This is a genomic window from Gemmatimonadales bacterium (genome assembly GCA_036500345.1).
Classification (GTDB): domain Bacteria; phylum Gemmatimonadota; class Gemmatimonadetes; order Gemmatimonadales; family GWC2-71-9; genus Palsa-1233.
Window position 1 is genome coordinate 115,343 of sequence record DASYCE010000031.1, and the last position, 57,671, is coordinate 173,013.

Below are 57,671 nucleotides of genomic sequence, written 5' to 3' on the forward strand. Positions count from 1 at the left end.
CCCCGGCTTGCCAACGACACCAGCGAAGGCGCCGTTGCCACGAAAGTGCAGGACTCTCCGCGATTGCATGTCATTGACGAAATAGTCGCCGCGACCCGAATGCGCGACAAAGGCCGTGTACGCACCAAGCGGCATGGAGTCAGGGTCCTGCAGGACAACCGAATCGACCAGAGTGACCGTTGCGCCACGGCTGGATTTCGGCACTCGACGAATATGCGAGTCACCGTGGCACCCCATCACGACCACCACGGCGACCACGGTACGAAGACGCATTGCGTGATCCAGGAGGAAGTTCCAGCGCTGGTGTCGGAGAAACCCGGGTGTCACAACATAGCAACCAACCGCCTGGCGCACACCTCGAGCGAGGTGTGCGCCAGGCCATCTACTTACTGAAAGCAGTTGCACTTGCAGTCCGGATTGGTCTCGCATCCGGCGAGGTCCCAATCACAGACCCATACGCAGTCCTGAAATCCGAACACACCGACCCAGTGAGTTTGCCGTGTGGTATCGGCGTGCGCCCGCGGCATGTGGCCCGCACCAAACACCAACATCGCTGCGACCGCCGCTGCGCCGAACCATCCGCTGCTCTTACGTGTCATTGCGTCCTCCGGGAATGGGGTTGGATGAATCACCAACGGGGGGAAGGTGGAACAACTGGCGGAGAAACGGTCGCGCTTCCGAGACCGTGACCGGTTTCGCAAAATGTCCACGGACGAATGGCAGTACTGCAGGTGAATCACTATGGATGACCAATGAGCGTCCTGCGATCACTGCGTCCGGAACCTCATGCTGAAGCGCCAGTTGCCGGCGTTCATAGTCCGTTGGCGGCCTCGACAGCACGAAAGCGACCGCCCCGGGATGCCGACGGCGCGCTTGCAGCAGGGAGTAGAGCGGACGATCGCAGCTGAGGCAGTCAGCCGGATCGACGACGACGATCGCGAACGCATCCGTATCGGTAACCACGGCCTGGAGCACTCGCCCATCGACCAGCCGCGTGCTTGCCACCGATCGCGACCGTCCGCAAGACCACGCAGCACACACCACGGCCGCCCCGAGTGCAATTTTCCGCAGCGCTGATTGTGATCGCATGGTAGCAGATTCGGAAAGGATTGCAAATCATGCAATACTCCAACTTTGCAATGCCCCAGTTGGTCTCTTCCCTATGGCCGGGGCTGGCGCGGTCCAATCGTCGGTCCCATACTAGATCGAGCCCATTTCAGCCCGGGTCATGGAGGAGCCGATGGTTGTCAACGGCCGGCGCGCTCAAATCGAGGGGAGTCCAATTATGCGTAACTTGCGCACGGAGGAATTGCCACATCTGCCAATGTGGTTGACATGCGATGAACTCAACTATGTATGCGACCAGCTTAACTGCATGACTCATCAGCAACGTCGCATTTTCGCGCACTACGCGGCGTTTTACGTCGCAAAGGAAATTGCCGAAGCATTGGGCCTATCAAGCACCACGGTCCGACGGTATACGGCGGCGATGGTCAAACGGGCCCCGGGGTGCAGCGGAGTACGAGGCCTGATGCAAAACGCGCTTAGACTTCTGGTCGCCCGTAATCACGATGAATTCGACGCAACTTGCTGAAACAAGCAGACAACGGCTATCGCAGATGCAGTTGAACCGACTCTCGCTGATTGCGTTCCGCGCCGCGACAATGGTAACGCTCGCCAACCCTGTCACCGCCGCCCAACACGCCACGCCGCCGCTCCAAGGCTTCTGGCATCGCACCTCGCTGCAATGCGCGCCCGGCGCCTCGGCCGCGTGCCACTCGCTGAAACTTCCACTCGACGCCGATCTCGCCATCGCAATCACCGGCGACACCGTCGTGACGACGCGCCCTGATCGCGATGCCGTCTTCGCGGCGACGGTGGCCGCCGATACCCTTGTCATCGATTCGCGACGAAGCCATTGGCTCGCCGGACATCGCGGCTACTCCGCTCCCACGATATCCGTTGGTCCTTTGGCCCACACTGAGCGCGACGATACCACGTACCATGTCTATCGTGGCTCAAATCGATCCGCGCCAGCATTTTCGCAATCGGGCGCGCAATGGACCGTTTCCGCCGATGGCCGGACGTTGACCTGCCGGCAGGAATACTTCAATGACGGCGCCAGTGTCGTGGTGGTGCAGAGGTATCACCGGTCGGCGTGACCGGAATCGATCTTTGCCTATGCTCATCCCCTCGCGCGCGATATATTGCACCCCACTTCCCCACCCAATCCGGCAGGTTCGTTGACCGATCTCCGATCGCGCGTTCAAGAGTCGCTGGCGGGGAGCTATACCCTCGAGCACGAGCTCGGCGGCGGCGGGATGTCCCGCGTCTTCGTCGCCCAGGAAAACCGCCTCGAACGCCGGGTGGTGGTCAAGGTCCTCTCCCCCGAACTCGCCGCCGGGATGTCGCTGCCGCGGTTCGAGCGCGAGATCCGCGTCGCCGCCTCGCTGCAGCAGGCCAACATCGTCCAGGTCCTCGCCGCAGGCGACATCGACGGGCTGCCGTACTACACGATGCCCTACATCGAGGGCGAATCGCTTCGCGCCCGCCTCGGCCGCGGCGCGCTGTCGATCGCCGAGATCGTCAGCATCCTCCGCGACGTGTCGCGCGCGCTGGTCTACGCCCACGAGCGCGGCGTGGTCCATCGCGACATCAAGCCCGACAATGTCCTGCTCTCCGGGCACACTGCGGTCGTCACCGATTTCGGCATTGCCAAGGCAATCAGCGCCGCCCAGACCGGCGGCGATCGCCCCGATGGCGGGGTTGCGCAGGCGACGCTCACCCAGCTCGGCACCGCCATCGGCACCCCGGCGTACATGGCGCCGGAACAGGCCGCCGGCGATCCGTCGACCGACCATCGCGCCGATATCTACGCCTTCGGCTGCATGGCGTACGAGCTGATCGCGAGCCGGCCGCCGTTCCCGAACCTCCCGCCGCACAAGCTCGTCTTCGCGCACATGAGCGAAGCACCGCAGCCGGTCGGCGAACTCCGCGCCGATTGCCCGCCGGCGCTCGCCGCGCTGGTGATGCAGTGTCTCGCGAAGGATCCTATCCAGCGCCCGGCGAATGCCACCGAGCTGCTCCATCGCCTCGATGCGGTGGCATCGACATCCGGTACCGGCGGCGCCCTCCCGGCGATCCTGATCGGCGGGCCGAGGACGATCTGGCGCGCGCTGGGGATTTATGCCCTCGCGTTCGTCGCGGTCGCGATTCTCGCTCGTGCGGCGATCATCGCGATCGGTCTCCCCGACTGGGTCTTCACCGGCGCCCTCATCGTGATGGCGCTGGGACTCCCCGTGGTCCTCTTCACCGCGTACACCCAGGTCATCGCGCGCCGAGCAGCGACCGCGACGCCGACCTTCACCCCCGGCGGCACACAGGCCGCAGCACCGCAGGGAACGATGGCGACGCTCGCGATCAAGGCGAGCCCGCACCTCTCGTGGCAGCGCACCGCACGCGGCGGGATGATCGCCGTCGGTGTCTTCGTGCTGCTCGTCGCCGGCTTCATGACACTCCGCGCCCTCGGCATCGGCCCCGCAGGGTCGCTCCTCGCTGCCGGGAAGTTTGCTGCCAACGACAAGATCGTCGTCGCCGCATTCGACTCGCCCGGCGCCGATTCGTCACTCGGATCGACGATCGCCGAAGCGGTTCGGACCACGCTCTCCGAGAGCCGCGCGCTGCACGTCATACCGACCACGACGATCGTCTCGACACTCGAACAGATGAAGCGCCCCGACACCGCGCGTGTCGACTTCGCCACGGCGCGCGAGATCGCCCAGCGCAACGGTGCCAAGGCGGTCGTCGCCGGAACGATCGTCCCGGCTGGAAGCGGCTACGTCATCACGATACGGCTCGTCGCGGCCGAGAGCGGCAATGAGCTCGCGTCGTTCAGCGAATCGGCCAACAACACCGGCGACCTGATTCCCGCGGTCGATCGGGTGACCAAGTCGCTCCGTCGCAAGATCGGTGAATCGCTCAAGTCGGTGCGCGAGTCGCCACCGCTCCAGCAGGTGACGACGGCGTCGATTGGCGCCCTCCGCAGCTACGCCGCGGCGATGCGCACCAACGATGTGGTCGGCGACTACCCGGCCGCGATCCGTCAATTCCACGACGCCATTCAGCAGGACAGCAACTTCGCGATGGCCTGGGTGCAGCTCGCCTATTCGCTGCAGACCCTTGGCGGCGCCGCCAACATCGCGGCAACCCACGCCGCTCTCACCACTGCCTTCCGACTGCGCGACCGGCTGCCTGAGCGGGAGCGGTACAACGTCGAGGGTGGCTATTACCTCGACGTCCCGAATGATCGCGCCAAGGCGATCGTCGCCCTCCGTCGCGCAGTGGAGCTCGACTCCACCAACGACGACGCGGCGAATACCCTTGCCGTGACACTCGGTGAAACGCGTGACACCGGTGCCATCGCGGCGTACCGGCTCGCGTTGCGATCTGACTCGGCCGACGGCACGATCCTCTACAACCTCGCGACGGAGTTCTCCCAGATCGGGCACCACTCGGGGGTCGATTCGATATTGGCGCTCCTTGCCAGCCGGCATGTGCCGTTTCCAACCGGCCCGATCCGATTCCCCGAATACTGGCAGCGGCGACAGTACGATTCGGCAGGGCTTGTCGCCCGTGCCGGCGTCGATTCCGCATCTCCGTTCCGCGTGGCGACGTCACTGGGCGGACTGAGCCAGCTCGCGTCGGTGGAAGGGCGCCTGCACGACGCCGAGCGACTGTATGCTCAATCGAATGCCGGCAAGGCACGCGCGCGCGGCGATACCGTCAGTCCATACCAGGTGGCGTACGTCCAGGCGCTCTACGATGGAATTGACCGTCGAGACGTTCCGCGCGGTCTCGCCGACCTCGACTCCACGATGCGCGCAACCCCTGTGGGTTCCACTCCGGTCGCCACTGACCAGAGCAATTGGGCGGCGCTGGCGTACGGCCTTCTGGGAAACGCCACCAGAGCGCGCGAGATACTCAACCAGCATGAGGCTCGGCTCGATACACTGGCGCGCCGTCAGCAAACGGTGATGTCGGCGCGGGTACGTGGAACGATCGCGATGGCCGAGGGGAAGACCGACAGCGCCGTCAGCTGGTTCCGTCGCGGTGACGTCGAGGCCGATGGGTTGCCGACCGGCAAGTGCGAGGTCTGCACGCCGTACCTGATCGGCCTCGCGTTCGATCACGGTCACCAGGCCGACTCCGCGCGGAAGTACTGGACCCAGTTCGTCGAGATGAACGGCAATGGCCGCATCAGCGCCGACCCGTATTTTTTGGCCCCGACGCTCTACCGTCTCGGCGAGCTCTACCAGCAGGCGGGAGACTCGAAGCACGCCATCGGGTATTACAGTCGGTTTGCTGATCTCTGGGCGAAGGCCGACCCGGACCTGCAACCGCAGGTCGCCAAGGCGCGTGCACAGGTGGCGGAGTTGCTCAAGGCGAAGGGATAGCCGCAGGAATCGCAGCGAGAACTACTGTCGCGCGAATCTCGCCCGATACAGATCGATGAACCAGTAGCCGCCCTGCGTCTCGCGCAGCTCATAGACGGTGCTGTCGTCGACGAACCCTCGGAGCGGACGGTCGATCCGCGCAGTCAGCAGCAGATCACCGGTGTGACTATCGAGCAACTGGATGATTCCGTCGTACGAACCGATGTGATAGAGATCGTCAGGACGCGTCGGCTTCGCATCGGCAGCGGTTTGATCCGCGCGCCAATCCGCTGCCGCCACATCGTACAATCCCCAGAGCACACCATCCTTCGTTTCGCGCACGCCGTGCATCTGCGGGAATGGCCGCTCGGCGCGGTCGCCTGCGTCGACCACTCGGTTGAATCGCGCGGTGTCGTACGGTGTGAACCAGTCGGGTGATCGGTCGATCGATCGTTCCAGCGTGCCGTCGACGTTCCAGAGTTCGAAATGCAGCTTGTAGTAGAGCGGTGCTGCCCAGAAGGTGTGCGCTTCATTCCCCGGGCCGAGGGCGTAATAGCGGCCGTGGCCGTGCGGATCGCGTGGCGCCGAGGTTCCGATCCACCGGCGATCGCTGCCGTTCGAATCGATCACCACCAGCGGCTGTTCCTCGTAGAACGCGTTCGCCACCACCACGCCATCATCGGGGAGAGTGACGCCGCGGTTGAGCAGCCACGGTTTCGCCGTGCGCGCGGTCGTCTCACGCATCGAGCTTCCATCGAGCCATCCGAGCCGGTCGCCGGCCCCCAGGAGGAGGACGCGGTCGCCATGCCAGTGATAGGCACCCCGCACCAGCTGGTTTTCGCCGGGTCCCTGACCGCGACGGCCAATCGCCCGGGCCGGCGCGCCGACCGAATCGAAGAGCGCCGCGACGCCGTCGACGACGGTCGGTGCCACGATGTATCGCCCATCATCGAGTCGCGTGAGAAAGGCTCGGCGATCGAGGAGGATCGAATCCGACGGCGAGCCGAGCGTGCCAATTCGCGTGAGTGCAAGGGTGCAGTCGACGCAGGTCACTCCGCGCTCGATCACGGTGGCGCCGATCGCCGATTCGTACCCCGCGCTCGGCGCGGCCGCGTTGCGGCAGCCGGTAGCGAGGAGCGCGAGTGCGGCGGTGCGAGCCGCCGAAGCGTGCGTCACTAGTTGGGGCAAGCCTGGTGGATTTCGCACCCCGCCTGCGCCGGAGATCCGTGGCAGCCGAGGTTGTCGCCGATGCAGGTGCGGCACTCGGAGCCGGTGGGAGTGCTGCTGAAGTAATGGACGATATCCTCTTCGTCGATGCAGTGCCCGTAGGTCCCAGTCTCTTCGGCCTTGACTCGCGCCGACCGGATCATCGCAGCGCCAGCCAGTACAGTGATTGCTGCCAGAATCTGCCTTGTTCGCATCGAGATATCCTCCTGTCGTGGTTTGCCATGGAGCGGGGTCTCAGAGAGGTATCGGGCGCGCCGCCCCAGTACGAGACACCATAAGGGACGTGCAGTATCAGGAGGGGTGGCACAAGGGGGGGGCGCAGTCGCGCCCTCTGTGCCAGGGGGGCCGGCGGCCCCTCAGGTTGAAAGTCGCGCAACTGTTACCGGGTAAATGCCCGACACCGCGGTCCGGGACGGTATACTCTGCGGCTCGAAGTGAACGGCCGACCGGGGGGACGGATGCCGGACGACGACTCGCTCGACGGCTTGGAACCGGGGTTCGATCCTGCCGACCACTGGTGGGCGTGGCGACGTATCACACTGTGGTCAGATGAACGACTCGAAGCGAAGATCGTGTCATTGCGCGCGGCGTCCCTGCAGACCACGGATCAGACTTCGCTGCTCGCCTTTCTGGAAGATGCGTGGCGCTCCCGCCAGCAGCCGCGGCACCCGCGATACGTGCGCTAGATCTGCTGTTCGTTATCTCAAATAATATCCGTGGCGGCAGGAGTCCCGAGTCGTGCGGGTTCGTGTCGGTCTCCCGCCGAACCGATCTTTGCGATGCCAGCGCCGGAGAGTGCGCCCCAGAAGGCGAACCGAGGGATTGTCGCAATTGCAAGTGCAATCCATACGGTCGCTACTGGCGAGATCACGCTCGCTGTGATTCCCGCGAGGCATGCGCCGGCCAGCGCGCCTGCGATCATGCCATACGCTGCCCCGCGCAACGTCGTCAGCTGCGACTCGGGGCGGCGGCGCTCAGCAAATGACACGAATGCGCTGAACAAGAGTCCCACGGTGAATCCGACGATTGCGGTAGCGATGGTGAACAGGAGGAAGACGACTCCCCACCAGGGACTGTGGTGTGGCCATCTGACGGAAACGATTCCGATCCATCCGGCGGCATGCAGGACGACTTCCCCTAGCACCCAGGAGATTCCCCAGATTGAGGCGACGCGCCAGCCGGCGATGATCCGTCGTGCAAGCCCGGGTGTACCGAGCCGCGCGGGCGGTGGCGGCGAATCCGAACGCGCCAATCTCACTGCGCGACCCCGACCCAATCAGTGAGCGGAACTTCCCGTGTTCCGAGAGTCCCCTTCGACCGGCCGAGCAATTCATTGAGCGACACGCGATTGGCAGCGAAGCCGGATAGGTCGTCGGCCTTTACGCGGAGGGTGAACGCGCGCTCGCCGGTGCGGGCGCAGAAGCTGCCGGAGCCATTCAGCATTTCATCACTCTTCAGTGTCACGTCGATGCGAAAGCCGAATTGCGGAGTGCCGTGCTGTACGGTGTTGCCGATCGAGCGGAGGAGTGGCGCGATCCCCTCGCGCACCAGCGTTCCAACCCTCGTTGGAAGTGCATCGGTGCATGCGTAGGTCGGCTCGCCGGTCCGGAGGGCGAGATAGCGGACGCCATCGAGCGTGTCGACGCGAATGGTGTCGCCGGGGGTGTATCTCCGGAGGACGCGGCGAAGTTCGTGGCGCGCCAGTGTATCGCCCGCGGCGGCGGCGGCGCCGAGGAGCCGATCGATGGCGAGGTCTTCAGCGGCGGCCTGGACCTGCGCACTATCAGCGGAAGTGGCAAATACCTGATGCACGAGCCACGCGGAATCGCGCGCGGCGAGGTCGAGCCGCATGGTGCCGCCGCCGTCAAGAATGATGCTGATCCGCGCCGGCGCGACGCGCCGAACGGAAGTCACGCGCCACGGATGCGGGAAGGTCAACCCGATTCCAGGCCATCCGGCGGAGCCGTTGACCAGAAGATCGTTGCCGCGGCGGTCGAGGGCGGCCGTGTAGAGCGGGAAGCCGGTTGAATCGCGCTCGGCGTGGAAGGTAGCCATCGGCAGGCGGACGGCGACCGCAATGTGCGGTGCGGCGCGGAGAGGCTGCTGGGCGTGGAGGAGGAGGGGCAGGATCAGGATTGCGGTGAGCATCAATCCAATTGCGGTTGGCGTTATGTCTAATTTGTTCTTCATCGATGGGCCCACTTTCGCGGAAGCCGAACGCAACAGCATCAAGCCAATTACCCGTATTGTCTTGCGAGGTGGCCGTGGCGGACTCGAGTCGGATCTTGCAGAAATCAGTCGCGGTCGTCCGAGCCACGCGGCCGCCGCTCGCAGCCCCGTCCGCCCGCGACACTGACGACTCGCGATCCTAGGACACAAAGCGGGGCATCATCCGATTGACCACCACCAGCTCGACTGGTAAATCGTCATGGCGCGTTCCTGCCAAGTGGCTTTCTGCCACATCGCTTGGCGTGGCGAGCCACCGTTTTTTGCGGACTCCTCTAGGCGATTGTAAACATCCTCAGTAATAATTGACGCATAACTCCCATCGCGCAGGCCGCACAGCTTGGCTGCATAATTCGCCGCCCGACCAACCCACACTAAGTCGTTAGTGCCGCGAATGCCGGTGCGGGCCACGAACAACTTGCTTGTGTCAATGCCGACTACGTGCTGGACCTTGTACGTTGTGCTGGTGTAGCGCTTTTGAATCTCCGTATTCAGGATATTCTTTACGGCCCAGTTGAGCTTGAGGGCGGTCTTCGCGGCCTGTGAATTCTTTGACTCTCCGATGTACACAGCCATCACACGATCGCCGTCAAACGAAGTAATATCACCGCCGTTGTCACGGATGATCCGACATGCCAGCCTCAGGTAGCTCTTGTAGACCTCAGCAGCAAACCAATCCTTGTAGCCGTTAACAAGATCCGTCGAGTCAACAAGATCCGCATAGAGCACGGTCGCGTCCAGCTCGACCCCATCGTTATCTAGTTTCACCGACTCCGTCGTGGGAATCGTGGCACCCTTGCGACGCTTCCACTCCGACGAAAGAATCGCGATCACTTCTGCCCGCAGCTCAGCCGCATTGGCCATACCAACTCCTATCGTCTTCCCAGTCTATCGATGTCAGCGCGAATTCTCGCACAACAAGGCGCCAGTCTCTGTGCAAGCGGCTTGGGGCCGCGACGCACATAGGGCACGCAAGTGACTCCGAGTAAATCGGACGGCAGCCGAAGGTCCGTCCCCTTGGGCAACAGCACGAACACGCGCTCGCGACCAAGCGCACCCATGAGCAACCCAATTTCGAAGATCACGTTGTCTCGCGGAGACGGCTTCTTCTTGCCCCGGGACACTGTAATATCGTCAGCAGTCAGCAGCAGAGCGGCGCAATCCGCATCCTTTGAAAGCTCAACCAGGCTTTCAATGAACGTGCGGGACGTCTCGAACACCCCGTCACTCCATAGCCGTACTATCAGATCCGCACCCTGAACAGCATCCCGGATGCCGGTCGCAACCGGCAATCCTTCAGTCGAAGACCCGATAAACAGAATCGGTTGATCGTTTGGTGTTCGAATAAATCGATTCCGATCCCTGAGGCGGCGGGCAATTTCCACCGCAATCCGTCTCCACAGAATGGGATAGTCGTCTGCGATGCGCGAAAACTTGTCCTCCGTGATCCGCATCGCGGTCACCCGTTCTGTCGCTGTGATCGTAGCGCTCCGCCGCGCTAGCGAGTCAACAAGGGCCAGCTCACCGACATGCGTCCCCGCCTCACGCGTTGCGATGTCACGGCCGTTTACACTGATTGCGACGGCACCGGAGAGCAACAGAAACAGATCGTTGTCCGATGCATTCTGAATCGAGAGCGACTCGCCGGCGTTGTAGTGGCGGATCGTACCCGCTTTGATCAATAGGCTAGCGAGTGCAGCATCGCCGGAAACGAGGGTTTGCTGTTCGACAACTTGGCGCAAGCGCCGTTTACCGGACTTGCCCGTAAACGTGAGGCCAGGATTCGTCGACCGCTGCTTGGCTGCGCGGCGCGGCCGAAGCTGACGGCTCCTCATCATGCCCTAGAGATACGATTGGAGGAAAATGATGACATGCGCTCTTCGCCTAACTTCCCCTTCGATCCGATCGCCAATGGTGTAAATGATTTGGACATCGTACCGATTGATTGGACGACTGGTCTGCCTCACATCGTCAAATTCCTGAACCGACAGAGATTGGATCTCCGACCGATAGCATGTCATGCGGTGTGCCGTGAAGTGGCCAAATCCAGATGGACTGAAAGTTTCAGGTGAAACGCTATTCCAGGATCTGGATGAAGTCCCTCAACCTTCCTGTTCAGCGGCAGCTAGTTTGCGACTGACTCGCGCCCGTGGGACCCGGATGTACATCAGGATGCCAATCAGGGGACTGAATGCCCTGAGAATCAGCGTTTCCAGATCATTTGGCGCAGCTGCACCAAATAGCGCCATAACAGATTGCTTCCGCGCTAAATCTTCTATTCCCATTGTCTTAGGAAATAGCTGGGGCGGGACTCGAACCCGCGACCCCGGCATTATGAGTGCCGTGCTCTAACCAGCTGAGCTACCCAGCCATACATACCACTGTACCGCCGCCGAGAACTTGGCGGACCGTCAGCCAATCCTCAAGTGGCGGCTGGGTCGGCAACCAAGGGGCATCCGGCCGGGCGAACGGCCCACTCGAGGCTCGAATGCTTAGCTTTTCTTCATGCCAGCGAAGCCGCCCTCATACTTGATCGACGCCTTCACCGGTTTACTGCTCTATCTCGCGATCACGACCGGCTTCGACGAAATCGCCGGCGACCCGATTCGCTGGGGCCGGAGCATCGCCATTGCAACCTTGTGGGCGCTGATCTTTACGGCGCTGCAGATGCGCCGTCGCGACCGCGCCGAACCCCAGGAACCCCATGGCACCAAATAGCCAGTACCTTTCCCGCATGCCCAAACCGACCCGGCAGCAAATCCGCCAACTCTCGATATTCTATGTCGTGGTCCTCATCGGCGCGGCCCGCTGGCGACCGCAGACCCTTCCGGGGACCGTTTTCGCCCTGATCGTAGTATTCGTTATCGTCCCGTGCCTGGTTTTGAACCGGGTTTCCGCCGCCGGGCACTGATCTCCATCGGCAATCCGGACCATCTCGCATCTAGTCCGACCGCTCCCAGCGCATGCCCGCACCGATCCGCGCCTTGTCCTCCCCCTCCCCGACCATGTCCACGACATCCCGGCCTCGTCCCGCGGCGTCCCGGCCCAGTCCACCTGACTCCCGCCCTCGCACTTCTACTTCACGACCATGTCCACCGTGATCCAGCGTTGTCCAACACAAACCCGGCCTCGCACTTCTACTTCGCCGCCATGTCCATCGACGCCCGGCCCATGTCCACCCTCGCCCGGCGCATTCCGTCGGTGACCCGACCTCGGCCCACTTAATTCACGCCCAAGTCCACCATCGCCCACCCTCGTCCATCAACAGCCCGCCCTCGCCCCGATTGACCCGGCCGATGTCCAGTGTCTCCCGGCCGATGTCCACAGTCGCCCGGCCAATTCCCGCGGCGACCCGGCCCCGGTCCACTGACTTCCCGGCCATGTCCACCGTCGACGCTCCTTGTCCATCGGATTCCCGGCTTCGGCCAACTACTCCCGGCGATGTTCCAGTGAATCCCGGCCTCGTCCCACTGACTCCCAGCCCCGTCCCACTGACTCCCGGACCTGTCCATGTGACTCCCGGCCTCGTCCAATAATTCCCGGCTCTTTCCAACTGACTTCCGCCCTTGTCCAACGAACTCCCCGTATTGTCCAGGTGACTCCCGGCCTTGTCCCACTGACTCACGCGTTTGCCCGCGTGAATACCGACTATCGCAACTTCGGCAACTCCCCTCACACGCCGAGCTGCGACGTTCACACGTCGCTACGATACCATCCAGATCTCACCATGGGGTTTTCATCAATCGACGAGCGATGACCGCCAAGCATCCACCCAGCCCACGCAGCAGCGTCTCAGGGGGTGAGCCCGCTACCCGCGGCGAGGGCAAATCATTCGCCCCCTTTTCACTCTATCGGTGGTGAGCCGCGCCGCTTCGCCCGCTCGGCGCGCGCCTCTTCGAGGAAGTGCAGGACCGCATCCTGGTCCGGCGTACGTTGCGACAGATTCCGCATCGCATCAAGCAGTATATCCAGCTCCGCATCGGACCACGCTGCCAGCGAGTGACTGTTGCCTTGCCGCCGATGCGCTGAACCTCCCGTGTAATCCCCTGCTCCAGATTCGGGCGTCATAACGCCTCCGATCTGACAGCGACGATGATCGCGCCGTCAACCGGGGTGACGTCTCAACATCGTGACCTGCACGTTTTTGACAGGTTTGGCCGCAACGTTTTCATCTGCGCGAATTGCACAACACACTCAGCGCGTCGGCGGCACTTTCACTGCGGAATCCTTCTGGATCATGAACATCAACTCACCGGGCCGCACCATCCCCAACCCGTCCCGCGCGATCCGTTCCTGCACCACCGGATCGTTCTCGATCGAGTCGCGCAACGCGCCGAGCGAATCGACCGCGTGCTGCAACACCGTCACCCGCTGCGCCGAGTCGCGCACCGCCTGCTGCAACGCGAGATAATTCCGCTCGTTGTACGTCCCCTCTTCGAGCGCGAAGAGGATCGCGACGACGATCGCCGCCAGCGCGATCCACCGCGCCCTGGTCACCGGGGATACAGTTCCGCGCCGGGGTAGTGCGCCACCGGCCCCAGCTCTTCGGCGATCCGCAGCAGCTGATTGTACTTGGCGGTGCGATCTGACCGCGAGGCGCTCCCCGTCTTGATCTGCCCTGCCCCGGTCGCCACGGCGAGATCGGCAATGAAGGTGTCTTCGGTCTCGCCCGACCGGTGCGAGATGATCACGCCGTACGCGCTCGATTTCGCCAGTTCGATGCACTGCAGCGTCTCGGTCAGCGTGCCGATCTGGTTCACCTTGACCAGCACCGCGTTGCCGCATCCCTTTTCGATCCCCTCGCCGAGCCGGTCGACGTTGGTGACGAAGAGATCGTCGCCGACGAGCTGGCAGCGATCGCCGAGCGCATCGGTGAGCAGCCGCCATCCGTCCCAGTCATCCTCGGCAAGGCCATCTTCGATCGAGACGATCGGATACTTGGAGCACCACGTCTTGTAGAGTTCGACCATCTCCTGCGACGAGCGCCGCGATCCGTCGCCCTTCTTGAAGACATACGCGCCGTCCTGGTAGAACTCCGACGCTGCCGGGTCGAGCGCAATCGCGATGTCGTCGCCCGGCTTGAACCCCGCCTTCTCGATCGCCTCCATCACGGCGTCGAGCGCCGCCTCGTTGCTCGGCAACATCGGCGCAAAGCCGCCTTCATCGCCCACTGCAGTCGAGAGCTTCTTTCCTGTCAGCACCTTCTTGAGCGAGTGGAAGACTTCGACGCCCATGCGCAATCCGTCGGCGAAATCGTCGGCGCCGACCGGCACCACCATGAACTCCTGCGCGTCGACGTTGTTGCTGGCGTGCGCGCCGCCGTTGAGGATGTTCATCATCGGCACCGGCATCACCCGCGCCATCGGGCCGCCGAGGTAGCGATAGAGCGGGAGATCGGCCTCGGCCGCGGCCGCACGCGCCGCTGCCATCGAGACGGCGAGGATCGCGTTGGCGCCGAGCTTCGATTTGTTGGTCGTCCCGTCGGCGTCGGTCATCTCGGCGTCGATGGCGATCTGTTCGAACACGGAGATCCCCTCGAGCCGCGGCGCGATCACCTCGTTGACGTTCTTGACCGCCTTGAGGACGCCTTTCCCCACATACCGCTTCGAATCGCCGTCGCGAAGCTCCATCGCCTCATGCTCGCCGGTCGACGCCCCGCTCGGCACGGCAGCCCGCCCGCGCGCGCCTGTGGTGGTGACGACCTCGGCTTCGACGGTGGGGTTGCCGCGGGAATCGAGGATTTCGCGGGCATGGACTTCGAGAATGGTGCTCATCGGCGGCTCATGGCGTGGAGGACTCGCCGAAGGTAGGGACTCGCCCGGCATGCGGTCAATCCGGCGGCAATCGGCGTGCAGGCTGGGGCGAGAGGGGCGTCTCCACAAACGAGATGTCTGCCAGCGTCGGGCACGAAATCGGGGCGCACCGCGCCGCATCCGGACCCAGCAAGAGTTGGCTCGCACTGTCGCGCACTGCGGCGGCGCTCGCCTTCGGGCCGCGCCTGTCGCGCCCCTTCGCGATCCGCTATTGGGACAGCGGCGTGGTCGAACCCGGGTCCCCAGGCCGCACCGCGTTCACCCTCGTCCTCGAACACCCCGGCGCGATGCGGAAGCTCTTCCTGCCGCCATCCGAACTCCGCCTTGCCGAAGCGTACGTGTACGGAGACGTGGACATCGTCGGCGACTTCGCCGTCGCCGCCCGCGTCGCCGCCGATGCGGGAGAGCGGCTCCGCTCCGCGACGACATTGATGCAGCTGATGCGGACAGTGTACGACCTTCCCAAGAGCTCCGACCATCATCACTCGGCCAAGCGCTCCCTCGGCACCGCGCGCCTGACGCCGCGCCACAGCGAGCAGCGCGACGCTGCGGCGATCCGCTCGCACTACGACGTCGGCAACGATTTCTATCAGCTCTTCCTCGACGAGCGGATGATCTATTCGTGCGCCTACTTCCCGACCGGCACCGAGACGCTCGATGAGGCGCAGACGGCCAAGCTGGAGCACATCTGCCGCAAGCTGCGGCTCAAGCCCGGCGATCGCCTCCTCGACATCGGTTGCGGATGGGGCGGCCTGATCCAGTATGCATCGGAGCACTACGGCGTGCGCGCTCTCGGCATCACCATCTCACCGGCGCAGGCGATGCTGGCGATCGAACGGATCGCCGCCGCGGGGGTGAGCGACATCTGCCAGGTGCGGATGTGCGACTATCGCGAACTCAGCGATGTCGAGCCGTTCGACAAGATCGCCAGCGTCGGGATGGCGGAGCACGTCGGGCTGCACAAGCTGCCGGTGTACTTCCGCGAAGTCTTCCGGCATCTCAAGCCCGGCGGCCTCTTCCTCAATCACTGCATCACGCACGATCGCCACGAGGCGCATCCGGTGTCGAAGTACCTGATGTGGAAGGCGGGAACGTTCACGTCGAAGTACGTCTTCCCCGACGGGCAGCTGGTGCGATTCGATCAGCTGGCGAAGCAGGCGCTGCGACAGGGATTCGAGATCCGCGGCGAGGAGTCATTGCGCGAACACTACGTCCGCACGCTCACGGCGTGGACGCAGCGACTCGAAGCAGCAAAGGACGAAGCGATCGGCATGGTCGGCGACGAGCTGTACCGGATCTGGCGGCTGCACACCGGCGGGGCAGCGGCAGGATTCGCGACCGGACGACTCACCATCCACCAGCTCCTGTTGGCGAAGCCGAATTCGCACGGCGCCGTCCCCGCGATGCCACTCACCAGCGCGGATATCTACCGCAGCTGACGGCTCGCCTGGATTGTCGCAGCCATTTCCTTCACACAATCAGACCGGATGGCGAAAGCCGGCGATCGCGTGAGCGACGCCGCGCAACGTCGTGTGCACGCCGTTCCCCTCGCGCACCGTGCCGATCCGCGTGAGCGCAACACCGGTGGCACGACGGCAGGCCGGAAATGAATCGAACCCCGCCGGCATCGTGACAAGCAGCTCGTAGTCTTCGCCGCCGGTTGCCGCGAAGACGGCGGGATCCTGGCCGGCACGCTCCGCCGCTTTCGGCACGCCGGGATGGGCCGGGATCGACTCGAGCGCGATGTCGAGCAGCACGTTCGACGCCGCCGCGAGATGCTCCGCGTCGCCGCCGAGGCCGTCGCTGATATCCATCATCGCGGTGGCACCGTGCTCGGCGAGCCAGAGCCCGGCGGCGATCCGCGGCTCCGGATGCGCGAAGGCGTAGCGCGCTTCGGCGTCGGGGTCATGACCAGCTTTCCACGATTCGACTGCTGCATGCGCCCCGCCGAGGCTACCTGTGACCCAGATCCCGTCGCCGGGACGCGCCCCGCCGCGGCCGATCTCACGTTTGGCGCGACCGAGGACCGTGACCGCGATCGACCAGACCGAACCGCTGGAGAGATCGCCGCCGAGAACACGGGCACCGACCGCATCACACGCCGAACCGACGCCACGCATCACATCCACGACCATCGCTGCTCCGTCTGCCGACGGCACGATCAGCGCCGTGAGCACGCCCACCGGTGTGGCACCCGCGGCAGCGAGATCGGATAGCGCGCTCGCCGCGGCGCGCCAGCCGACCTCTTCCATCGAGATCCAGTTGCGCTTGAAGTGGACATTCTCGACCGTCGCATCGACCGACACGACGAGAGATCCATCTCCAACAGGAATCGTTGCGGTGTCATCGCCGATCGGCGCCAGCGTATCACCCAGTACCGTGGCGATCGCGCGAATCCGGTCGAACTCGCCGCCGGAGCCCAGCGCGACGCGTGTCATCGCTCGAGCAGGTAGCGGACCAGCCCGCGCCGCGTGCCGATCCAGAGATAGTCGTCGCGCACCGCGATCGCGGTGACCTGGTCGGGGATCTGGCTCGGCGCGAGGAGGACGCGAAGCGGCGGTGTCATCGGTCGCACCAATCCGACGCCACCGGGGCCGCCGAGCCAGACGCCATCGTTGGTGGCGGCAAATGCCTGCAGCGATCCGAGCGTGCCGGAGAGAACCGGACCCTCGGTCCATCCACCCGACACGGGACTGCGCCAGACCAGCCGATCGGGCGTCATCACCACCATCGTGTCGGCGACGTAGCCGATGCCGAGAATCGGAGTGTTCGCTGCATCGAGGATCCGATATCCCTCGGCGATCTGGAGTTGATCCGTTCCCGGCATCCACGCGAAGAGGCCGTGCGCGGTGCCGACCCAGAGCGTATCGCCGCGGGAGAGAAGCGAATAGACCGGATCAGTGTAGGTCGGAATCGGACGACGGAATCCCGAATCGCCGTGCGCAACCGAGAGGCCGTGCATCGTCCCGGCGACGACAGCGCCGCGATGCGTCGCGATGGTGAAGACACGATCGTCAGCAAGGCCGTTGGTTGCGCCGAACCGCGCGACATCTCCGCCGTTGCTGCTGACCCGCACCGCGCCCTGATCGGTCGCGAGCCAGATCGCGGCGCCGTCGATCGCAACCTGCCGCGCGAGATTGAACGGAAGTCCAGTGGTCGCGGAGCCGGCGACATCGAGTGATGACGAGAGGTCGGGGGCAAGACGCGTGAGCGCCGCAGCGTGGCGGAGGTCGGCGTCGGTCTCGACCCAGATTCCTTCGGCCGTCGCGGTGATCGCGCCGATTGCTTCGCCGCGAAGCCCCAGCGGAATCGGCCGCGCGTCAGAGGCGGTGCGATCGAAGAAGACGAGGCCGCGCGTCGAGGTGCCGAGAAACCAGCCGTTCCCCTGCGGATCGGGGGCGGCGGCGGTGAGCTGCCCCTGCGTCATCCTGGGGCCGAGGGCAACGTGAGGAGCGAGACCGCGAAGCTGCGGAAGGTCGCGCATCGCGTCGTCGACCGTCGGCGCATATCGCGGATTCCGCGGCGGCGGCGCCGGTGCCGCGAATCCACCGACTCGCGGTACGCTCACCCATCCGCTGGCGGTACGATACCAGACGCCGGCGCCGGGGTTCGAACCTTCAAGCGCGATTGCTTCGGCAGGCGCCGGAAGCGCTCCTTGATCCCAGCGATTGGGAAGCGGATCGTAGTGAATCCACTGCACACCGGCGGCGAGCCAGAGCGAACGGTCGACTGGATCGACGATCGCCTGGTTCACTCCGCGGAGTGCAGTCGGAGTCGGCGGCGTGCGCGGCACATCCCAGCGGCGTTCGAGCGGGAGCCAGTAGGCGACCGCATCGGGAAAGACGACGTAGACGCGGTCCTGTGCCGAGGCGATCGCGAGGACGCGGGAGAAATCACCGATGACGACACGATCGGCGGGATTGAAGCCGTTGACTGGCGTCGGAATCGACGGACCCGGCGCGCCGCCGCACGCGGTGAGGATCAACGCAGTGGTTGCGGCGAGGAGCGTGGCGCGCGTCGGAGCGATCATATCGCCCGGGGTGCCGGCAGCTCGACGAGAATCGGCGGGCGGGGCACCGGCGGCGTTCGTCCCCACGCACGCCAGACATCCTGCAGCCCGGTCACGACGTCCATCGGCCGCATCGCCCGCGCGGTGACGCGGCGTGCAGCGTTGTCGGCCGCTTCGCCATGGGCCTGCGCGCCGACGGCGGCGGCATCGGGAAGAGGGACCTGCTGCGCCAGGAGCGATGCGATGATCCCGGTGAGCACGTCGCCGCTCCCGCCGGTCGCGAGACCGGGATTCCCGGCGGCGACGGTCAGCGTCGCAGCTCCTCGCGATGCCACAACGGTCGGCACTCCCTTGAGGAGCACGGTGGCGCCGGTCGCTTCGGCGGCGCGCTGTGCCGCTTCCCACGGTGCCGTTTCGAGATCGGCGCCGAAATCGGGAAAGAGGGTGCGGAACTCGCCGACGTGCGGCGTGAGCACCAGCGCCCGATCGGCGGCAAGGGCGGCGAGGGCGGCGACTTCTCCCTTGAGCATGGTGAGTGCATCGGCGTCGATCACGGCGCGCGAAGCGTGATCGAGTACCGCGAGGATGAACGGGATGCGTTCCTTCTCGCGGCCAAGCCCGGGGCCGATCGCCACGGCGTCGGCGCGCTTGAGGAGGTCGATGCATTCGGCGCTGAGCGGCAACGCGAAGTTGTGCGCCAGCGTCTGCACATCGGGTTCGGCGAGGCGGAGCGCCGCGAGTGACTCTTCCGGCGCAATGACGTGCACGAGTCCTGCGCCCGCGCCGAATACCGCGCGCGCAGCCATTCGAGCGGCACCGAGCATCGCCGGCATCCCGCCGACAATGACGACGCGCCCGCGACTGTTCTTGAAGGTGTTGGCCGCGAACGGCGGCACGCGCTGACGGGACCACGGATCGTCGACGAGTCGCGACCACGCGGCGTCGGCCGCCGGCAGGCCGATATCGACCACGATGAGATCGCCGACCTCGTCGCGCGCCAGGAGATGACCGCGCCGCGCGCCGCCGAACGTCACGCTGCAGTTGGCGTGGAGCGGGCCGTGATGCACGCCGGTGTCGAGGTCGAGACCGGTTGGTCCGTCGACCGCGACGACAGCAACGTGCAGGTCGACGATTCGCTGCAGCAGCGGCATCATCTCGCCGCGCGGCGCGCCCGTGGCACCGGTGCCGAGGAGCGCATCGATCGCGATGCCGACGCCGGGCCACGGTCCGTCGGCGGCGACAAGTCGGACTCCGTCACGCAATGCGGCCGCGCGCGCCCGGGATGCCGGTCCGTCACTTGGCGACACGAGCTCCGTCACCCAGACGCCGACACCGGCGGCATGCAGCGCGCGCGCCGCGACCCAGCCGTCGCCGCCATTGTTCCCGGATCCGCACGCCACCAGCACGCCACGCTGCACCGTCATCGCGAATCGATCGCAGGTGATCCGTGCGACCGCGCGCCCGGCGCTCTCCATCAAGGCATCGATGCTGGCGCCGGGGGAGGTGGCGGCGAGGTCCCACGCGCGCGACTGCGCGGCAGTGAGGACGGGGACGGGGGACATGGGGGAAAACTACTAGATCCAGGTGGTGCGGGGCGGCAGACGGTCGTTCGACAAGCTCAGGACGAGGGGAGCAGCGGCCCCTTGATTTCGTAGGTGCTGTCGAACGCCTCGCAGAATTCGTAGACGTCGGAGAAATCCGACTCGGTGTCAGCCGGCTGCGTGGCGAGGAGTTCGATCCCGACGAGCGCGTAGACGATCGCGCCCCAGTCTGCAGTTGACGAGACATTCCAGCAGGAGAGAACGTGGCGAGCGAGCAACCCGAACCGTTCCTGCGCCAGGTCGCGGCACGCCCACGCCAGTTCGACGCCGCTCACATGCCGGCGCACCTCGAACTTCCCCTGCAGGTACTCCACCGCCGCGAGGACGAAGAGATACGCCTTCTCATCGAACTGCTTCCCGCCGCGAGCGTGAATTCGCGCGAGAACGCCATCGGCGAATTGGAGTTCGTACATCAGATCGAGAAGTGCCAGGAGGGATAGAGCGGAAAGCCCGACGCGAGCGACTCGACATCATGGCGGACCTTCGCGAGCGAATCGGGATCGCGCGCGGTGAGCGCCGTGTCGATCATCACCGCGATCTGCTTCATCTCCGCCGTCCCCATTCCGCGGGTGGTGAGCGCCGGCGTGCCGACGCGGATCCCGCTGGTGACGAACGGCGACTGCGGATCATCGGGGATGGTGTTCTTGTTGACGGTGATCCCCGCCACGCCAAGCAGCTTCTCCGCTTCCTTGCCGGTGAGCGACTTGGCACGAAGATCGACGAGCATCAGATGGGTGTCGGTCCCACCGGAGACAATCGCGAGTCCGCGCTCGATCAGTGCAGCCGCGAGGACGCGCGCATTCTCCACGACCTTCTGCGCGTAGGTCTTGAAATCGGGCGACAATGCTTCGCCGAACGCGGCCGCCTTCCCGGCGATCACATGCTCGAGCGGCCCACCCTGCCCGCCCGGGAAGACCGACTTGTCGATCGCCTTGGCGTGCTCGGCATGGCAGAGAATCAACCCGCCACGCGGTCCCCGCAGCGTCTTGTGCGTGGTGCTGGTGGTGACGTGCGCATGTGGCACCGGCGACGGATACATCCCGCCGGCGACGAGCCCGGCGAAGTGCGCCATGTCGACGACGAGGAACGCACCGACCTCATCGGCGATCGAACGGAACGCCGCGAAGTCGATCACGCGCGCGTACGCCGATCCGCCGGTGACGATCACCTTGGGGCGCGTCTCGCGGGCGATGTCGCGGATCTGGTCGTAGTCCATCAGCCCGGTGTCGGGGCGTACGCCGTACGAATGCGACTTCCACACCTGCCCGGTGTGACTCACGGAGGTCCCGTGCGACAGATGCCCGCCGTGCGGCAGCGACATGCCGAGAAGCGTTTCGCCGGGCGGCATCAGCGCCATGTAGGCGCAGAAATTCGACTGCACGCCGGAGTGCGGCTGCACGTTGGCATGATCGGCGGAGTAGATCTGCTTGACGCGATCGATCGCGAGCTGCTCGACCTGGTCGACGATCTCGCATCCGCCGTAGTAGCGCTTTCCGGGATATCCCTCGGCGTACTTGTTGGTGAGGCACGACCCCATCGCTTCGAGGACGGCGCGCGAGGTGAAATTCTCGCTGGCGATCAGCTCCAGGCCGTCGCGCTGGCGCAGGAGTTCGCCGTCAATCAGCCGCGCAATGGTGGGATCGGACTGGGAGAGCGGTGCGTCGTGTTCGAGGTGCTGCTGGGTCACTCGGCGTTCTCGATCTTGGCGATCCGCTTGACGTGCCGGCCACCTTCGAAGGGCGTATTGAGAAAGGTCCGCACGATTTCACGGGCAGTCCCCTCGTCGATGAAGCGCGACGGCAGGACGAGAACGTTGGCGTCGTTGTGCTGGCGGGCGAGGCGCGCGATATCCGGCGACCAGACCACCGCCGCGCGAATCCCCGGATGCCGGTTGGCGGCGTAGCTCATGCCGAGTCCCGAGCCGCAGAGGAGGATGCCGCGGTTCGCTTCCCCCTCCTCGATCTCGCGGGCGACGACGTGCGCGTAGTCGGGATAGTCGGTCGGCGCGGTGGTGTGCGACCCGACATCCTCAACGTCGAAGCCCTGCGCGCGGAGTTCGTCCGCGATCATCGCCTTCATCTCGAAGCCGGCGTGATCCGCGCCGATCGGTATCCGTTCAGGCATGGGGGAAAGATAAAACCCTTGTCATCGGTCCCCGGCGATCCACATCCGCTTGAGGGCGGCGACCGACCGGATCCGTTCTTCGGCGAGCCGATCGGCGGCCTCGAACGACGGCACGCCGTCGCGGCTGGCGATCGCGAAGACGCGGAGGATCGTGTCGTAGATCTCCTGCGCCTTCCGCTTGGCGCGCTCGTGCGTCCATCCCTGCAGTTCGCCGAAGACATTCACCACGCCGCCGCCGTTGATGACGTAGTCCGGGGCGTAGAGAATCCCCTTCTTCTCCAGTTCGATCCCGTGCCGCGTCTCGGCGAGCTGATTGTTGGCGCCGCCTGCCACGATCTCGACCTTGAGCCGCTTGATCGTGTCGTCGTTGATCACGGCACCCAGCGCACATGGCGCGAAGATGTCGGCCTGGACATCGTAGATCGCATCGGGCGCCACCGCCGTTGCGCCGAGCTCGTCGACGACGCGCTTCACCTTGTCGGCGTCGATGTCGGTGGTGATCAGCTTGGCGCCCTCTTCCTTGAGGTGCTTCATCAGGTAGAAGGCGACTTTCCCCGCGCCCTGCACCGCGATCGTCTTGCCGGCGAGCGAATCCTTCCCCCACTTGAGCTTCGCCATCGCCTTCAGGCCGACGTAGACGCCGTAACTCGTCACCGGCGACGGATCGCCCGACAGCGAGAGGAGGCCGGCGACGTGCTGCGTCTCGCGCTTGACGAATTCCATGTCGGTCGGCGATGTGCCGACATCTTCGGCGGTGATGTAGCGGCCACCGAGCGTTTCAACGAAACGACCGTGCGCGCGGAAGAGCGATTCGCGATCGGGGCGCTTCGGATCGGCGATGATCACCGCCTTGCCGCCGCCGAGATTGAGTCCCGCGACCGCCGACTTGTAGGTCATCCCGCGCGACAGGCGAAGGACATCGCGCAGCGCTTCATCGGTCGAGCCGTACGGCCAGACGCGCGTCCCGCCCAAGGCGGGGCCGAGCGTGGTGTCGTGGATCGCGATGATGCCGAAGTAGCCGCACGACGGATCGTGCGAGAAGACGACCTGCTCGTGCCCGCGCGACTTCATCTCGTTGAAGATGTCCATTAAGCCTTCGCCCCGTAGTTGAAGAAGCCCTTGCCACTCTTCCGTCCGAGATCACCGGCTGCCACCATCTTCTTGAGGAGCGGGCACGGACGGTACTTGTCGTCGCCCAACCCCACATGCAGCACGTCGAGAATCGCGAGACAGACATCGAGGCCGATGAAATCCGCCAGCGCGAGCGGCCCCATCGGATGTGCCATCCCGAGCTTCATCACGGTGTCGATTGCTTCAGGCGTGGCGACACCTTCGAAGACGCAGAAGATCGCTTCGTTGATCATCGGCATCAGCACGCGATTGGCGACGAACCCTGGATAGTCGTTGACCTCGACCGGAGTCTTGCCGAGTGCCGTGGCGGTCTCGAGAACGGTCTTCGTGGTGGCGTCGCTGGTGGCGTAGCCGCGGATCACTTCCACCAGCTGCATCACCGGCACGGGATTCATGAAGTGCATCCCGATCACCTGCGGGGCGCGCTTCGTCTTCGCCGCGATCTCGGTGATCGAGATCGACGACGTGTTGGTGGCGAGAATGGCGGCAGGGTTGCAGAGCTGGTCGAGCCTGGTGAAGAGATCGAACTTGATCGCGGGGTTTTCACTCGCGGCCTCGACCACCAGTGCCGCGTCCTTCGCGAGCGCGAGGTCGGTGCCGGTGGTGATCCGTCCGATGATCTCTCCGGGTGCTTCGGCGGTGATCGTCCCCTTCTTCACCTGACGATCGAGATTCCCCTTGATGGTAGTGAGCGCCTTGTCGAGCGCGCCCTGATTGACATCGATCAATGCGACGTCGTGCGAATGCTGCGCGAAGACGTGGGCGATGCCGTTGCCCATCGTGCCGGAGCCGATGACGGCGATCTTCACAGTGCCTCTACCGACAGTGCCACCGCGTTGCCGCCGCCGAGGCAGAGGGTCGCGAGTCCGGTGCGCGCCTTCCGGTCGCGCATGGCGTAGAGCAGCGTCGCCAGGACGCGCGCGCCGGACGCACCGATCGGATGGCCGAGCGCGATGGCTCCGCCGTTGACGTTGACGCGATCCCAGTCCCAGCCGAGGGCGCGGCCATCGGCGAGCGCCTGCACCGCGAACGCTTCGTTCGCTTCGATCAGGTCGTAGTCGCCGATCGACGTCCCGGCCTTCTTCATCAGAGATTCGACCGCGGCGACCGGCGCGAAGAAGAGATCCTTCGGCTCACCGCCGCCGGTTGCATACGCCGTGATCCGCGCCATCGGAACGAGACCGTGCGCCTTGGCGAATGCCAGCGAGGTGACGACGGTGGCGGCGCCGCCATCGTTGAGACCAGGGGCATTCCCTGCCGTCACCGTGCCGTCTTTCCGGAAGACCGGCTTGAGCTTGGCGAGCGAATCGGGCGAGGTGTCGGCGCGCGGTGATTCATCGGCGCTGACCGTGGTGGTGCCCCCCTTCCCCGCGATCTCGACACCGACCATCTCCGCGTCGAACTTCCCCGCCTTCTGCGCCGCGACCGCGCGACGATGCGATTCGGCGGCGTAGGTGTCCTGGTCCTGCCGCGACACCTTCGCCTTCTCGGCAGTGTACTCCGCGTACTCACCCATGTGGTTGTTGCCGAACGAATCCCAGAGTCCGTCGTGGATCATGCCGTCGACGATCGTCTGGTTTCCCGCCTTGATCCCGCCCCGGTAGTTGTAGAGGTAGTGCGGCGCGTTCGACATCGATTCCATCCCGCCGGCAACGACGCACTCGGCGTCGCCCGCCTTGATCGCCTGCGCGGCGAGCATCACGGCCTTGAGTCCCGAGCCGCAGACCTTGTTGATCGTCACGGCGGGGATCCGCGCGGGGAGGCCGGCGTGGATCATCGCCTGGCGGGCCGGCGCCTGGCCGGTACCGCCCTGGACCACGTGGCCCATGATGACGTCGTCGATTGCCTGGGGGTCGATTCCGGCACGGCGGACCGCTTCCTTGATCGCCAAGGCACCGAGTCGCGTCGCAGGGATGGAGGAGATGGCGCCGAGGTACTTGCCGATCGGGGTCCGGCAGGCGCTGAGAATGACAGGAGTTGTTGCGTCGGTCACTGGTTCAGATCCGTGATTGAAACGCGCGAAAGATACCCGGATCGTGACATCCCCTTGTCTTTCGGTTTTTATTCGGTTAACTGTTCGTGCCCGATCGACCGGATCCGACCCTGCCCGCGACTGCCACTGCCCTCGACCTCCGTAACCAGCTCGCCAAGCGCTTCCCCGATGCGATTCCGCTGGCGGGTCGGCGGGAGAGCGGCGTGGCGACCGGGATCGAGCTTTTTGATCGAGTCCTCCCGAATGCCGGCCTCCCGCGGGGGCGTCCGACAGTCTGGAGCACCCCGGCAAGCGGGGCCACGGCGATCCTCTCCCACGCCTGCCGGGCGACCCTCGCCTCCGGTCTCAGGGCGGCATGGATCGACGGCGCCAGGACCCTTGGACCGGGGTGGGTGTCGGGGCCGCTGGTCCTGCGACCTCGCACTCCATTGCTGGGGCTCCGCTTCGCCGAGCTGCTCCTCCTGTCGGGAGGGTTCTCGCTGGTGGTGCTGAGCGGGATCCCCGCCGATCGGACCACCCTCTTCCGTCTCGCGCGCGCGGTGCACGAAGGGGGCGGCGCCTTCGCCATGCTGGCGGCGGGATCGCTCCCGGCGGCGCTGCGGATCACCTCGCGCTACCTGCCGGAGCGATTCGTCTACGCGCCCACGCCGTTTGGTGATGCCGCCATGGTGCGCACCGTCGCCGTTGCCATCGATGCTACTTCCTCGGGGTGGAACGCCTCGACCACACTCTCTCTTCCACTCGAGTCCCATGACGTTCGTAGCGCTCTCGATCCCGGATTGGCCGACCGGCGCGGCAGCGAATGACCTGCTGGCGCAGCTGCTCGCCGTCGCACCGCGCGCCGCGGTAAGTCCCACCGAGCAGCTGGCGTGGCTCGACGCGCGCTCGCTGCAGCCGGCGGCGCTGGCCACCAGTGCGCGCGCGGCACTGGGGAGCAGCGGGATCGCCGTGCAGGGAGCAGCGGCCGCCCAGGTGCCGATCGTTGCGGCGATCGCGGCGCGGCGTGGTGACGCGCAGGGATGGATCGACATCGCCCCCGGTGCGGAGCGGAGCTATCTCGCGCCGCTGCCGCTCACCGTCCTCGGTGGCGAGGGAGCGGTCCACCATCTCCTCTTCGGCATCGGCGTCACCCGCTGCGGTGAGCTCGCGCCGCTCAGCCGAGAATCGGTGGAAGTGCGCTTTGGCCGCGACGGCATGACGCTCTGGCGAATGGCGCGTGCCGACGATCGGCGGCGGCTCTTCTCGGCGCGCCCTCGCGAACTTCCCTCGGCGTCACTCGACTGGACCGAGTTCTCCACCACCGATCTCGAGCAGCTGATCTTCGTGCTGCATTCGCTGCTCAAGACGGTCTGCGATCAGCTGATCACCGCCGGGATTGGCGCGCGCACGCTGGAGATCACCCTGTCGCTGGAGAATCGCACCACGCTGATCGAGCGCGTCACCGCCGCGCGCGGGACGTCGCAGCGCACCACCTGGCTGCGGCTGGTGCGGCGCACGCTGGAGAAGGTCGATCTCCCCGACCGGATCACCGGGATCGCGGTGCGCGTCGACGCCGCCGGACCGCCGACGGTGCGGCAGGGAGATTTCTTCGACCTGGGCTTTGCCTCCGAAGAAGCGGCCGAGAGTGCGGTGAGTCATATCCTCGACCTGCAATCGGATGCGGTGATCGTCCCGGCGTTGCAGGCGCATCCGTTGCTCGAACGGCGCGTCGCGTGGCAGGCGCACCCCGAGGGGATGCCGGCGCGCGACGTCGATGCAGCGGACCTGCCGGCGGCATTGCAGCCGCAGCTTCTGCCGACTGCGCGCGCCGTGGATGTGACGACGCGCGAGCGGCGGAGTTTCCTGACGCCGGTGCATTACACCGACAACGGCGTGCGGCATCCGCTCCGCGAATCACTCGGCCCGCGTTGCGTGTCGGGGATGCCGTGGGAAGCGCCGATCGCGCGGGAGTATCACCAGGTGGTGCGCGACGACGGCGTGGTGGTGCTGCTCTATCGTGATGCATTGATCGATCAATGGTATCTGGCGGGATGGTGGGACTGACCGAACTCCGGTGCCATTCCGCCTATTCCTTTGGCGATGGCGCCGTCTCACCCGAGCGGCTGGTGGAGCGCGCGGCGGCACTTGGCTATACGTCGCTCGGCCTCACTGACACCGCCGATCTGGGCGGGATCGTGCGCTTCGGCAGCGCCTGCGCCAGGCACGGTGTCGCCCCGGTGGTGGGGGCGGAGCTGGTGGTCGATGGGCGGCCGCTCGCGGTGCTGGCGCGGAGCAAGACCGGCTACAACAACCTCGCCGCGCTGGTGACGCGATCGCGCAGCAGCGAGCTGCTCGGCCCCGACGCGTCGCGCCCCGACCGCGGACGTCCGCGTCTCTCCTCCGACGATCTCCTGCCGCGCAGCGACGGATTGCAATTGCTCACCGGCCCGACGTCGGGAATTCTCGCGACACTGGTGCGCGACGATCGCCGCTTCGAGGCGATTCGCCTGCTGCATCAGTGGCGCGAACAATTCGGCGGGCATGTCGCCGTCGAAGTCCATTGGCATCAGACCGGCAGCGACGAACTCGCCCTCGCCGATGCGCTGATTGCCCTCGCCGGCAAGGCCCGGGTGCCGTGGTTCGTGGCGCAGGACCCGCGCTACATCGATTACGGCTCGCGGATGGTGCACGAGATGCTCACGGCACTCCGGCAGAAGATCACCTTCGACGAACTCACCCGGCGCGGCCTGGGACACAGCAACGGCGGGTGGCAGCTCCTCGACCCCGACACGTTGCGCACCCGCTGGCGCGAGCGCGACGCCGGCCTGGCGGAGAGCGCCGCGATCGCCGCGACGTGCGCCTTCGAGATGCAGTGGATCCGGCCACCGCTGCCAACATTCGATGTCGAACCGGGACACGACGACGACTCGTATCTCCGCGTCTGCGCACTGGCAGGTGCCCGCGAGCGGTGGGGTGACACGCTGAGCCGGGTGCAGCAGGAACAGCTCGATCGCGAACTCGAGGTCATTCGCGGGCTGGGATTTGCCGGCTTCTTCCTGGTGATGTGGGACGCAGTGCGCGAAGGGCGGCGCCTCGGCATTCTCTGCCAGGGACGCGGCAGCGCCGCCAATTCCGCCGTGGTCTATTGTCTCGGCATCACCGCGATCGATCCGGTGGCCAACGGACTCCTCTTCGAACGATTTCTTTCGCCGGCGCGCACCAACGGGATGACCGAAGCCCCGGACATCGACGTCGATTTCGAGCACGACCGGCGCGAAGAGATCCTCGACTACATGTACGCCAGGTACCACCGCAGCGGATCGGCGATCACCGGGGTGACGCAGATCTACAGCGCGCCAACAGCGCTGCAGGACGGGATGCGCGCACTTGGGCTTCCGGCGGAGCTGGCGTTCAAGCTCTCCAAGCGGCTGCATCACAGCAGCGCCCAGCATGGCGCGGAGCGGCTGGTCAAGGAGATCGGACCGCGATTCTCCTTCGACACCACGACGCCGCGGGCGAAGGTCCTCCTCACCATCATGCGCGCCTGCGAGGAGTTGCCGAGGATGCGGTCGACGCATCCCGGGGGATTCGTGCTCTCGTCGGAGCCGCTGGGGAACTATGCGCCGGTGGAGTGGACCACCATGGGGCGGTCGATCATCCAGTTCGACAAGGACGATCTCGACGAAGTGGGGATTCCGAAGTTCGACTTCCTCGGCCTCGGTGGCCTCGCGGTGGTGCGGCGCGCCTTCGACGCGATCGAGGCGGAGACCGGTGATCGCCCGGAGATGTACCGGATCCCGATCGACGACCGGCCGACGTACCAGATGATCTCGCGCGGCGACACGCTGGGGACCTTCCAGATCGAGAGTCGCGCGCAGATCTCGTCGATCGTGCTGACGAGGCCGGAGCAACTCTACGACATCACGGTGCAGGTGGCGCTGATCCGTCCGGGGCCGATCCAGGGGAAATTCGTGCGGCCATACACCGACCGGCGGCGCGGGCGCGAACCGGTGACATATGCCGATCCGCGACTGGAGCCGATCCTCAAGCGGACGCAGGGGATCCCGATCTTCCAGGAACAGGCGATGGCGATCGCGATCAACCTCGCGGGCTACACGCCGACCGAAGCCGACATGCTGCGGCGCACGATGGGAAACCAGCGGAAGGAAGCGAAGCTCACCGCGGCGCTGGTTGAGCTGCGCGAACGACTGGTGGAAGCGAAGCTCTCGCCGGAGGTCGCGGCACAGATCGAGTCCGACCTGCGTGGCTTCGCGAACTACGGCTTTCCGGAATCGCACGCCTGGAGCTTCGCGCTGATCGCCTACGCCACGGCGTGGCTCAAGCAGAATCATCCGACGGCGTTCTACTTCGGCCTGCTCAATTCACAGCCGATGGGGTTCTACTCGGTGGGAACGCTCCTGCAGGACGCGCGACGTCACGGCGTGCCGCTGCTGCCGCCGTGCCTTCGCGACGGCGAGCGGCATTGCACCATCGAGGCCGCAGCAGCGGGAGAACTCCCGCCGCTGCGAATCGGCTGGCGCTTTGCGCGTGGACTCGGCGATCGGCAGCTCGATGCCCTCGATGCCGCCCAGCAGGCGGCGCGATTCACCAGCATCGCCGATGTGGTGCAGCGCGGCGCGCTCGACCGGAGCGCCACGGTGGCGCTGGCGCGCGCGGGGGCGTTTGCCGCGTGGGAACCCGATCGCCGGCGGGCGGCGTGGGAAGCACTCCGTGCCGCGGGTGACACGATGCCGCTCGCGCCGGCGCGCGACACGGAGTTCATGCCGAAGCCGATGAGCGGCCGGCATCGCCGCCTCCTCGACTATTTCGCCAACGGCTACTGCCTCGACGGCCATCCGATGCAGGACCTGCGCGAGCAGCTGCAGAAGTGGGGAGTGGAGGACAGCATCACCGTCCAGCAGCGGAGGAACCGCGACACGGTGGTGGTGTGCGGGCTGATCATCGCGCGGCAGCGGCCGCAGACGGCGAAGGGGACGATCTTCCTCCTCCTCGAGGACGAGCATGGCCATATCAACGTGATCGTGCCGGTGAGTGTCACGGGGAAGGATCGCGACGCGATGCTCTCCGCGATCGTGATCATGGTGCAGGGGCGGGTGGACAAATCGAGCGACGACGCGATCCAGCAGATCGTGGGAGAGCGATTCCAGGAGTTGCAGGTGGCAGGGCTGACGCAGACGAGCCGGGATTTCCACTAGGGATTGCTATCGTTCGGGATGCCACGATCCGCCGCCACTCCGCCTCCCCGCCCCACGCGCGCCGAACTGGAAGCCGCCAACGACAAGACGATCCGCGACATCATTGCGCCGGGGCTCGACGTCCTCTTCTGCGGGATCAACCCTGGACTCTACTCCGGGGCGACCGGCCATCACTTCGCGCGGCCGGGGAACCGTTTCTGGGGAGCGCTCCATGCCGGCGGATTCACCGCGCGCACGCTGCACGCCTGGGAAGAGCGCGAGCTGCTCGATGTCGGCTGCGGGATCACCAACCTCGTGGCGCGCACCACGGCGACGGCGGCCGAGCTCGACCGCGAGGAATATCTCGCCGGGCGCAAGCAGCTGGAGCGGAAGGTCCGGAGGTACACGCCGCGCTGGGTGGCGTTCGTGGGGATCGGCGCGTACCGCACCGCGTTCGAGCGGGCCAAGGCGACAATCGGCGAGCAGGAGGAAGTGATCGGCGAGAGCCGGATCTGGGTGCTGCCGAATCCGAGCGGGCTCAACGCGAATCATCAGGCCGCCGACCTGGCGCGGATGTTCGGGGGGTTGCGGCGGGCGGTGGAAGGCTGACGGGTCGCATCCACCGCGGCCCGTTCCCCGGTCACTGACCGGCGGCCAGGCGGAATATCTCCACGCTCTCCACGTCGCTGTCGTCGCGGGCAATCCCGAGGACGTAGTCCGCACCGATCTCCGTCGGCGTGAACCGCGCGGGCATGACCACATCGTCGACCCATAGGCCCTGCGGGTCGAACACGGACCACGTGGTCGGCGTGTCGGAGCTAGGGCTGGAGCTCCATCCGTCACCCATACCTGCTTCGCGAACCCAGAGCCTGCCAACGCGATCGGCAATCAGCTGCGAAAACGCAGGGAGCGTGGCAAACGACGGGGCAGCCTTGATCGCCGCCAACACAGTTGCGGAATCGGCAGATCCCCGGGTCGACGACTGCAGGATCGCAAAACTGTCGATGACCGCCCTGGTCACCTTCAGCGGCGACCATTGGCGACGAATGATGTGATCCAGGTGCCCGCTGAGTGAATAGACGCGGATGGAATACTCTGCCGAAAAACCCGCGAACACCGCTCCACGATTTGCCGCGAAGAAGGCGGCCGGAGCGAAGAGCGGTGCGACCGGCTCATCGTGCGCCATTTGCAGCACGTACGCAGGGAACGCACCGATCGACCCGGCGACAGCATTCTTGCCGCCGACGATCGCCAGGTAATAGGAGTCGACCAATCGCATACCCGGAGACGGCATCGCTGGCCTTTTCGTGCTAGCGATGAGTCGGTAGCCACCAGGCATGAGCGCAAGCACCAGGCGGTTCCCCGGGGTGATCTGAATGGGCGGATTGATCGCGTCGAGAAAATGGATGAAGCGACCGGTATTGGTGAAGTACTCGATCGAACCCCAGGGATCGCCGGCCGCGAGGGTGTCGCCCGGAAGAATCGAAAATGCCCCCAGTGCACCGAATTCCCCGGGGCCGTCTCCTTTTCGTCCGACGGCCTTGATGAAACCACCTGCAGGAGTGAAGAATCGAAGTTGTCGAGACCCGGCGTCCGCGACGACGATCCGGCCATCGGCGAGACGGCCAGCTCCGGCGATCCGGCTGAATTGGTGGCTGGTGTCTGCATTCGGGCCGATGATCAACAGCGGAGATGCAAGCAAGCGCTCCGCATGGGCGCCGGCACGCTGCGGACGTGAGTTTTCCACGATCCGGATGCCGGCGCTGTCGCGGCTTCCCTGCGCGCTCAGACCGTGCAATCGGCCACCCGCGCATAGCACGATTGCGACGACAACGCCGGTGCCCGACCGTCTCACTTGCCGCTCACAGGATCATCCATCGGGTCGTTCTCCTACGGCGCCAGCGCCCGACTCCTGACCTCCGCCAGCAGCCGCGCGGCGAATTCCTCGACCGGCACGATCTCCTGCTTGTTCCCCGCTCCGCGCACCCGCACCGCGACGGTTCCCCCATCCGCTTCACGCTGACCGATCACCGCCATGTACGGCACGTGCATCAGCTCGCCGTCGCGGATCCGGTAGTTGAGCGTTTCGCCACGGTCGTCGAGATGGGCGCGAAGCCCGGCATCGCGCAGCCGCTCCGTGACCGCGCGCGCGGCATCCAGCTGGGTATCGCCGATCGGAAGGATCCGCACCTGCTCGGGTGCGAGCCAGAGCGGGAACGCCCCGGCGAAGTGTTCGATCAGGATCGCCATGAACCGCTCGAACGAGCCGCTCACGGCGCGGTGGATGATCACCGGACGGTGCTCGGTGTTGTCCTCGCCGACGTACGAGAGGTCGAAGCGCTCGGGGTTGGAGTAGTCGAGCTGGATGGTGCCGAGTTGCCATTTCCGGCCGATCGCGTCCTCGACGTCGAAGTCGATCTTGGGACCGTAGAACGCACCATCGCCGGCCTTGAGTTCGTACGGCAGGCCAGTTGCCTCGAGGGCGTGACGAAGGGAGCGCTCCGCTTCATCCCACATCTGGTCGGAGCCGATCCGCTGCTCCGGCCGCGTGGCGAACTTGAGCGCCGCCTTGAGGCCGAAGGTGGCGTAGTACTTGAGGATGAACTGCACCAGTCGATGCACCTCGGCCTGGATCTGCCGCTCCATCAGGAAGATGTGGCAATCGTCCTGCTGGAACTGGCGCACGCGGGTCAGCCCGGAGAGCGCGCCGGAGACTTCGTTGCGATGCAGCACGTCGTACGTGTTGTAGCGCAGCGGCAATTCCTTGTACGAATGCTTCTTTGCCTGATACAACAGGTAGTGCGACGGACAGTTCATCGGCTTGAGCGAGAAGTCGTGCTCGCCGGTTTCCTTGTCGAGGACCAGGAACATGTTCTCCTGGTACTTCCCCCAATGTCCGGAGATCTCCCAGAGCGCCTTGTTGAAGAGGAGCGGCGTGCGCACTTCGTGGTAGCCGTCGCGCTGCAGCTCGCGGAGGTAGCCGTTGATCTCGTTGATCATCACCGTGCCGCGATCGGTCCAGAAGGCGGCGCCCGGCGCGAAGGGATGGAACAGGAAGAGATCGAGATGCCGGCCAACCACGCGATGGTCGCGCTTCTTGGCTTCATCGAGCCGCGAGAGATGCTGGGCAAGATCGTCCTTCTTGAAGAAGGCAGTGCCGTAGATCCGCTGCAGCATCTGTCGCGACGAATCGCCACGCCAGTACGCGCCCGCGCCCGACAGCAGCTTGAAGTGCTTCAGCTTCCCGGTGCTCGGCACGTGGGGGCCGCGGCAGAGATCGACGAACGGACCGTCGGTGTAGACGGTGATCGTCTCGTCGGCGCCGAGTTCGGAGATGCGCTCGAGCTTGAGTGGATCGTCGGCGAACCGGCGATTCGCCTCGTCGCGGTCGACGACTTCGCGCACGAACGGATAGTCGTTGGCGACGACGACGGCCATCTTCGCCTCGATCTCCTCGAGATCCTCTGGCGTGAACGGTCGCGGCACGGCGAAGTCGTAGTAGAACCCCTCGTCGATCGCGGGGCCGAAACCGATCCCCGCGTCGGGAAAGACCTCGCGCACCGCCGTCGCGAGGATGTGCGCGGCGGAGTGACGCAGGACGCCGAGGGAGTCGGCATCGCGCTCGGTGAGAATGGCGACGCGATCACCGTCCTCCAGAGGGCGGGAGAGATCGCGGATCTGGTCGTTCACCCGGATCGCCACGGCGGCGCGTGCGAGGCCGGGGCCGATCGCCGCCGCCAGCTCCGCTCCGGTCGTCCCGGGCGCGACTTCGCGCACGGAGCCGTCGGGAAGGGTGACGCGGATCGGACCGGACATCGCGGGTGCTGCGCTCGCAGTTGGCACCATATCTCTCCTGATTCGAGGCTTGTAGTTTATCACCATGGCGCGCATCACAGTACGCAGCACGACCGATCGGAGTCACCCGGCGGCAACCATCGGCGTGGTGGTTGCCGGTCTCGGGCTGGGCCTGGCGGTCGGATTCATTCTCGGCGAACTCGCCGGTCCGCTAGCCGCGCGAACGATCCGCCGGCGGGGAAATGGGGCCGTTCCGCGGCCGGTAGTCGCCGACCTGGTGCGTCGGGCCGAAGATGCCCTCGCGCTCGACCCGTCGCTCGACGCGCTGGCGCTCGACGTGGTCGCGGTGCGATCGGGTGGCGTCGAGCTGCACGGCTGGGTCACCGATCGCCCGATGCGGGTACAGGTGCTCCGGCGCGTCGCCGAGGCGATTCATCCCGCGGCAGTGATCGACTGCCTTCGTGTCACCGGCGAAGACGACGAGGAGTCGTTGCCGGTCGAGTACGCCGCCGGTCCATGCATCGCATGACTGCTCCGCTCGCACCGCAATTCGATCCGAAGGAGATCGAAGGGCCGCTCTATCGCTGGTGGCTCGAGCAGCGCCTCTTCCACGCCGATCCCGACGCTCCCGGCGACCCGTACGTGATCCAGATGCCGCCGCCGAACGTGACCGCGCGGCTGCACATGGGCCACGGGCTCAACGACACCGTCCAGGATGTCATCATCCGCTTCGAGCGGATGCGCGGTCGCAACACGCTCTGGATGCCGGGGACCGACCACGCCGGCATCGCCACGCAGAACGTGGTGGAGAAGCAGCTCGCCCGCGAAGGGCTGACGCGCTTCGATCTCGGGCGCGACGCCTTTGTCGACCGGGTGAAGGCGTTCGTCCGCGAGACCGGCGGCGAGATCCTCACGCAGCTCCAGGCGCTCGGCTGTTCGGCGGACTGGGATCGCACCTACTACACACTGTCGCCGGAGCTCTCCTCGACGGTCCGCGAAGTCTTTGTGCGGCTCCACGAAAAGGGGCTGATCTATCGCGGGAAGTACATCGTCAACTGGTGTCCCCGCTGCCTGACGACGCTGAGCAACGAAGAGGTCGAGAAGGAAGAACAGCCATCCTCGCTCTGGCACTTCCGGTATCCGCTGGCAAACGGCGTGGGGAGCATCGTGGTCGCCACGACACGTCCGGAGACGATGCTCGGCGACACCGGGATCGCGGTGCATCCTGATGATCCGCGCTACCAGGCGATCATCGGAGAACTGGTCCAGCTGCCGCTCACCGACCGGCAGATTCCGATCGTTGCCGATGCAGCGGTCGATCCCGCGTTCGGAAGCGGTGCGGTCAAGGTCACGCCGGCGCACGATCCGATCGACTTCGAGATCGGGCAGCGCCACGGATTGATGACGATCGACGTCATGACGCCGGAAGCGCGGATGAGCCAGACCGTGCCGGAATCGTTCCAGGGACTCGATCGCTACGACGCGCGGCGACGCGTCGTCGCGGCACTCGACCAGCTCGGATTCCTGGAGAAGATCGAGCCGCATACCCACGCCGTCGGCCACTGCTATCGCTGCGGCACCGTCGTCGAGCCGCGGCTCTCCGATCAATGGTTCGTCAAGATGGCGCCGCTCGCCAAGCCGGCGCTCGCGGCGTATCGCGACGGCACGCTTCGCTTCATTCCCGAGTTCCAGGGCGGTGTGTACGCGCACTGGCTGGAGAACATCCGCGACTGGTGCATCTCGCGACAGCTCTGGTGGGGACACCGGATTCCGGTCTGGTACTGCCAGCACGACGGCTGCCGCCAGATGATCGTCGCGCGTGAAGATCCGGCAGCGTGTCCATCGTGTCACGGCCCGGTGGTGCAGGACGAGGATGTGCTCGACACCTGGTTCTCGTCGTGGCTGGTGCCGTTCACGTCCCTCGGCTGGCCGGAGCGGACAGCGTCGTTGCAGCGATTCTATCCCAGCCACACGCTGATCTCGGCGCCGGAGATCATCTATCTCTGGGTCGCGCGGATGATCATGTCGGGGATCGAGTTCATGGGCGAGGTTCCCTACACCACGATCTACCTGCACGGCACGGTCCGCGACACGCAGCATCGCAAGATGTCGAAGTCGCTCGGCAACGGGATCGATCCGGTTGCCGTGATCGACCGATACGGCGCCGACGCGCTGCGCTACACCGTCGTCAGCGGGATGTCGGTGGGGACCGACGTGATCCTCGATCCCGACGACCTCGAGACGTCGTTCGCCTCGGGGCGGTACTTCGCCAACAAGCTGTGGAACATCGGACGGCTTCTCCTCGGACATCTGGCGGACGGAGCGGCGCCACTCGATGCCATCGCGCCGGAACGACTGACCCTCGCCGACCGCTGGATCCTGTCGCGGCTGCACGACGCGATCGGCGAGGCGACCTCGTCATACCAGTCGTTCGAGCTCAATCACGCGACCGCGGCGATCTACCATTTCCTCTGGACCGACTTCGCCGACTGGTACCTGGAACAGATCAAGCCGAGGCTCTACGGCAACGTTGACGGCGGAGATGTGGCGCGAGCCATTGCCGCGCATGCGTTCGACGTCGCCCTGCGGTTGCTGCATCCGGTGATGCCGTTCATCACCGAAGCGCTCTGGCAGCGGCTGCCGAACCACGAGGGCGGCGCATCGATCGTCCGCGCGGCGTGGCCGGCGGGCAGCTCCGCGCGGCTGGATGCCGCGGCCGTCGAAGACTTCACCACGGTACAGCGACTGGTCGATGCGATTCGCGGCGTGCGCGCCGAATACAAGGTGCCACCCGGGACGCCGGTGCACGTCACCATCGCCGATGCGAGTGCACTGGCGCAGCGTGCCATTGCCGCCGAAGGTGACACGATCCGCCGGCTGGCAAAGGCGAGTGCACTCGAAGCCGGAAGTGGTGGAGGGCAATCGGGAGGCACGGCGGTCCTCGACGACGGGACCAAGATCATCGTCCCGCTGGGCGATCTCGTCGACATCGAGAAGGAGTGCGCCCGGCTCGGCGCCGAGGCCGACAAGCTCGACAGGCTGATCGCGTCGCAGGAAGGGAAACTGGCGAACGAACAGTTCGTCTCCCGCGCGCCGGCCGCGGTGATCGAGAAGGAGCGGGAGAAACTGGTCGCGTGGCGTGCGCAGGTGGCTGCCATGCGCGATCAACGGCGCACGCTGGGATGTGCCGGCTGAAGCGGTGGGCGCTCTTCGCTCTCACCGCGGGTGTGATCGCGTGTGCGCGGATGGAAGCACCTCCCGGTGGCCCACCGCGGTTCATCGCGCCAGTCCTGCTGAGCACCTTCCCCGCCGATACGACCTGCGTCGCACCGCTCCGCGGCGACGCGGAGTTCGTCCTCGATGAGGTGGTGAGCTACGGCTCGCAACCGAATTTCGGCCTTGGTACCGGCGACATCGAGAAATTGGTCCTGCTCTCGCCGGACACGCTTATCCCTGCGGTGGCGTGGCAACGAAATCGGATCGGCGTGCGGCCACGCCATGGCTGGCGGCCGAACACCGCCTACCGGATCGAACTCCTCCCCGGTCTGCGCGACGTCCATCCCCGCCAGAACCAGATGAAGACCGGCGGCGTCATTTCCTTCAGCACCGGCGGCGCCTGCCCCACTCGGTCGCTGTCGGGGCGGGCCGTCGACTGGGCGACGCGACGCGGCGTCCCGCAGGCATTCGTCGACGCGATTCACCTTCCCGATTCGTTGCATTACCGGACCATCGCCGACTCGACCGGACGCTTCGTGATGCAGCGGCTCCCCGACGGGATCTTCCTGGTGCGCGCAGTGATCGATCAGAACCAGGATCATCGCTGGCAGGTGACCGAGTCATGGGATACGGTGCGCGCGGGTCCCGGCCGAGATTCGGTGGGCGAGATCTGGGCATTCCAGCGCGACACATTCCCGCCAAAGATCCAGACAGCCGCGCGGCAGGACTCGAACACCATCGCGGTCACGTTCACACGGCCGGTCGATCCGTTCCTGCGGCTGGACAGCACCGCGATGCGGGTCGTGGTGATCCTGCCATCGGGCGATTCGGGGTCGATCGGGCCGATCGAGGCGATGCCGAAGGCGCTCTACGATTCGCTGCATCCGGCGGTCGCGGCGCACTCGGCTGCGAAGGACAGCGCGGCGGTGCGGGATTCGGTCGCGAAGGATTCGGCGCGGAAGGCCGAGGCACTCCGGCCGACGCTCACCAAGATCATCAAGGCACCGCCGGTGGTCGACGACTCGCCGAAAGAGAAGCGGCCTGAGCTCGGCACGATCATCGTGATCCGGACGCGCGGCAAATTGCAGCTGGGGGAGAAGTACGTCATCGAACTGAAGGGAGTGAAGCTCGCCGGCGGGGCGACAGGAAATCCTCCGCTCTATCCATTTGAGGTGCCGAAACCGACGGCGGCGGATAGTGCGAAGGCGAAGACCGATTCGATCGCCAAGGTGAAGGCCGATTCGATCGCTCGCGCGAAGACAGACTCACTCAAGACAGCGCGGGATACCACCCGGAAGCCGACGCGGCCTGACTCCGGCACCCCCGTGATACCGCCGCCGGTGAAGGCGGACACCCACCGCGTGGTCCGGCATCGATGACGGGCAACGGATCGCCGCGGCGCGCCGTCTTCCTCGATCGTGACGGGACGCTGATCGACGATCCGGGATATGTCGACGATCCCGCACGAGTCCACCTGCTCCCTGGAGTCGCCGAGGCGCTGCAGGCGCTCGAGCGGGCCGGGTTTCTCCGAATCATCATCACGAATCAATCGGCGATCGGTCGCGGGTGGATTACCTCCGATCAATACCTCACGATCCAGCGGGAAGTCGAGCGGCAACTCATCGCTGCGGGCGCGTCGATTGACGCTACGTATCACTGTCCCCACACGCCGGACGCCGGATGCACCTGCCGCAAGCCCGGGACTGCACTCCATCGGGAAGCGGTCGCCAGCTGGACGATCGATGTCGCTGCAAGCTGGTGCGTCGGCGACCAGATCCGCGACCTCGAACCGGCGCGGGAGCTGGGCTGCCGGTCGCTCCTGGTCCGCACCGGGAAGGGAGCCGCCGCAGTTGATGAGGCGGTCGCCCTGGGGGCTGCCGTCGCTGACGATCTCGCCGCGGGGATCGGGCTCCTCACTCGTTAGATTTGCGCCCGTGACGTACCGGGTGGCGGTCGCGGCCTCCGGCCGTGGTAGCAATTTCAGTGCACTCTGCGACGCGCTGGCGGGAAGCGACACCGCTCGAGTGGTGCTGCTGATTACCGATCGAGATGCACCGGTAATGAGCGCCGCCACAGACCGCGGCGTCGCCTCCCACCGGCTTGTTGATTCCGCCAGCGCCGACGAATGGCGCCGGGCACTCGTCGAGGTGTCGTGCGACCTCCTCGTTCTCGCCGGCTACCTGCGACTGGTGCCGGCGGGGGTGGTCGAGGCGATGCGCGGACGGATCATCAACGTTCATCCGGCGCTGTTGCCGGGATACGGTGGCAAGGGGATGCACGGCGATCGAGTACACGCCGCGGTGCTCGCCGCCGGCGATCGAGAGAGCGGTGCCACGGTGCATCTCGTCGACGAAGTTTATGACCGCGGCGAGATCCTGGCGCAGGGGCGGGTTGCCGTGCCGCCGGGAGCGACCAGCGCGGAACTGGCGCGAGCGGTGCTGGCCGTCGAGCACCGAATTCTTCCCGCCGCGGTGCTCGCCGCCGCAGCGGCCGGACGACCGGTACGATTCGAGTTTGCTGATGCTGTCTGATCGGAGATGCCGCTGATGCCGCGTGCGCTGATTTCGGTGAGCGACAAGCGTGGAATTCTCGCCTTTGGCGAAGGCTTGGCGCGCCTGGGGTGGGAGCTGGTCTCCACCGGCGGGACGGCGGCGCTCCTGCGCGAGGGCGGTGTCGATGTGACGACGGTCGACGAGGTGACCGGCTTCCCCGAGATCCTCGACGGGCGCGTCAAGACGTTGCATCCCGCGATCCATGCCGGGCTCCTCACCCGTCCCGATCGCACCGAACATCTCCGGCAGATGGACGAATTCGGCTTCGACCGGTTCGACCTCGTCGCGGTCAACCTCTATCCGTTCCAGGCGACGATCGCGCATCCGGGCGTGACGTTCGAGGATGCGATCGAGAACATCGACATCGGCGGTCCCTCGATGTTGCGATCGGCAGCGAAGAACTTCGAGTACGTCCTCCCCGTCGTCGATCCGAAGGATTACGCCCGGGTGCTCGACCTCCTCAGCCGCGGCGAGATCGATTTCGAGACCCGCCGCGAATTCGCCGCGAAGGTCTTCATTCATACCGCCGACTACGACAGCGCGATCGCCCACTACCTCACGCCGTGGCAGGACACGCTGCCGCCGCGGGTGACGCTGTCGATGGAGCAGCGGCAGGTGCTGCGCTACGGCGAGAACCCGCAGCAGCGCGCCGGCCTCTATGTGACCGAGGAGCCGCGGGGCATCGGTGACCTGACCCAGCGGCAGGGGAAGGAACTGTCGTTCAACAACATCCTCGATATCGACGCCGCGATGCTCGCGGTCGCATCGTGGAGCAACGAGGTTGCCTGCGCCGTCATCAAGCACACCACACCGTGCGGCGTGGCACTGGGGCGGTCGGTCGCCGAAGCGTTTCAGCGCGCCCGCGCATCTGATCCGGTGTCGGCGTTCGGGTCGGTGATCGCGTTCAACACGGTGGTTGATCGAACGGCGGCGGAAGCGATGAGCGACCTGTTCATCGAGGTGGTGGTCGCCCCGGCGTTCCACGCCGATGCCCTCGCCGTCTTCTCGGCGCGGAAGAATCTCCGGGTGGTGGAGTTGCCGGTGACGCGGGCCCCGCACGGGCTCGACTGGAAGAAGATTCGCGGCGGGTTCCTGATTCAGGACCAGTTCACCTTCTCACCGGCCGAAGAACACTGGCGCGTCGCGACCACGCGTGAACCGACCGAGGAAGAGATGAATGACCTCCGCTTTGCCTGGGCAGCGGTGGCCACGGTGAAGTCAAACGCCATTGTGCTGAGCCGCGACCGGCAGACGATCGGGATCGGCGCCGGGCAGATGAGCCGGGTCGACGCTGCCTTTCTCGCGATCTACAAGGCGCGCCAGTCGGGACACCCGACGGCGGGCGCCGTGCTCGCCTCCGACGGCTTCTTTCCGTTCGCTGACGGCGTCGAGCAGGCGGCATCGGCCGGGGTCCGCGCAATCATCCAGCCCGGCGGATCGGTCCGCGACGCCGAAGTCACCGAAGCGGCTAACAAACTGGACATTGCGATGGTATTGACCGGTGTCCGGATGTTCCGCCACTAGGGAATCATGGTTTCTCAGGAGCACCACTTGAACGAAGATCGCGACACCCGCCCGCCCTATCTCTACGCGGCGCTGACCTTTCTGGTCATCTTCATCATCTACTGCTTCACGCTCTCCCCGACCACGGCGTTCTGGGATACCTCGGAGTACATCGCGGCGGCCAAGGTGCTCGGCATCCCGCATCCGCCGGGGAATCCGCTCTTCACGCTGATGGCGCACGTGTGGGGGATGATGCCGCTGGCGGGGAACTACGCCAAGCGGATCAACTACTTCGCGGCGTTCACCAGCGCGGCGGGCGCCGGGTTCTGGTTTCTCGTCGCGGAGCGGTGGATGCGCGGGATCCTGCCGGCGCGCGGTCCGCGGATTGCCGCGGCGTTCGCCGGGATCTTCGCCAGCGCGATGGCGTGGACGGTGTGGAACCAGTCGACGGTGAACGAAAAGGTGTACACCGTCTCGATGCTCAGCATCGCGATGATCACCTGGTGCATGGTGCGGTGGGGCGATCTCGAGGATTCGCCGCGGCGCAACAACCTGCTCATCCTTGCGGCGTATCTCGGGGCGCTGACGTCCACTAACCACATGATGGGCGTCCTCGGTATCCCGATGATCGCCTTCTACGTGCTGTGGAGCTCACCGCGCCTCGCGATCCAGCCGTGGGTACTGCTGATGGCGTGGGTGCTCCTCCTTGGCGTTTCGGGAATTCTCGGCGACTCCCTGGCAATTCTCACGCACGGTGGCGGATGGGGAAATTCGGCAGCCACCCTGACCTATCCGTCCAGCTCCGACTCGTCGTCGTTCACCGCGCTCACCCGCATCGGCGGGATGCTGATCATGGTGGCGCTCGCCGGCTGGGGGATCTACAAGGACCGGAAGAATCCGCTGCTCTACATCGGCGTCCTCGCGGTGCTGATCGGCTTCACGCTCAACTACATCTACCTCCCGATTCGCGCGGCGCAGCATCCATCGATCAACGAAGGGGAGCCGACCGGATTCTTCTCGCAGGCGCTCAGCGACGTCATCAACCGGATCCAGTACGGCAAGGGCCCGGTCTCCCAGCGGATGTCGCCGTTCGGCGCGCAGCTCGGGATGTACTGGCACTACTGGAGCTGGCAGTGGGCCAAGGATATCGGCGGCTTCGCCAGCGCCGCGACCGGGATCTTCACGGCGCTCTGCGCCTGGGGACTCGGGATGCTCCTTGCCAAGGACAAGAAGAGCGGGACCGCCGCCGCGATCATGCTCGTCATCCTGACGCTGGCGCTGATCTACTATCTCAACTTCCGCTACATGTACACCTATCCCGGCGTGTCGAACGACGACAAGGAGGTCCGTGAGCGCGACTACTTCTTCGTCGCGTCATTCGCCTTCGTCGGCGTCCTGATTGCGGCCGGATTTGCGGCGGCCATTCGAGCGACTGCCGAGTGGCTCGGCGGCCGGGTGAGCGAACAGAAACGATGGCTCGCCGGCACGCCGGTCCTGGCGCTGGCGCTGATCCCGCTCCTCGGCAATCGCGGCAGCGCTCCGCGCAACAAGGAGACGCTCGCGAGCGACTTCGCCGTCGACATGCTGCAGTCGGTCGACCCGTACGGAATCCTGATCACCGCTGGCGACAACGACACGTTCCCGCTCTGGTTTGCGCAGGAGGTCCTCGGTGTACGTCAGGACGTGACGCTCGCGAACCTGTCGCTGATGAATACCGATTGGCACCTGCATCAATTGGAACGGCGCGTCACCCCGCCGTTCAATCCCGCCGATGCACCACCGATCTGGCGACTCGGCACCGATTCCAACGGCGTCCCGCTGACCGGCGGAGCGCCCGAAGCCCATTGGGAGATGCCGCACGGGTCGGTCCTCAATGAATCGATCGGGACCCTCGATTCGATTCCGGAGCTGAACCAGGTCAGCGGCGACTCGCTGACGATCGGCGCGATCGGGATGAAGCTCGGCACCACGACCCTGACCAAGAGCGATATCGCCACACTGCTCCTCATCAAGGACAACCTCGGGAAGCGGCCGATCTTCTTCTCGTGGAGTGACGGCAACTATCCCGACCAGACGTTCGGCCTGTCGAACTACCTCGTCGGCCAGGGGATGGTGCGGAAGCTGATGACCGCGCCGGTAGTGGTGCATGGGCCGATCACGAACTCGGCGATCGGATTCGTGGACCTCCCCAAGTCCCGCACGCTGCTCTTCGACGTCTACCATCCGGAGGCTGCAGCACACGATCGTCCGCTCGGCTGGTTCGATCCGCCGTCGGCATCGATTCTCTGCCTCTACGAAATCGTCTACAGCGGGTTCGGACAGGCGCTGCTCCAGGCCGGCGACACCACGCACGCCGCCAAGGCCGAGTCGGTTGCCTCACGGGTGCAGCGGTCAATCAGCGGTCAATGCGCGTGAGGATCTCCTCGGCGTCGATGGCGATGGCGATGGCGGCCGCAATGCTCGTCGCCGCGAGCGGCAGCGGTCAGCAGCCACGCGTCACCGAACAGACGAGCGGCGTCCGTTCGCTGTTGCAGTCGGTCAGCGCGGTCAACGAAAAGGTCGCGTGGGCCGGCGGCGCGAACGGGACCGTCGTTCGCACCATTGATGGCGGCGATCACTGGGAGCGGCGGCCGATCGATGGTGCCGCGCGCCTGGAATTCCGGGGCATTCACGCGATCAGTGGCAACGAAGCGTGGGCGCTGAGTGCCGGGAACGGCGGCGCGTCGCGGATCTATCACACGACTGACGGCGGCGACCACTGGACGCTGCAGTTCACCAACACCGACTCCACTGCATTCTTCGACTGCATCACCTTCTTTGATGCACGGCATGGCGCGGCGTACAGTGACGCGTCGCAGGGGCGCACAACGGTGCTGCGCACGGAAGACGCCGGCGCACACTGGATGCTGCTGCCGCAGAGCGCCGTTCCCGCGCCGCTCGCCGGCGAAGGCGGCTTTGCATCGAGCAACAGTTGCATCGTCAGCGTCGACGGGCGGCACGGTTGGATCTCCGCCAGCGAGCCCGGCGCGCGGATCTTCCACACCGTCGACGCCGGAGCCACCTGGACGATCGCCGCGGCGTCCACTCCGTTCTTTCACAGCAGCACCGGCGGGATCACGGCGATCTCGTTCCGCGACGCCAAGCACGGGATCGGCGTTGCGGCGCGGGTCGATGCCGCGATGGCGCGCGACACCACCTCCGCCAGCGTTGCCACTACCGATGACGGCGGCATGACCTGGACGTTGCGCACGCGGCCGCCGCGCGCGGGGTCGCTCTCGGGCGTGGCGCTCGTGCCGAAGGCCGGCGACAGGACCGCAGTTGTGGCGGGATATGGCGGACTGTTCGTGACCCGTGACAACGGCCAGACGTGGGATGTGGCGACGACGAATGGCTATTGGGCGGTTCGCGCGGCAGGAAAGCGCGCATGGGCCGTTGGCCCCGGCGGCAGGATTACCCGGCTCGATTTCTGAGCAGGGTGCGCGCCAGCTTCACGTAGAGTTCCACACCTTCGAGCAGATCGCCGATCGGCATATGCTCGTGATCGGTGTGGGCGACGTGAATCGTCCCCGGGCCGAACTGGTAGCAGGTTCCCCACGATCCGTGATAGGCGAGATCCGAGGCGTACGCGACCGTCGTTGACGGCCAGCCGGGAAGTGCCGGTGCCGTTGCCATCGGAATCCCCCCGGCGACCGTGACGTCGATCTGGTCGCCTGCCGCGGCGGTGATCGCCGCAACGATCGGTTCGGCCGGACCGACCAATCGAACATGAATATCTGCGCGCGCCGACGGGGCGATCACATTCGGGGCTTCGCCTCCGCTGATCCTGCCGATGTTCAGCGTGCAGGGGCCGAGGACCGGATCCACGGGGAGTGGGAGGGCGCGAATCCGTGCGAGTGCGTCAAGAAGGCGATTGATCGCCGAATCGCCAAGCTCGGGATAGCCGGAATGCGCCGCCCGTCCGCGCGCGCGCAGTACGACCTTGCAACTTCCCTTCTGCGCCGTGACGAGCTTGTTCTCTGTCGGCTCTCCGTTGATGAGAAACGACCCCTTCGGCTCCAGCGACGCCGCCGCGATCGCGCCCGCCGAGCCGTCTTCCTCGTCCACCACGAAGAGCAACCCGACGCGCTCTTCGCCCTCGGCCACCAGTTGCTCAGCGGCGGCAATCATCGCGGCGGCGATCCCCTTCGCATCGCAGGCGCCGCGACCGCGAATCATCTCGGCGTCGACCGAGATCGGCAGCTGCGGCGGCACCGTATCGAGGTGCGTCGAGAAGACGACCACCGGTGCACCGCGATGCGCGTAGACATTGTCGCGTCCCGGCGCCACTTCCTGACGCTGCACTCGCCACCCACGCCGCCCGAGAAACCAGGCGATGTATTCGACGACGTCGCCCTCGGAGCGGGTCTCCGACGGGATGGCCATGAGGTCGCGGGTGAGTGCGACCGGATCGATGATTGAATGGGTCACGCGAGAGAAGTTATCGAGGGGGCCGGTACAGCGCATCGCCGGCCCTGACGGCGCTCTGACCCGTGCCGACTGCCGCGCCGAGGGCGTAACGACCAAGCTCAAGCAGTTGTCGGCGGGCTCACACCGGAGGGACCAATGCTCAACCGGATGATCACGATCATCGCCATGGCCTTGTCGATCGGTGCGGCACACGCCGACGCTCAGACGGCGCCACCACCGGGACCGCCGCCTGCGCCGTGCAAGGCGGACTCCAACGCGCGACGCTTCGACTTCTGGGTCGGCGAGTGGAATGTCACGCCGGCCAACGCCTCGGTCGTGGTGGGGCACAGCCAGATCCAGGTCATCAGCGGCGGCTGCGCGCTCCTCGAGAACTGGACAGCGACGAACGGCTCCGACGGCAAGAGCATCAACACCTACAACCCGCAGTTGCACCACTGGGAACAGTTCTGGGTCGGCTCCGGAGGAACGGTAACCGAGTATCGTGACAGTGAGTGGCGCGGCGACACGCTGGTCTACCTGGCGCGTTCGATGGGTCCGCCGGGCGGGATGCTGCAGCGCCTGAGCTTCGCGCCAGTTGATCGCAGCACCGTCAGGCAACTTGGCGAAATGTCGATGGATGGCGGGAAGAGCTGGACGGTGGGATACGACCTCCTTTACCACCGCGCGCAATAGCCATTCTTCCGTCCCCCTTCCCGAGCCAACTACCCCCTCCGTAGGTTTCAGGACGGGGCGTGGTGGCAGAGCGGTCGATTGCACCGGTCTTGAAAACCGGCAGGCCTTCACGGGCCTCGTGAGTTCGAATCTCACCCGCGCCGTGCCATTTCGCGTTTCTCAAACCGAGGTGATGACCGATGCGCCGCATCCTCGCAGGCTCGATTCTCTCGCTCTTCTCTGCCCTTCCCCTGGCGGCCCAGTTTGAGGGGTCCGTCGTGATGGACATGCCCGGCAGCGCGGCAGGCGGGCAGATGACCTACTACATCAAGGGGAGCATGCTCGCCGCGAAGTTCTCGATGAATGGCGGCGGTGCGGTGCACGAAGGGCGGATGATCTTCGACATCCCCAATCACAAGATGACGGTGCTGGTACCCATGGCGATGAACGGCATGAAGGGGATGAAGATGGTCATGGACACCAAGGACATGGGAGATTCCTCCGCGTCGACGACGGAAGCCAAGGCGCTCGGCACCTCCGAAACGATCGCCGGGTACAAGTGCGACGACATTCAGGTGATCGACAAAGGAAAGCCGTCTTCAACGATCTGCCTGACCCACGACCTCGGGTTCTTCGCGTACGCCGCCATGGGCGCGATGGGGCGCCGTGCGGCATCGCCGAGCTGGACGAGGGTGATCGGCAACAAGCCGGCGTTCCCGCTGAAGGTCACGGATGACAAGGGGAAGGTCGTGATGATCGCCACGTCGGTGCAGAAGGGCAGCGTTCCGGACGACGCGTTCTCGGTCCCGGACGGGTACATGGATGCCAGCGGCGGAATGGCCGGAATGATGGGCGGACGCGGTCCGCAGTTCTGAGAAGAGTGCAACCGATACTGCAGGGACCGTCAACCGTGGCGGCCCCTTGTCCGCTGGTTCACCTGTGCCCGGAGCTCGTGTGAGAATCGCTCGACCGATCGCCATTGGCTGCGCATTCGTCCTTGCAGGCTCGCCGCTCGCCGCACAGGGAGTCCCGGCCGGAAGGGTCGTCCTCTCGGTGACGACGCACCTCCCGGACTCGCTCAAGAGCCGCGTCCCGATCGGCGACAGTATCACCCTCCGGATCTCCGCCGCAACCGACGGCAAGCGCTTCGCCTTCGGCATCACCCCGGGTGAGTTGGCCGCGATGCCGATGCTGAATGGCATCTCGGTGCGGGCGATTTACGACAAGGGCGCCGATTCGCTCCACATCGGGATCCTGGTGCCACCGTCGATGGCTGCGATGGCCGGTGGCGGCCCCGGGATGCGCATCGACCTGTCGACCTCGACGATCGATTCCGCGTTGAAAACGGTGTCGGGGAAGCTCGATTCGGCGGCGTCGCATGGAATAGACTCGGCAGCGATGCGTGCGATGCATCCCCCGATGCCGGCGATGCGATCGCTCGGCACCACCTCGACCGTGGCCGGGATGCAATGCGCCAACTGGGAAACGATCACCGCGAACGATACGGTGATAACCTGCGTGATCCCGACGCCGGCGGCGATCCAGGCATTTCAGGAGCAGTTCAAGGCAAAGATGGGATTGGCAAAGCTGATGGAGCGGTACCCGCAACTCGCGCAGATGCAGGAGCAGGCGTACGGCGGCAAGCCGATGACGCCGATCCGAATGAGCGAGTCGCGGCTGGGGATGCACATGGAACTGGTGTCGATCACGCTCGGCGAACCCGACCCGGCCGAGTTCCAGCTGCCGGCTGATCTCAAGCCGATGCCGCTCCCCGGCATGCCCGGCAAGCCGTCGACGATGGGAGCGCTCAACCAGCAGTGATCCGACGCTTCCCGCCGTGCGCGCTGATCGTTCTCGCAGCGTGCACGGCACCCGCGCGACCCGCCGCCTCGCACGCTCAGTTCGACGACGCCGAAGGACACCCGGTCACCGTGAGCGATCTCCCGGTGCACCGAATCGTGTCGACGATGCAGTCGGCCACCGAGTGGCTGGTCCGGATGGGAGAAGGCCATCGGCTGGTGGCACGAACCGATTTCGACCACGAGCCGGAACTCGCCTCACTCCCGTCGATCGGCGGCGGCCTCGATCCGAGCGCTGAAGTCGTCGCGGCGCTCAAGCCCGACGTGATCATCGGCTGGCACAATCGCTCAAGTGCCGATCTGGAAACCGCACTGCAGCCATTTCACATCCCGGTGCTGTCGTTCGAGACGACTGATACCGCCGATCTCTTCCTGAACCTCGTGCGACTCGGCGATCTCGTCGCGCAACCCGGGCGTGCAGACTCGCTCGCGAACGCGCTGCGCGCCGACCTGCGGGCGACCCGCCGCGATGCCTGCGCCGATACCACCTCCGCGCGGCCGACCGTTCTCCTCGTCCTGTGGACCGATCCTCCGATGACCGCAGGCAGCGGCACGTGGATGACGACCGTCCTCGAGACGGCGTGCATGCGCAACGTCTTCGACGACGTGCATGCCGCGTGGCCCACGGTGTCGCTCGAATCGATCGCGGCCCGCAACCCGGACTGGATCCTCACGTCGAGGGGTGAACCGGGGCAACGCCTCGCCGACCTCCGGTCGCGCGTCGGGTGGCGGGACCTCGCCGCGGTGAAGGCGGGCCGCGTCCTCGAGATTCCGGGGGACCTCTTTGCCCGTGCAGGCCCCACCATCGGTGACGCCGCCCGCGCGATCGTGGCGGCCCGGCGCACCATCGAGGGACATCCGGCGGGATGACACCTCCCAGCGCGTCCGTTATCTTCTCCGTCGTTCCGGAGCGATGGCCGAGTGGCTGAAGGCGGCGGTTTGCTAAACCGTTTTAGGGGGGAAACTTCCTAACGAGGGTTCGAATCCCTCTCGCTCCGCTGGCAGCACGAAGAGGTCGCGAACCCTGGCCCGATGGGCCGGAGCCCCGCGACCTTCGTCATCTCATCCCCCGAGCTCGGAGTCGCCTCGCCGATGCCTGCACCGCGAGTCCGGTTTGCCCCGTCTCCTACCGGCTTCCTTCACGTCGGAGGGGCGCGCACAGCGCTCTTCAACTGGCTCTACGCCCGGCAGACCGGCGGCGTTTTCGTCCTGCGGATCGAGGATACCGACAAGGAGCGAAGCACCGACGCGCACACCCAGGTCATCCTCGACGGACTCTCGTGGCTCGGCGTCACCTGGGATGAGGGACCGTACTTTCAGGGTGCCTATGCCGAGCGCCATCGCGCCGATGCCGAGCGGCTCCTTGCCAGCGGCCACGCCTATCGCGACTTTCTCACCGCCGACGAACTCAATGCGGCTCGCGATCGTGCCAAGGCGCGGGGCGTCCCGTTCCGCTATCACAAGGCCGAGCTCGAACTCCCCGCCGACGAAGTGCAGCGACGCGCTACCGCGGGAGCGCCATACACCATCCGCTTCGCCATGCCCGACGAGGAGATCGCCTGGAACGATGCGGTCCACGGGCCGATCTCGTGGCAGGGTCGCGATCTCGACGACTTCATCATTCTCCGTTCGGACAGCTCCGCCATCTACAACATGGCTGTTGTATCAGATGATATAGCGATGGGGATCACGCACGTGATTCGCGGCGATGACCACGTCTCCAACACGCCGAAGCAGATCGCCCTCTACCGCGCCCTCGGCCACCCGCTCCCCATTTTCGCCCACGTGCCGATGATCCTCGGGACCGACGGGAAGAAGCTCTCCAAGCGGCACGGCGCCACCGCCGTCGGCGACTATCAGGACATGGGGATCCTCCCCGCCGCGATGCGGAACTTCCTGGCGCTGCTGGGATGGTCGCCGGGAGCGAACGAAGAGATCGTCGACGAGGCGACGATGATCTCGCGTTTCTCGCTCGATCACATCCAGAAGAAGCCGGCGGTCTTCGACACCACGAAGCTCGAATGGATGAACGGGCAATATCTCTCGGCGCTATCGGCGCACGAGTTGCTCGATCCGGTCAAGCGGCAGCTCGACATCCTCGGCGTCACGACCGAGCGTGATCTCGACCCGCTGATCGACGCGGTCAAGACCCGCTCGCGCACGGTGACGCATCTCGCCGAACAGGTGGCGGTGCGGCTGGATCGATCCCGCATCGTGCTCGACGACAAGGCGCACCAGTTCGCCGCCAAACTTGGTCTCGGAACGTTCGTCGGAAATCTGGAGCTGGTGGCAGATGCGCTGACGCGCGCGGAACAATGGACTGCAGCGACGATCGAAGCTCAGCTCAAGTCGCTCGCCGCGGCAAAGAGCGCCAAGCTCGGCGACCTGATGCAGCCGATCCGGATCGCCCTCACCGGCGGCACCGTGTCGGAACCGGTGCCGCAACTGCTCGAAGTGACCGGCAGGGATGAATCGCTCGCCCGGATCGCCCAGGCGAAGGGGTCGATCAGCGCTTGAGCGTTTCCAGGACGGCGTCGCCCTTGCGGGTGACGCGCGCCTGGGCCGCCGTGACTTCCGCCGTGAGATCCTGGTGCGGCAGGGTCATGTCCGGGACCTTCGACAGCGCCGTCACGTAGTAGTCGCGCCATGCCTCGATGATGGTGCGCTGCGTCGAGTCCGCCGGATTTGACGCCAGCGCCGCCCGCGACAGCGCGCCCTCCGCATCGATCCGCCGCTCGGCGATCCCTGCGAGCTCGTCGAGCGCCGCCTTGGCGTACTCCGCCTTCCCCGATGTGAGAATCAACGACGTCGCCAGTGCGCAGCGGCCAACATGCTGCAACTCGGCGGCGCTCACCATGTTGATCCGGTCGAGATCGTCGTGATAGTGCTGATCGGTGAAGTGCCACATCAGCACGCCGGGAATTCTCGCCTGAATGAACGGCGTGTGGTCGCTGCCGCCCTCATACGGATTCGCCTTCACCACCCAGCTTCCGCCGGTCGCTTCCGACTCATCGACGCAGCGCTGCTTGACGAAGTCATTGTACCAGTACGCCCAGATGTCCTTTGCCGTCATCGGCTGGCCGGCGCCCCATTCGGTGTGCTGGTCTTCACCGCGCACCCAGATCTTCGACGGATCGGGCATCTTCTCGATGAGGAATGTTCCGCCGGTGAGTGCCGTGTTTTCGCCCACCATGTCGAGCGACATCCCCCACTTGATCCCCTTGGCGCGGGCGCTGTCTTCGCGGATGTATCGTTGCGTCTGCTGAATCTCGACGCCCCAGAGCATCGTGATCGTGCGCGCCGGATCGATCTGGTGCGCCTTGAGCATCACCGCCGCGGTGCGCGCCATTTCGGCAAGGAGGCCGACCCCCGTGGCGTTGTCATTGGCGCCCGGTTCCTGGACGTGCGCCGAGTAGACAAAGCGCTCCTGCGGAGCCACGCTGCCGCGGATCTCGGCGACGAGCGTCCGTTCGGGCCGAGTCTCGAAGACGGTTTCGGTTTGGACGTGCGCCCGGACCGGCCCGTGCGCGAGCGCTGCATTGAGCGTGTCGCGGGCGGCGAGCGACACGTTGATCACGAAGATCTTCGCGGTGGTGTCGTACGGGACGTTGTTCGTCTGGAAATTGATCGCGGTCCGATTCTTCTGTTGCTGGTTGTAGCCCGGAAGCGCCTGGCCGAGGAGCGCACCGACAGCGCCGCGCTGAGCGGCGCGCGCCACGATCCCCGGCGATGCGCCGCCGCGGGCTCTTCCACGCCCCCCGCCACCCGGTGTCTCGCTGTAGATGATCTTGCCGCGGACGTTTGCCTGATCGAGGTCGGCGTCGCTGCCACCGCCGACATTCACGATCTCCGCATCGACACCGCCGGCCGGTGTCGACCACGACCCGCTCGGCAGCATGTTGTGATTGGTGGCCCACAGCTCGAGCGGCGACTTCCGTCCCTGGAGCGTGATCGACGCACCGAGCGGTGACCAGACGAGGCCGTTGGTGGGGCGCGACTCGATCCTATAGGTCAATCGGTCGGACGAGCTTGCGCTCGCCTCGGGGACGTAACCCGCAGCCACGAGGAGATGGACGACGGTATCGATCGACGCATCGAAGCCGCGGCTTGCCGGGTTGCGATAGAACTGCTGCACGTAGTCCGTGGTCGCGTACGCGTGTTGACCCGACAGCGTCTTCGCTATCGGCCCGGTGATCGAGGCGTACGCCGGGTTGGGAGCGCGGCTGGAACGGGACTGGGCGGAGAGGACGATCGGAGTGGCGAGCAGGACGACAGCAGACCGCCACCAGCGGCCGGAAACGTTCACACGTGCTCCTTCAGGCGAAGATGCCGGCGCGGAAGCGCCAGAGATGATCCAGAAACTCGTCGAGCCAGCCGCGCGAGATGAACGCGTCGACAGCGGCGACGGTACCGGCGGCGTCGACGCCCCAGAGCGCGGCGCGCTTCGGTCCGTCGCCGAACTCGGCCTGGATGACCGCACGATCGCGATCCGACCAGACGGTTGGAAGCTCGGTGCCAAATCGCCCGGCGACGCCGTTCACACCGGGACCGCCCACGGTGATTGTCGGGCTGTCGTGAAAGAGGGCGGTGTCGAACCAGGCAAGATCGGTCACGATCACCGCACGCCGGTACGGATGCCCCGCGCCACGGCCGTCGACCGCTTCCTTGAGCGTGATGGCGGCGATGTGATCGTCGGACGACGGACCGGCATCCGCCGAGACCACCAGCACCACGGTTTCGACATTATCGATCAACTTCATTCGAAGTGCCCCGTGTCGGCCGGCGGCGGTGTCATCTGATTCTTCCTGAACTGCCGCGCGCGCTCGGTCTGTTCATGCAGTTCCTTGACCGACTCCTTGAATTCCTCGTAGTTCGCGGAGCGGCGGGCGGCTTCCATGAGATCGGATCGCATCGCCTGCAACTTGTTGTTCATCTCCCATTCGGTCGGATTCGCGTTCATCTTGATCGGCAGTAACGCAATTAACGCCGTCGGGATCTTGAGCGGGCCGAGATAGATCCATTTCTGGTCGAGGCCGACGGTCTTGCCGGCAATCTTCGTCGTCCAGCTCGGGAGCGCAGCGGTGTTCTCCGGCCGTTCCGTGGCCATCTCGTCGAGATAAGTCTGCACCATCGAGTTCACGGCGCTGTCGGTCAGCTCCTTCTGGCTCTTGCCGGTCAGGATGCTGGCGATCTTCCGCGGCGATTCCGGCAGCGGCTCGACCCAGAGGCGCCCGTCGCCGTATCGCGGGCCGAGCGGCCGAATCCGCCGTGGCGTGTCGACGACAGTGGTGACGGTCTGCGGCGGCGCAGCGACAACCGGGGAGTCGATCACCGCCACGGCGGCCGACGGCGGCGGTTGATGCGCCACGGCGATACGATGCAGCGGCGTACCGCTCGCGTGGGGCAGCAGGAAGTCGCGGGCGTTGTCATGCGTCGCTGGGAGCGAATCGTGCGTGGCGGCGACCATCGGCGTCGGCCCCGGCGCGGGCCGCCGCAGCATCACGGCGACGACAATCGCGACAAGCGCGATCGCGGCAAGCGACAGCGTCCAGGTCGCGCGATGCGACCCGGGAAGCTCGAAGCTGCGGTCAGGCCGCGGCACCGGCCGTTCCTTCGCACGCGGCGAGAATGCGGCCGAGACGTACGATCGCCTCGGCAAGCCGTTCGCCCGGGACGGTCAGCGCGATCCGGAAGAATCCTTCGCCGCCCGGTCCGAACCCGCTCCCGGGGAGGGTGACCACACCTTCTTCTTCCAGCGCGCGGGACGAGAAGGTTGCGGACCTGATTCCGGCCGGGAGCGGAACCCAGAGGTACATCGCGCCCCGTGGCGTCTCGACAGTGAACCCCGCGTCGCGCAGTGCCGCGACGCCGGCATCGCGCCGCCGGGCGAGCTCGGCGACCAGCGGCGGATTCAACTCCTCGGCGTGATCGAGGGTCCACGCGGCTGCCTGCTGCAACGCCAGAAACGGGCCGGTGTCGACGTAACTCTTGACCTTGGTCAGCGCGCCGATCAGCGTCGCATTGGCGATCGCGAACCCAACGCGCCAGCCGGTCATCTGATACGACTTCGACATCGAGAAGAATTCCACTGCCACATCCCGCGCGCCGGCGATCTCGAAAATGCTCGGCGCGACGTACCCATCATACGTGATGTCGCAGTAGGCGTTGTCGTACGCGAGCACGATGTCGTACTTCCGGCAGGTGGCAACCAGGCGTTCGAGATATTCTCGCGGGGCAATCGCAGCGGTCGGATTGTTGGGATAGTTGACGAAGACGACGCCGATCCGGCGGAGCGTCGCGGCCGGGAGATGATCGAGCTCGACGAGAAACTGCGACTCGGGCCGAAGCGGTACGACGAGTGGCTCGCACCCCGAGAGGATCGCACCGCCGATGTACGCCTGGTATCCGGGCTCGGGGACGACCGCGATGTCGCCCGGATTGCAGACGGCAAGCGGCAGGTGCGACAACCCTTCCTTCGATCCGATCAGCGGCAGCATTTCGGTGGTGGCATCGAACCGCTGCCCGAAGCGGCGTTCGACCCAGCGCACCGCCGCCTCGCGGAAGGCGGGAAGCCCCTGCTGGAATCCGTACTTGTGCAGCGCCGTAATGCCGAGAGCCTGATGCAACGCGTCAATCGCCGGTGCCGGAGGCGGCCCGTCGACGTCGCCGGCGCCGAGATCGATGACGTCCATTCCGGCCGCGAGCAAGCGCCGCTTGATCGACGGAATCTTCGCCAGCGTATACTCGGGCAGCGACGTGACGCGGTCGCTCGGCTTGATCACGACGACGCTCCCTCCACCACCGGGTTGCTGAGCACGCCCACACCCGGGATTTCCACCTCAACGACGTCACCCGCGGCGAGCTTCCCCACACCTTCAGGCGTGCCGGTGAGAATGAGATCGCCCGGCTCGAGTGTCATGATGTGCGAGATGTAGGAGATCAGCGTCGGAATGCTGAAGATCATGTCGGAGGTGCGGCCGTGCTGCCGCGGTCTGCCGTTGAGGCGCCCGAACACTTCGAGCGTCGCGTGATCGAGTGATTCCGCCACGATCGGCCCGACGGCACAGAAGGTGTCGAACCCCTTGGCGCGCGCCCATTGGCCGTCGGTCTTCTGCAGGTCGCGGCAGGTCACGTCGTTGGCGCAGGTGAATCCCCGGACCAGCGCGAGCGCTTGCTCCGCCGACACCTTGCGCGCCCGCTTCCCCATGACGACGCCGATTTCTGCTTCGTATTCGACCTGTTGCGACACGTTCGGGAGTTCGATCGCCTCGCCCGGGCCGATCAGCGAGGATGGCGGCTTGAAGAAGAGGAGCGGACGGGTGGGAACATCATTACCGAGTTCGCGCGCGTGTGCCGCGTAGTTGCGGCCGACGCAGACGATCTTGCTCGGTTGTACGACGGTCATGTCGCGGCTCCGATGCCGTGTCTGGCGAAAAAGTCCTCACACTTGGTCCGCACCTGCGCCCACGAGCCGATCACGCGTTCCGCCGGCGGCAATCCTTCGAGCAGCATCGCCCCGTATCGCTTCGTTACCACCCGCCGATCGAGCAGGATGACAACGCCGACATCCTCGGCGCTCCGGATCAGGCGGCCAAACCCCTGCTTGAGCTTCAGCGCCGCGTGGGGAAGGAGGTAGCCGAAGAAGGCGTCTTCTCCCTGCTCGGTCAGGCGCTCCATCCGGGCGGCGGTGAGCGGCTCGGACGGCACCTTGAAAGGTAGCTTGGCGAGAATCAGCCCACGGAGCGCGCGCCCGGGGACGTCGACCCCTTCCCAGAAGGAATCGGTCCCGAGGAGAATGGCATTGCCGGCTTCGCGGAAGCGCCGGATGAGGTGGTCACGTTGCCCCTCCCCTTGCACCAGGATCGGAAACCGGTCGCCCAGGTCGGCCCGCACGGCCGCGGCAACGCGCCGCAGCGCGGCGTGCGAGGTGAAGAGGACGAAGATCCCGCCGTCGCTCGCCCACGCGAGGTCGCGCACCACGGCGGCCACCGCGGCGTCGTGTCCGGCTTCGTCCTCGCGCGGGTCGGGAACGTCGTCCGGAAGTCCGAGAAGGCAGTGGTCCTCGTAGGGAAAGGGCGACGGAAACACCTCCTGCACCGTCACCGGAGACCCGTCTCCGGAGAGACCGATCCGCGACGCGATGAACCCGAATTCGCCGCCGGCGGCGAGGGTGGCGCTGGTGAGCGCGACGGTGTCGAGCCGATCGAAGAGGAGCGCGCGGAGGGTCGGGGCAAGATCGAGCGGCACCGCGGCGAGCTGCAACGCCGGCGTGCGCGTCCCGCTGCGCTCGATCCAGCGGACCTCGGGTGGTCGGCCGGTGGCGGGGCGAAGCGTGGTGTTGAGACCGTCGGCGGTCGATTCGAGGCGCCGCACAACGCCGCGACATTCGTTGACAAGCTGCTGTTGTCGCTCGGTCATCTCTCCCTGTTCGAGCCGGTCGGCGACCGTCTCGACCAGCTGCGCCACGGTGCGGAATCCCGCAACGGTGAGGTCGAGGTCGCGCGTCAGTCCCTCTTCCCACATCGGATGGCGGCCGAAGTCCTCGTCGAGGCGCACCGGGCCGCCGCCCGCGGCTACGTGATCAAAGAGCCGAAGGAAGAGTGCTTCCGCAGCGCTGCGCGCCTGGATCACCGCGGGCACGAGCCGCTCGCGCACCAGGTCGATCGAGGCGCGATTGAGGAGGTCGTCGGCGCTCCGCAGCACGTACAGCAGCGATGGGAGGAGTCCCTTCCCCTTGCGTTCGAGGCGATTCAGCAACCGCTGCACGCCGCGCGACGACACCTGCACGCCGAGATGGCCGGCGGCGACATCTTCGATATGGTGTGCTTCGTCAAGAATCAGCCGCTTGTATGCCGGGAGTACCGCAGCCGACTCCCAGTTGTCCGACGCCTGCCGAAC

Annotated in this window: 49 protein-coding genes and 3 tRNA genes (2 of these 52 running past the window's edge); 25 read left to right on the forward strand and 27 right to left on the reverse strand. The window is 65.8% G+C overall.

The features are described 5' to 3' along the window. Positions 1-273, reverse strand: the beginning of a protein-coding gene (locus tag VGM20_13800) for a 6-bladed beta-propeller (protein ID HEY4101942.1). It extends 876 nt beyond the left edge of the window; the window shows 273 of its 1,149 coding nt (coding positions 1-273); the start codon lies at positions 271-273; its stop codon lies off the left edge, out of view. A gap of 1,346 nt (positions 274-1,619) precedes the next feature. Between VGM20_13800 and VGM20_13805 the strand changes: the two genes are divergently transcribed. Together VGM20_13805 and VGM20_13810 are read left to right on the forward strand one after the other, a co-directional pair. After that, entirely contained in the window at positions 1,620-2,162 is a 543-nt protein-coding gene (locus VGM20_13805; protein ID HEY4101943.1) for a hypothetical protein, read from the forward strand. Positions 2,163-2,243: 81 nt separating this feature from the next. Further along, a complete protein-coding gene (locus VGM20_13810) occupies positions 2,244-5,453 on the forward strand; it encodes a serine/threonine-protein kinase (GenBank protein HEY4101944.1) in 3,210 nt (1,069 codons plus the stop codon). A gap of 21 nt (positions 5,454-5,474) precedes the next feature. Here VGM20_13810 and VGM20_13815 read toward each other — a convergent pair whose 3' ends face one another. Together VGM20_13815 and VGM20_13820 are read right to left on the reverse strand one after the other, a co-directional pair. Then, on the reverse strand, positions 5,475-6,608 hold the full coding sequence (locus VGM20_13815; GenBank protein HEY4101945.1) for a hypothetical protein: 1,134 nt from the start codon (positions 6,606-6,608) through the stop codon (positions 5,475-5,477). After that, on the reverse strand, positions 6,608-6,853 hold the full coding sequence (locus tag VGM20_13820; protein ID HEY4101946.1) for a hypothetical protein: 246 nt from the start codon (positions 6,851-6,853) through the stop codon (positions 6,608-6,610). Before VGM20_13820 ends, VGM20_13815 begins: the two co-directional genes overlap by 1 nt. A gap of 264 nt (positions 6,854-7,117) precedes the next feature. Between VGM20_13820 and VGM20_13825 the strand changes: the two genes are divergently transcribed. Continuing rightward, positions 7,118-7,345: a hypothetical protein gene (locus VGM20_13825; protein HEY4101947.1), complete on the forward strand. Its 228-nt coding sequence runs from the start codon at positions 7,118-7,120 to the stop codon at positions 7,343-7,345. A gap of 568 nt (positions 7,346-7,913) precedes the next feature. Here VGM20_13825 and VGM20_13830 read toward each other — a convergent pair. The 4 genes from VGM20_13830 to VGM20_13845 all read right to left on the reverse strand — a co-directional run bounded on the left by VGM20_13830 (position 7,914) and on the right by VGM20_13845 (position 11,256). Next, positions 7,914-8,807 carry a hypothetical protein gene (locus VGM20_13830; protein ID HEY4101948.1) on the reverse strand — a complete coding sequence of 298 codons (894 nt, stop codon included), beginning with the start codon at positions 8,805-8,807 and terminating at the stop codon, positions 7,914-7,916. Between the two features lie 240 nt (positions 8,808-9,047). After that, positions 9,048-9,749 (reverse strand): adenylate/guanylate cyclase domain-containing protein, encoded by a 702-nt coding sequence (locus tag VGM20_13835; GenBank protein HEY4101949.1) that lies wholly within the window; start codon positions 9,747-9,749, stop codon positions 9,048-9,050. 8 nt (positions 9,750-9,757) lie between these two features. Continuing rightward, entirely contained in the window at positions 9,758-10,723 is a 966-nt protein-coding gene (locus VGM20_13840) for a TIR domain-containing protein (protein ID HEY4101950.1), read from the reverse strand. Between the two features lie 459 nt (positions 10,724-11,182). Then, positions 11,183-11,256, reverse strand: a tRNA-Met gene (locus tag VGM20_13845). Positions 11,257-11,390: 134 nt separating this feature from the next. Here VGM20_13845 and VGM20_13850 point away from each other — a divergent pair. After that, positions 11,391-11,603 carry a hypothetical protein gene (locus VGM20_13850; protein HEY4101951.1) on the forward strand — a complete coding sequence of 71 codons (213 nt, stop codon included), beginning with the start codon at positions 11,391-11,393 and terminating at the stop codon, positions 11,601-11,603. 16 nt (positions 11,604-11,619) lie between these two features. Beyond that, a complete protein-coding gene (locus tag VGM20_13855; GenBank protein ID HEY4101952.1) occupies positions 11,620-11,796 on the forward strand; it encodes a hypothetical protein in 177 nt (58 codons plus the stop codon). Between the two features lie 1,283 nt (positions 11,797-13,079). On the opposite strand, the gene VGM20_13860 is transcribed toward VGM20_13855, so the two are convergent. Together VGM20_13860 and eno are read right to left on the reverse strand one after the other, a co-directional pair. Continuing rightward, on the reverse strand, positions 13,080-13,382 hold the full coding sequence (locus tag VGM20_13860; GenBank protein HEY4101953.1) for a septum formation initiator family protein: 303 nt from the start codon (positions 13,380-13,382) through the stop codon (positions 13,080-13,082). Beyond that, positions 13,379-14,659 (reverse strand): phosphopyruvate hydratase, encoded by a 1,281-nt coding sequence (gene eno, locus VGM20_13865; protein HEY4101954.1) that lies wholly within the window; start codon positions 14,657-14,659, stop codon positions 13,379-13,381. The genes VGM20_13860 and eno overlap by 4 nt, the downstream gene beginning before the upstream one ends. 113 nt (positions 14,660-14,772) lie before the next feature. On the opposite strand from eno, the gene VGM20_13870 reads away from it, so the two are divergent. Continuing rightward, positions 14,773-16,137: a cyclopropane-fatty-acyl-phospholipid synthase family protein gene (locus VGM20_13870; GenBank protein HEY4101955.1), complete on the forward strand. Its 1,365-nt coding sequence runs from the start codon at positions 14,773-14,775 to the stop codon at positions 16,135-16,137. 39 nt (positions 16,138-16,176) lie between these two features. Here VGM20_13870 and thiL read toward each other — a convergent pair whose 3' ends face one another. The 9 genes from thiL to VGM20_13915 are packed head-to-tail and all read right to left on the reverse strand — an operon-like array spanning position 16,177 to position 25,556. Next, positions 16,177-17,136, reverse strand: coding sequence for a thiamine-phosphate kinase (gene thiL / locus VGM20_13875; GenBank protein HEY4101956.1), 960 nt, complete (start codon positions 17,134-17,136; stop codon positions 16,177-16,179). Beyond that, positions 17,133-18,728, reverse strand: coding sequence for a hypothetical protein (locus tag VGM20_13880; GenBank protein ID HEY4101957.1), 1,596 nt, complete (start codon positions 18,726-18,728; stop codon positions 17,133-17,135). Before VGM20_13880 ends, thiL begins: the two co-directional genes overlap by 4 nt. Then, complete coding sequence (locus VGM20_13885; GenBank protein HEY4101958.1) at positions 18,725-20,269, reverse strand: NAD(P)H-hydrate dehydratase; 1,545 nt, start codon at positions 20,267-20,269, stop codon at positions 18,725-18,727. Before VGM20_13885 ends, VGM20_13880 begins: the two co-directional genes overlap by 4 nt. A gap of 56 nt (positions 20,270-20,325) precedes the next feature. Next, complete coding sequence (locus VGM20_13890) at positions 20,326-20,721, reverse strand: Minf_1886 family protein (GenBank protein ID HEY4101959.1); 396 nt, start codon at positions 20,719-20,721, stop codon at positions 20,326-20,328. Then, the gene (gene glyA, locus VGM20_13895) at positions 20,721-21,995 is read right to left on the reverse strand and encodes a serine hydroxymethyltransferase (protein HEY4101960.1); all 1,275 of its coding nucleotides are present in this window, start codon (positions 21,993-21,995) and stop codon (positions 20,721-20,723) included. The genes VGM20_13890 and glyA overlap by 1 nt, the downstream gene beginning before the upstream one ends. Then, positions 21,992-22,432 carry a ribose 5-phosphate isomerase B gene (rpiB, locus tag VGM20_13900; protein ID HEY4101961.1) on the reverse strand — a complete coding sequence of 147 codons (441 nt, stop codon included), beginning with the start codon at positions 22,430-22,432 and terminating at the stop codon, positions 21,992-21,994. Before rpiB ends, glyA begins: the two co-directional genes overlap by 4 nt. A 21-nt stretch (positions 22,433-22,453) precedes the next feature. Beyond that, the gene (locus VGM20_13905) at positions 22,454-23,503 is read right to left on the reverse strand and encodes a Glu/Leu/Phe/Val dehydrogenase dimerization domain-containing protein (GenBank protein HEY4101962.1); all 1,050 of its coding nucleotides are present in this window, start codon (positions 23,501-23,503) and stop codon (positions 22,454-22,456) included. 17 nt (positions 23,504-23,520) lie between these two features. After that, positions 23,521-24,372, reverse strand: coding sequence for a 3-hydroxybutyryl-CoA dehydrogenase (locus VGM20_13910; protein ID HEY4101963.1), 852 nt, complete (start codon positions 24,370-24,372; stop codon positions 23,521-23,523). After that, on the reverse strand, positions 24,369-25,556 hold the full coding sequence (locus VGM20_13915; GenBank protein HEY4101964.1) for an acetyl-CoA C-acetyltransferase: 1,188 nt from the start codon (positions 25,554-25,556) through the stop codon (positions 24,369-24,371). Before VGM20_13915 ends, VGM20_13910 begins: the two co-directional genes overlap by 4 nt. Before the next feature lie 86 nt (positions 25,557-25,642). On the opposite strand from VGM20_13915, the gene VGM20_13920 reads away from it, so the two are divergent. From VGM20_13920 to mug, 4 genes are read left to right on the forward strand one after another with little or no spacing between them, the layout of a single operon-like run. Beyond that, a complete protein-coding gene (locus VGM20_13920; GenBank protein HEY4101965.1) occupies positions 25,643-26,362 on the forward strand; it encodes a hypothetical protein in 720 nt (239 codons plus the stop codon). Further along, positions 26,307-27,599, forward strand: a complete 1,293-nt coding sequence (locus tag VGM20_13925) for a hypothetical protein (GenBank protein ID HEY4101966.1) — start codon at positions 26,307-26,309, stop codon at positions 27,597-27,599. The genes VGM20_13920 and VGM20_13925 overlap by 56 nt, the downstream gene beginning before the upstream one ends. After that, complete coding sequence (locus VGM20_13930; protein ID HEY4101967.1) at positions 27,587-30,751, forward strand: error-prone DNA polymerase; 3,165 nt, start codon at positions 27,587-27,589, stop codon at positions 30,749-30,751. Before VGM20_13925 ends, VGM20_13930 begins: the two co-directional genes overlap by 13 nt. A gap of 18 nt (positions 30,752-30,769) precedes the next feature. After that, complete coding sequence (gene mug, locus VGM20_13935) at positions 30,770-31,339, forward strand: G/U mismatch-specific DNA glycosylase (protein ID HEY4101968.1); 570 nt, start codon at positions 30,770-30,772, stop codon at positions 31,337-31,339. 31 nt (positions 31,340-31,370) lie between these two features. On the opposite strand, the gene VGM20_13940 is transcribed toward mug, so the two are convergent. Together VGM20_13940 and thrS are read right to left on the reverse strand one after the other, a co-directional pair. Then, positions 31,371-32,585: a 6-bladed beta-propeller gene (locus VGM20_13940; GenBank protein HEY4101969.1), complete on the reverse strand. Its 1,215-nt coding sequence runs from the start codon at positions 32,583-32,585 to the stop codon at positions 31,371-31,373. A 35-nt stretch (positions 32,586-32,620) separates the two neighbouring features. Then, on the reverse strand, positions 32,621-34,546 hold the full coding sequence (gene thrS / locus VGM20_13945) for a threonine--tRNA ligase (protein ID HEY4101970.1): 1,926 nt from the start codon (positions 34,544-34,546) through the stop codon (positions 32,621-32,623). Between the two features lie 64 nt (positions 34,547-34,610). On the opposite strand from thrS, the gene VGM20_13950 reads away from it, so the two are divergent. The 8 genes from VGM20_13950 to VGM20_13985 are packed head-to-tail and all read left to right on the forward strand — an operon-like array spanning position 34,611 to position 45,266. Then, entirely contained in the window at positions 34,611-35,054 is a 444-nt protein-coding gene (locus VGM20_13950) for a hypothetical protein (GenBank protein ID HEY4101971.1), read from the forward strand. After that, entirely contained in the window at positions 35,051-37,720 is a 2,670-nt protein-coding gene (locus VGM20_13955; GenBank protein HEY4101972.1) for a valine--tRNA ligase, read from the forward strand. The genes VGM20_13950 and VGM20_13955 overlap by 4 nt, the downstream gene beginning before the upstream one ends. After that, entirely contained in the window at positions 37,708-39,120 is a 1,413-nt protein-coding gene (locus tag VGM20_13960) for a carboxypeptidase-like regulatory domain-containing protein (GenBank protein HEY4101973.1), read from the forward strand. The genes VGM20_13955 and VGM20_13960 overlap by 13 nt, the downstream gene beginning before the upstream one ends. Then, positions 39,117-39,665, forward strand: coding sequence for an HAD family hydrolase (locus tag VGM20_13965; GenBank protein ID HEY4101974.1), 549 nt, complete (start codon positions 39,117-39,119; stop codon positions 39,663-39,665). The genes VGM20_13960 and VGM20_13965 overlap by 4 nt, the downstream gene beginning before the upstream one ends. Before the next feature lie 10 nt (positions 39,666-39,675). Beyond that, positions 39,676-40,272 (forward strand): formyltransferase family protein, encoded by a 597-nt coding sequence (locus tag VGM20_13970; protein HEY4101975.1) that lies wholly within the window; start codon positions 39,676-39,678, stop codon positions 40,270-40,272. 15 nt (positions 40,273-40,287) lie between these two features. Continuing rightward, entirely contained in the window at positions 40,288-41,817 is a 1,530-nt protein-coding gene (gene purH, locus VGM20_13975; GenBank protein HEY4101976.1) for a bifunctional phosphoribosylaminoimidazolecarboxamide formyltransferase/IMP cyclohydrolase, read from the forward strand. 27 nt (positions 41,818-41,844) lie between these two features. Continuing rightward, positions 41,845-44,211, forward strand: coding sequence for a DUF2723 domain-containing protein (locus tag VGM20_13980; GenBank protein HEY4101977.1), 2,367 nt, complete (start codon positions 41,845-41,847; stop codon positions 44,209-44,211). Continuing rightward, a complete protein-coding gene (locus VGM20_13985) occupies positions 44,202-45,266 on the forward strand; it encodes a YCF48-related protein (GenBank protein HEY4101978.1) in 1,065 nt (354 codons plus the stop codon). Before VGM20_13980 ends, VGM20_13985 begins: the two co-directional genes overlap by 10 nt. On the opposite strand, the gene VGM20_13990 is transcribed toward VGM20_13985, so the two are convergent. Next, positions 45,247-46,263, reverse strand: a complete 1,017-nt coding sequence (locus VGM20_13990) for a M20/M25/M40 family metallo-hydrolase (protein ID HEY4101979.1) — start codon at positions 46,261-46,263, stop codon at positions 45,247-45,249. The genes VGM20_13985 and VGM20_13990 overlap by 20 nt on opposite strands. 135 nt (positions 46,264-46,398) lie before the next feature. Here VGM20_13990 and VGM20_13995 point away from each other — a divergent pair, with 135 nt between their 5' ends. The 7 genes from VGM20_13995 (at position 46,399) to gltX (ending at position 51,290) form a co-directional block, all read left to right on the forward strand. Then, positions 46,399-46,935, forward strand: coding sequence for a hypothetical protein (locus VGM20_13995; protein ID HEY4101980.1), 537 nt, complete (start codon positions 46,399-46,401; stop codon positions 46,933-46,935). Between the two features lie 56 nt (positions 46,936-46,991). Next, positions 46,992-47,078: transfer RNA gene (locus VGM20_14000), tRNA-Ser, on the forward strand. Between the two features lie 36 nt (positions 47,079-47,114). Then, a complete protein-coding gene (locus VGM20_14005) occupies positions 47,115-47,789 on the forward strand; it encodes a DUF4412 domain-containing protein (protein ID HEY4101981.1) in 675 nt (224 codons plus the stop codon). Between the two features lie 79 nt (positions 47,790-47,868). Continuing rightward, on the forward strand, positions 47,869-48,735 hold the full coding sequence (locus tag VGM20_14010; GenBank protein HEY4101982.1) for a hypothetical protein: 867 nt from the start codon (positions 47,869-47,871) through the stop codon (positions 48,733-48,735). Beyond that, the gene (locus tag VGM20_14015; GenBank protein HEY4101983.1) at positions 48,732-49,643 is read left to right on the forward strand and encodes a helical backbone metal receptor; all 912 of its coding nucleotides are present in this window, start codon (positions 48,732-48,734) and stop codon (positions 49,641-49,643) included. The genes VGM20_14010 and VGM20_14015 overlap by 4 nt, the downstream gene beginning before the upstream one ends. Before the next feature lie 37 nt (positions 49,644-49,680). Then, positions 49,681-49,771, forward strand: a tRNA-Ser gene (locus tag VGM20_14020). 94 nt (positions 49,772-49,865) lie between these two features. Next, positions 49,866-51,290: a glutamate--tRNA ligase gene (gene gltX, locus VGM20_14025; protein HEY4101984.1), complete on the forward strand. Its 1,425-nt coding sequence runs from the start codon at positions 49,866-49,868 to the stop codon at positions 51,288-51,290. Here the strand turns inward: gltX and VGM20_14030 are convergent. The 6 genes in view from VGM20_14030 to VGM20_14055 are tightly spaced (at most 10 nt apart) and all read right to left on the reverse strand, a layout consistent with a single transcriptional unit that may run on beyond the window. Beyond that, positions 51,280-53,079, reverse strand: a complete 1,800-nt coding sequence (locus tag VGM20_14030; protein ID HEY4101985.1) for a M28 family peptidase — start codon at positions 53,077-53,079, stop codon at positions 51,280-51,282. The two genes, gltX and VGM20_14030, sit on opposite strands and share 11 nt — an antisense overlap. A 10-nt stretch (positions 53,080-53,089) precedes the next feature. Next, entirely contained in the window at positions 53,090-53,533 is a 444-nt protein-coding gene (locus tag VGM20_14035; GenBank protein ID HEY4101986.1) for a hypothetical protein, read from the reverse strand. Next, positions 53,530-54,375, reverse strand: coding sequence for a hypothetical protein (locus VGM20_14040; protein HEY4101987.1), 846 nt, complete (start codon positions 54,373-54,375; stop codon positions 53,530-53,532). Before VGM20_14040 ends, VGM20_14035 begins: the two co-directional genes overlap by 4 nt. Continuing rightward, positions 54,362-55,555: an aminotransferase class I/II-fold pyridoxal phosphate-dependent enzyme gene (locus VGM20_14045; protein ID HEY4101988.1), complete on the reverse strand. Its 1,194-nt coding sequence runs from the start codon at positions 55,553-55,555 to the stop codon at positions 54,362-54,364. The genes VGM20_14040 and VGM20_14045 overlap by 14 nt, the downstream gene beginning before the upstream one ends. Further along, positions 55,552-56,178 carry a fumarylacetoacetate hydrolase family protein gene (locus VGM20_14050; protein HEY4101989.1) on the reverse strand — a complete coding sequence of 209 codons (627 nt, stop codon included), beginning with the start codon at positions 56,176-56,178 and terminating at the stop codon, positions 55,552-55,554. Before VGM20_14050 ends, VGM20_14045 begins: the two co-directional genes overlap by 4 nt. Continuing rightward, positions 56,175-57,671, reverse strand: partial view of a helicase C-terminal domain-containing protein gene (locus tag VGM20_14055; GenBank protein HEY4101990.1) — the 3' portion only. It continues 1,005 nt past the right edge of the window; the window shows 1,497 of its 2,502 coding nt (coding positions 1,006-2,502); its start codon lies beyond the right edge, outside the window; the stop codon is at positions 56,175-56,177. The genes VGM20_14050 and VGM20_14055 overlap by 4 nt, the downstream gene beginning before the upstream one ends.

Coding starts and splice junctions, on each gene's coding strand:
- VGM20_13805 (HEY4101943.1), top strand. CDS start 1,620: ATGCAGTTGAACCGACTCTCGCTGATTGCGTTCCGCGCCGCGACAATG.
- VGM20_13820 (HEY4101946.1), bottom strand. CDS start 6,853: ATGCGAACAAGGCAGATTCTGGCAGCAATCACTGTACTGGCTGGCGCT.
- VGM20_13825 (HEY4101947.1), top strand. CDS start 7,118: ATGCCGGACGACGACTCGCTCGACGGCTTGGAACCGGGGTTCGATCCT.
- VGM20_13830 (HEY4101948.1), bottom strand. CDS start 8,807: ATGCTCACCGCAATCCTGATCCTGCCCCTCCTCCTCCACGCCCAGCAG.
- VGM20_13835 (HEY4101949.1), bottom strand. CDS start 9,749: ATGGCCAATGCGGCTGAGCTGCGGGCAGAAGTGATCGCGATTCTTTCG.
- VGM20_13840 (HEY4101950.1), bottom strand. CDS start 10,723: ATGATGAGGAGCCGTCAGCTTCGGCCGCGCCGCGCAGCCAAGCAGCGG.
- VGM20_13850 (HEY4101951.1), top strand. CDS start 11,391: ATGCCAGCGAAGCCGCCCTCATACTTGATCGACGCCTTCACCGGTTTA.
- VGM20_13855 (HEY4101952.1), top strand. CDS start 11,620: ATGCCCAAACCGACCCGGCAGCAAATCCGCCAACTCTCGATATTCTAT.
- eno (HEY4101954.1), bottom strand. CDS start 14,659: ATGAGCACCATTCTCGAAGTCCATGCCCGCGAAATCCTCGATTCCCGC.
- VGM20_13870 (HEY4101955.1), top strand. CDS start 14,773: ATGTCTGCCAGCGTCGGGCACGAAATCGGGGCGCACCGCGCCGCATCC.
- thiL (HEY4101956.1), bottom strand. CDS start 17,136: ATGACACGCGTCGCGCTGGGCTCCGGCGGCGAGTTCGACCGGATTCGC.
- VGM20_13880 (HEY4101957.1), bottom strand. CDS start 18,728: ATGATCGCTCCGACGCGCGCCACGCTCCTCGCCGCAACCACTGCGTTG.
- VGM20_13885 (HEY4101958.1), bottom strand. CDS start 20,269: ATGTCCCCCGTCCCCGTCCTCACTGCCGCGCAGTCGCGCGCGTGGGAC.
- VGM20_13890 (HEY4101959.1), bottom strand. CDS start 20,721: ATGTACGAACTCCAATTCGCCGATGGCGTTCTCGCGCGAATTCACGCT.
- rpiB (HEY4101961.1), bottom strand. CDS start 22,432: ATGCCTGAACGGATACCGATCGGCGCGGATCACGCCGGCTTCGAGATG.
- VGM20_13905 (HEY4101962.1), bottom strand. CDS start 23,503: ATGAAGTCGCGCGGGCACGAGCAGGTCGTCTTCTCGCACGATCCGTCG.
- VGM20_13925 (HEY4101966.1), top strand. CDS start 26,307: ATGACGTTCGTAGCGCTCTCGATCCCGGATTGGCCGACCGGCGCGGCA.
- VGM20_13930 (HEY4101967.1), top strand. CDS start 27,587: ATGGTGGGACTGACCGAACTCCGGTGCCATTCCGCCTATTCCTTTGGC.
- mug (HEY4101968.1), top strand. CDS start 30,770: ATGCCACGATCCGCCGCCACTCCGCCTCCCCGCCCCACGCGCGCCGAA.
- thrS (HEY4101970.1), bottom strand. CDS start 34,546: ATGTCCGGTCCGATCCGCGTCACCCTTCCCGACGGCTCCGTGCGCGAA.
- VGM20_13950 (HEY4101971.1), top strand. CDS start 34,611: ATGGCGCGCATCACAGTACGCAGCACGACCGATCGGAGTCACCCGGCG.
- VGM20_13955 (HEY4101972.1), top strand. CDS start 35,051: ATGACTGCTCCGCTCGCACCGCAATTCGATCCGAAGGAGATCGAAGGG.
- VGM20_13960 (HEY4101973.1), top strand. CDS start 37,708: ATGTGCCGGCTGAAGCGGTGGGCGCTCTTCGCTCTCACCGCGGGTGTG.
- VGM20_13965 (HEY4101974.1), top strand. CDS start 39,117: ATGACGGGCAACGGATCGCCGCGGCGCGCCGTCTTCCTCGATCGTGAC.
- purH (HEY4101976.1), top strand. CDS start 40,288: ATGCCGCGTGCGCTGATTTCGGTGAGCGACAAGCGTGGAATTCTCGCC.
- VGM20_13985 (HEY4101978.1), top strand. CDS start 44,202: ATGCGCGTGAGGATCTCCTCGGCGTCGATGGCGATGGCGATGGCGGCC.
- VGM20_13995 (HEY4101980.1), top strand. CDS start 46,399: ATGCTCAACCGGATGATCACGATCATCGCCATGGCCTTGTCGATCGGT.
- VGM20_14005 (HEY4101981.1), top strand. CDS start 47,115: ATGCGCCGCATCCTCGCAGGCTCGATTCTCTCGCTCTTCTCTGCCCTT.
- gltX (HEY4101984.1), top strand. CDS start 49,866: ATGCCTGCACCGCGAGTCCGGTTTGCCCCGTCTCCTACCGGCTTCCTT.
- VGM20_14035 (HEY4101986.1), bottom strand. CDS start 53,533: ATGAAGTTGATCGATAATGTCGAAACCGTGGTGCTGGTGGTCTCGGCG.
- VGM20_14050 (HEY4101989.1), bottom strand. CDS start 56,178: ATGACCGTCGTACAACCGAGCAAGATCGTCTGCGTCGGCCGCAACTAC.